The following is a 54,286-nucleotide window of genomic DNA, read 5'->3' as shown; positions in this document are numbered from 1 at the left end:
GGGCCGTGCCTATCTGCACGACGGCCTGACCGGCGACCGCTTCGACCAGCCGGTAACCGTGGGTGTGATTTACATGCTCAAGCTTGGCCACCTGGTTGACGACAAGATGCACGCGCGTTCTATCGGGCCATACTCGCTCATCACGCAGCAGCCGCTGGGTGGTAAGGCACAGTTCGGTGGCCAGCGCTTCGGCGAGATGGAAGTGTGGGCACTGGAGGCCTTCGGTGCTTCCAACGTGCTCCAGGAAATCCTGACGGTGAAGTCGGACGACGTAGTAGGCCGGGCCAAAGCGTACGAAGCCATTGTAAAAGGCGACGTATTGCCCAAGCCGAATATTCCCGAGTCGTTCAACGTGTTGATTCACGAGCTACGCGGTCTGGCGCTGGAAATCACGCTGGAGTAGGTTGATTGAAAATGTTGGTTGCTGGTGCGCAAGCATTGGCAACCAACTTTCAGTAATGTCTTGATTGAATGCCCACAGCCTTACGGCTTCTTGGTTTTCGATTCTTCTTTTACAGTAACGAATGCAGTGAGCCGCCGCATATTCACATTGAGCGAGCAGATGAACTGGCCAGGTTCTGGCTTGACCCGGTAGAGTTAGTCAGCTCTTCGGGATTCTCTGCTAAGGAAATCAATCAATTGCGGAAGATGGTTGTGGAGTATCAAGCTCATTTACTACAAGCCTAGCATGAGTACTTTAACTAGAAAGCCCGAAACTGTCTCTGCTACCACTGTGTGGTTTGACGATAGCAAGCTGTACGTCCGTCTGGCGGATGGCCGCGAAGTGGGCGTGCCCATTGACTGGTACCCTCGGTTGCGAGATGCTTCAGAAGAAGCCCGTAATAACTGGCGGCTAATTGGCCGTGGGCAGGGTATTCACTGGGAAGATGTAGACGAGGATTTGTTAGTTGCTGGGTTTTTGAAAGCTTAGAAAATAAAACCAGATGTCTGCCTTTACTGTATTTGTGGCATTTATAATGTTGTCTTTTTCTGGTTTGTAAGTCAAAAAAGAGAAACAAAAAGATGTGTCCATACCAGCAAAAAGGTTACTCAGTTTCGTCGCATGAATCCCGGCATGGAGCAACCTGGTAGTGGTATCTGTGATAGTTGTGGTGAACACTATCCGGTCGATATGATGATTGATATTCCTGGTTAAAATCCGCCTCGCGGCAAAGCGCCCCGTCCACGATACTACTGCCCCGAGACAGGTCAGGGTAGCACAAGGTGGGAAGCGCGACTGCAGAGGGGCAAAAACAAGACCTAGCGAAAACCTACTGCGCGGCGTACCTGTCCGACCCGCAGAGCACTTTTCGTAGCGTCGACCTGTTAGAAGAAACTCTAACAGCTAAAAGCCAAACAGCTAACAGCTAAAAACCAACCTAAATGGCTTTCGCAAAAAATAAGAAGTTAGTACAAGACTTCTCCAAGGTTACCATCTCGCTGGCCTCGCCCGAAGCAATTCTGGAGCGCAGCACCGGTGAAGTGGTGAAGCCGGAAACGATTAACTACCGCACCTACAAGCCCGAAATGGGTGGCCTGTTCTGCGAACGGATTTTCGGCCCGGTAAAGGACTGGGAATGCCACTGCGGCAAATACAAGCGCATCCGCTATAAGGGCATCATCTGCGACCGCTGCGGCGTGGAGGTGACCGAGAAGAAGGTACGCCGCGAGCGCATGGGCCACATCGAGCTGGTGGTGCCCGTAGCGCACATCTGGTACTTTAAGAGCCTGCCGAATAAAATCGGCTACCTGCTGGGCCTGCCCACCAAGAAGCTCGACCAGATTATATATTACGAACGCTATGTAGTGGTTCAGCCCGGCGTACAGGCCGAAGAAGGTGTGCAGCAGCTCGACTTCCTCACGGAGGATGAGTACCTGGACATCATCGACAAGCTGCCGCGCGAAAACCAGCTGCTGCCAAACGAAGACCCCCAGAAGTTCATCGCCAAGATGGGCGCCGACGCGCTGCAGATGCTGCTCGAGCGCATCAACCTCGACGAGCTGAGCTACTCGCTCCGCGATTCGGCTGCACACGAAACCTCGCAGCAGCGTAAAGCTGAGGCGCTGAAGCGTTTGCGTGTAGTAGAAGCGTTCCGCGATGCCGCTACCCGCGTGGAGAACCGCCCCGAGTGGATGGTAATCCGCATGGTGCCGGTGATTCCGCCCGAACTGCGTCCGTTGGTGCCGTTGGATGGTGGGCGTTTTGCCACGTCCGACCTCAACGACCTGTACCGTCGCGTTATCATCCGCAACAACCGCCTCAAGCGCCTGATTGAAATCAAAGCGCCGGAGGTAATTCTGCGGAACGAGAAGCGGATGCTGCAAGAGGCCGTTGACTCGCTCTTCGACAACTCTCGGAAGGTAAACGCTGTACGGGCCGAAGGCAACCGCGCCCTAAAGTCGCTGTCCGATATGCTGAAAGGCAAGCAGGGCCGCTTCCGCCAAAACCTGCTCGGTAAGCGGGTTGACTATTCGGGCCGTTCGGTAATCGTGGTGGGTCCGGAGCTGAAGCTGCACGAGTGCGGCCTGCCTAAGAACATGGCGGCCGAGCTGTTCAAGCCGTTCATCATCCGCAAGCTCATTGAGCGCGGTATTGTGAAGACGGTGAAGTCGGCTAAGAAGATTGTCGACCGAAAGGACGCCGTGGTATGGGATATCCTGGAGAACGTGCTGAAAGGCCACCCGGTGCTCCTCAACCGTGCTCCTACGCTGCACCGTCTGGGCATCCAGGCGTTCCAGCCGCGCCTCATCGAGGGCAAGGCTATTCAGCTGCACCCGCTCGTTTGTACGGCTTTTAACGCTGACTTTGACGGTGACCAGATGGCGGTGCACGTGCCGCTGGGCCCGGCTGCTATCCTGGAAGCTTCGATGCTCATGTTGGCGTCGCACAACATCCTGAACCCCGCCAACGGCGCGCCCATCGCGGTACCGTCGCAGGACATGGTTCTGGGCTTGTACTACGTAACCAAAGGCAAGCGCTCGACGCCGGAAGAGCAAATCCAGGGCGAAGGCCGGGCGTTTTACTCCGATGAAGAAGTAGTTATTGCCCTCAACGAAAAGCAGTTGTCGAAGCACGCCTACATTAAGGTGCGCACGATGGTTCGCGATGAGAACGATGACCTCGTTCAGAAAACCATCGAAACCGTAGCCGGCCGCGTGCTCTTCAACCAGCTCGTGCCCCAGGAAGTAGGTTTCGTGGATGAGCTGCTGACCAAGAAAAAGCTTCAGCAAATTATCTCGATGGTGTTCAAGCGCACGGGCATGGCCCGTACCGCGCAGTTCCTGGACGACATCAAGACACTAGGCTTCCAGTCGGCCTACAAAGGCGGCTTGAGCATGGGTCTGGGTGATATTCAGATTCCGAAAGAGAAAGATATTCTCATCAAGCAGGCGCAGGCCGATGTAGCTGCCGTAATGCAGAACTACCAGATGGGTCTGATTACGAACAACGAGCGCTACAACCAGGTCATCGACGTCTGGACGCGCATCAACTCGCAGATTACGGAGACGCTCATGGGCCGCCTCGAAAAGGAGAACCAGGGCTTCAACTCTATCTACATGATGATGCACTCGGGCGCCCGTGGCTCGCGGGAGCAGATTCGTCAGCTCGGCGGTATGCGCGGCCTGATGGCTAAGCCCCAGAAGTCGCTGCAAGGCTCGGTAGGCGAGATTATCGAGAACCCGATTCTGTCGAACTTCAAAGAAGGCCTCGACGTAATCGAGTACTTCATCTCGACGCACGGTGCCCGTAAAGGTCTGGCCGACACGGCTATGAAAACGGCCGACGCTGGCTACCTGACCCGTCGTCTGGTAGACGTATCGCAGGACGTTATCGTCAACGAGCCCGACTGCGGCACGCTGCGCGGTACCGAAACCTTCGCCCTGAAAGACAACGAAGACATCGTGGAGCCGCTTTCGGAGCGTATCCTCGGCCGTACGGCCGTGCACGATATCATCGACCCGCTGACCAACGAGCTAATCTTGGCTGCCGGTGAGCAAATCATCGAGGAGACTACCCGCCGCATCGACGCTACCAGCATTGAGTCGGTGGAGATTCGCTCGGTACTGACCTGCGAAAGCAAGCGCGGTATCTGCGCCAAGTGCTACGGCCGTAACCTGGCTACTGGCCGCATGGTGCAGAAAGGCGAAGCCGTGGGTGTTATCGCTGCGCAGTCGATTGGCGAGCCCGGTACCCAGCTCACGCTGCGTACCTTCCACGTAGGTGGTACGGCTTCCAACATCACGGTAGAAGCGAACATCCGCGCCAAGTTTGCCGGTATCGTCGAGTTCGAGGATATCCGTACCGTAGCTGGCGTCAACTCCGAAGGAGCTGAAACCAACGTGGTAATGGGTCGCTCGGGCGAAGTTCGCATCGTAGAGAAAGGCACCGGCAAGGTGTTTATCTCCAACCACGTTCCGTACGGCTCGTTCCTGCTTGTTAAGGAGGGCGAAGAGGTGGAGAAAGGCAAAGAGCTGGTTAACTGGGACCCTTACAACGCCGTTATTCTGGCCGAGTTTGATGGTACTATCCAGTACGACGCGCTCACTGAAGGCGTTACTTACCGTGAGGAGACCGACGAACAGACGGGCTTCCGCGAGAAGGTAATTGTCGAGTCGAAAGACAAGGCGCAGAACCCATCAGTATTGCTGAACCCTGCTAAGGGTGCCGATGCCGACGCTACCAAAGCGTACAGCATGCCGGTAGGCGCTCACCTGAACGTCGAGAACGGCGTGAAAGTGAAAGCTGGTCACATCCTGGCCAAGATTCCGCGTGCCGTGGGCAAAACCCGCGACATCACGGGTGGTCTGCCCCGCGTAGTGGAGCTCTTCGAAGCCCGTAACCCCTCGAACCCGGCTGTAGTGTCGGAAATCGATGGCGTCGTAACCTACGGCTCGGTAAAGCGTGGTAACCGCGAAATCTTCGTGGAGTCGAAAGACGGTGTGAAGCGGAAGTACATGGTACCGCTGTCGAAGTTTATCCTGGTGCAGGACAACGACTTCGTGCGGGCTGGTGCGCCGCTCTCCGATGGTGCCATCACCCCAAGCGATATCCTGAATATTCAGGGCCCCGGCTCGGTGCAGGAATACCTCGTGAACGAGATTCAGGAAGTATACCGCTTGCAGGGCGTGAAAATCAACGACAAGCACATTGAAGTTATCGTCCGCCAGATGATGCAGAAAGTGCTGGTAATGGACGCCGGCGACACGAGCTTCCTCGAAAATCAGCTCGTCGACAAAGTGCTGCTCATGGAAGAGAACGACATCGTTATCGACATGAAAGTCGTGACTGATGCGGGCGATTCGACCGAGCTGCGCCCTGGCCAGATTGTGACCAGCCGCAAGCTGCGCGACGAAAACTCGTCGCTCCGCCGCCGCGACCTCAAGCTGGCGCAGGTGCGCGACGCACAGCCGGCCGTATCGCGGCCCACGCTGCAAGGCATCACGCAGGCTTCGCTGGGTACGGCTTCGTTTATCTCGGCTGCCTCCTTCCAGGAGACGACCAAGGTGCTCAGCGAGGCCGCCATCCGTGGCAAAGCCGATGAGCTGCTGGGCTTGAAAGAGAACGTAATCGTTGGTCACCTCATCCCGGCCGGTACTGGCTTGCGCGAGTATCAGGGCATCGAGGTGTCGTCGAAAGACGACCACGCGACCAAACTGGCTACCCAGGCTGCCGAGCAGGCTGCTGTTCCGGCCAAGCGCCCCTCACGCGCCAAGCGTGAGACAACCGTGCAGGAGTAGTGAATGATGTAGGTTTGTAAATAGTAACCCCCGACTGGTGCGAGCTAGTCGGGGGTTTTTGCTTACTTGGGAAGTGAATTTATTTTTCTTCGGCGAAGAGCAACTTTAACTGCAAGTACATTTTCTTCCGACTCTGTTATCTTAATTTTTGCCTCATTAATACTGTTCTGAATAGCTTTTTTACTTTCTTGAGGATATCTACCTGAAGGGCTAAAACTTCTGGAATTACTAAGTTTTTGTTGTTCTTTCTCAAGTATTTTTTCATTCTTTTTAACTTGATTACGTGCCTGATTAATTGTTTGCATATGTTTTTGTTTAAGGTTAAATGTGATTATTTTGTGTTTTGAGAGTATTACACAAGTTTTGTAGCTGAAAGTTTAAATATTATTAATGAAATTATCTTAATATTTAAAAAAGATAAAAATGCAACCCACCCAACCCCAGAACCCCGACCCCAACGCGCTCAACATTGAGCTAAGCGAAGCCATTGCCGAAGGCGAGTATGCTAACCTGGCCCTGATTGCACATAGCAGCAGCGAGTTTGTAGTAGATTTCATTCGCATGATGCCCGGCGCGCCCAAGGCCAAAGTGAAAGCCCGCGTCATTCTCACGCCCGAGCACGCCAAGCGCCTGCTTTCGGCGCTGGAAGAAAATATCCAGCGCTTCGAGCAGAGCTTCGGTCCCATCAAGGTGCATCAGGAAGCGCCCAGCTATCCAATGAACTTCGGCGGCGCGGTAGGGGAGGCGTAGAGTGCAGCTTACCTAACCGCCAGTAAACGGAAAATTAACTTTTTCAGCGAGTTTGCTATTGCCAAACCTTTTTCCTACCTTTGCAGGCCTGAAAATTTGGGAGCAAACGGCTCTCGTTCAACCAATCGCTAAATGCCAACCATCAACCAACTAGTACGGAAAGGCCGGGAAGCTTTGACTACCAAGTCGAAGTCGCCCGCTCTTGATTCGTGCCCGCAGCGTCGGGGCGTATGCACTCGCGTGTATACCACCACGCCTAAGAAGCCGAACTCGGCTATGCGCAAAGTGGCCCGTGTGCGCCTTACCAATGGTAAGGAAGTAAACGCATACATTCCCGGTGAAGGCCACAACCTCCAGGAGCACAGCATCGTGCTCATTCGCGGAGGCCGGGTAAAAGACCTGCCAGGTGTTCGCTACCACATCATCCGTGGTGCCCTCGACACCGCCGGTGTAAGTGGCCGCTTGCAGCGCCGCTCGAAGTACGGCGCCAAGCGCCCGAAGCCGGGCCAGCCCGCCGCAGCCGCAGGTAAAGGTGGCAAAGGCGCTCCTGCCAAGAAGAAGTAATTTAATAGTTGTCAGTTGCTAGTTGTCAGTTGTCAGGCCGGATTTCGGTGTTCGCAACTGACAGCTGGCAGCTTACAACTGACAACTAGTTAAACCATGCGTAAGTCTAAACCGAAAAAGCGCATCCTCCTGCCGGACCCCAAGTTCAAGGAGACGCTCGTAACCCGCTTCGTCAATTACATGATGTATGACGGGAAGAAGAACCTGGCCTATACCATTTTCTACGATGCCGTAGAACAGGTAGAGACCCGCACTAAAGAGAACGGCCTCGAAATGTGGCGCAAAGCGTTGAACAACGTGATGCCGACCGTCGAGGTAAAGAGCCGCCGCGTGGGCGGGGCTACGTTCCAGGTGCCGATTGAAGTGCGCGCCGACCGCCGCATTGCTGTTGGCTCGAAATGGCTGATTCAGTACGCTCGTCGCCGTGGGGAGAAAACCATGAAAGACAAGCTGGCTGGCGAAATCATTGCTGCTGCCAAAGGTGAAGGGGCTGCCGTTAAGAAAAAAGACGACACCCACCGCATGGCCGAAGCCAACAAAGCCTTCTCGCACTTCCGTTTCTAATATACGCGAACGTTTAGCGGGTTGATGAGCTTAGATTGAATGTTTAACCAGCTTTGGTTGTCTTCTTTCCTGAACTCATCAATCCGCTAACGCGCTAATTAACCTACCGTAATGGCAGTCAACAAAGAGCTACAATACCTGCGCAATATTGGCATCATGGCCCATATTGACGCCGGCAAAACGACTACCTCGGAGCGGATTCTGTACTACACCGGCAAAACCCACAAGATTGGGGAGGTGCACGACGGAGCCGCTACGATGGACTGGATGGAGCAGGAGCAGGAACGTGGTATCACCATCACGTCGGCCGCTACTACTACCTTCTGGAACTATCCGACTGATGCGCAGGGCAACACGGTTCCTGAGACGCACCAGTACAAAATCAACCTCATCGATACGCCTGGTCACGTTGACTTTACGGTAGAGGTGGAGCGCTCGCTACGCGTGCTCGACGGTGCCGTGGCGCTGTTCTGCGCCGTATCGGGCGTAGAGCCGCAGTCGGAGACGGTATGGCGTCAGGCTGATAAGTATAGCGTTCCGCGCATATGCTTCGTCAACAAGATGGACCGCGCCGGTGCTGACTTCTTCAAGGCGGTAAGCGAAATCAAAGATAAGCTCGGCGCTAACCCGGTGCCGCTGCAAATCCCGATTGGTGCTGAAGATACCTTTAAAGGTGTAGTCGACCTGCTCACGGGTAAAGCCATTGTGTGGGACGATGCTACCGAAGGCAAGTCGTACAACGAAATTCCGGTTCCCGAGGACCTCGTGGACACCGTGGCCGAGTGGCGCGAAAAGCTCATCGAAAGTGTTGCCGAATATGACGACACCTTGATGGAGAAATTCTTTGAGGACCCCGAGAGCATTACCCGCGACGAGATGATGGTCGTTATCCGCAAAGCGGTTATCGACATGAAGTTCTCGCCCGTACTCTGTGGCTCGGCCTTCAAGAATAAAGGTGTGCAGACGATGCTCGATGCTGTAATGGCTTACCTGCCATCGCCGCTCGACATGCCTGCTATCATGGGCACCAACCCCGATACCGGGGCTGAGGTAGAGCGCCACCCCGATAACTCGGAGCCTTTTACTGCGCTGGCGTTCAAAATTGCCACCGACCCTTACGTTGGTCGCCTCTGCTTCTTCCGCTGCTACTCGGGCGTGCTCGATGGTGGTTCGTACGTGCTCAACAACCGCACCGGCAAGAAGGAGCGTATCTCGCGCCTCATGCAGATGCACTCCAACAAGCAGAACCCGATTGACAAGATTCAGGCGGGCGACATCGCGGCTGGTGTTGGCTTCAAAGACATCAAAACCGGCGATACGCTGACGGACGAGAAAAACCCGCTGGTACTGGAGTCGATGTCGTTCCCGGAGCCGGTAATCGGCTATGCTATCGAGCCCAAGACGCAGGCCGACGTTGACAAAATGGGTATGGCTATCGCCAAGCTCATTGAGGAAGACCCGACCCTGCGCGTGAACACGGATGAGGAGACTGGCCAGACCGTACTGCGCGGTATGGGCGAACTCCACCTCGAAATCATCATCGACCGCATGCGTCGGGAATTCAAAGTAGAAATCAACCAGGGTGCTCCCCAGGTTGCCTACAAAGAAATCCTGACCAAGAAAGTTGACCACCGTGAAACCTACAAGAAGCAAACCGGTGGCCGCGGTAAGTTCGGCGACATTGTGTTTGAGCTTGGTCCGAAAGAGACGGAGCCCGAAAAGCCCGGCTTCGAATTCGAGAATGGTATCGTGGGCGGTGTGATTCCCCGCGAATTCATTGCGCCTATCCAGAAGGGCTTTGAAGAGGCCATGAAGCAGGGCCCATTGGCTGGCTTCCCAATTGAGGGCATGAAGGTGCGTCTGTACCACGGCTCTTTCCACGACGTTGATTCGGACGCGCTGTCGTTCGAACTCGCCGCCCGTGGTGGCTTCCGCGAAGCAGCCCGCAAAGCAGGTCCGAAGCTACTTGAGCCTATCATGGCCGTAGAAGTAGTTTGCCCCGACGAATATACTGGCCCGGTAACGGGTGACCTTAACCGCCGCCGTGGCCTGATGAAGGGCATGGATACCAAAGGTGGTGCCCAGGTTATCAAAGCCGATGTGCCACTGTCGGAGCTGTTTGGCTACGTTACCGACCTGCGTACGCTGTCGTCGGGCCGTGCCTCGGCTTCGCTTACTTTCTCGCACTACGAGACCGTGCCGCAAAACATGGCCGATGCCATCATTGCTAAAATAAAAGGCGGTAAATAGTTTTCTTTCAGCTTGTTAACCCTGAGGCAATCGGCCTCTCCCAACCATGAATCAAAAAATCAGAATCAAGCTGAAAAGCTACGACCACACGTTGGTCGATAAGTCGGCCGAGAAAATCGTGAAAGCGGTTAAAGCGACCGGCGCTATCGTAAGCGGCCCGATTCCGTTGCCTACGGAAAAGGAGAAGTACACCGTACTTCGCTCACCCCACGTAAACAAGAAGAGCCGGGAGCAATTCCAGCTTTGCACCTACAAGCGGCTGGTTGATATTTTCTCGACCAGCAGCAAAACGGTAGATGCACTCATGAAGCTGGAACTGCCCAGCGGCGTGGACGTTGAAATTAAAGTCTGAGCCTGAGCTTAGGTATCAAAAAAAGCCCTATCAGTAGTTACTGATGGGGCTTTTTTGCTCCTGGTATATCTTAAAAAGGCGATTTTTGTATCAAGCCATAAGGCGTAAAGGCAACCCCGTCGCGCACTACCTGTTCGTATAGCGCCTTGCTTATTTCGGGCCGGGGAAGGAGCTTGTGATGGCAATGGTAAGCAACAGATATATTAAGGACCGGGACTATTTTTATTCCATTTAACCGCAGTCGAAAATCAATATCCGAATCCTCGCCGAAAGTAGGAGCAGTATAGCGTTCGTCGAACCCATTAATGGCTTCAAAATCAGACTTCATCACCGAAAAGTTGGCCCCTAGCAGGCCGCGCTCTTTGCGGTTGAAATAGCGCCGTAACAAGGGATTCGTTACGTAGAAGCCATTCATAAAGTGGAACGTACGCTGCCTCAAAAAATCAGCCAGCTGGCCCAGCATAATAGCCGGGCTTTGCAGGATGCCCTGCCGCACCAGCTCAGGCGTAAGCTGAACTGTGAGCCGCGCTGATATATCAATGCGCCGGCCGGCCAGGCAGCGGCCCAGGCCACCGTGGGCTAGGTGTTCGGCCACAAAAGCAGGATGAGGAATGCAGTCGCCATCCAAAAAGAGTAGCTGCTGGCCTTGAGCCAGCCGAATGGAGGCGTTGAGGATTCGGTTTTTTAGAAAGCCCGCGTCGGGGTGCCAATTGTGAGTGATTTTTAACGGAGAGCTTTGACGAAGGGCGGTAAGTTGGGCAACAAAGGCTTCGTTGGAGCCATCGTCGGAGATGATGACTTCAAAGTCTTTTTCTGTCTGGGTCTCGAGGCCGGCCAGTACCAGCTGCAGGAAGTCGAACCGGTTATAAACAGAAATAATAACAGATGCTTTAGGAGAAGCCATGAGCAAAAATAGCGCTTAGGGATGCGAAGATGGATAAGTAGAGCACCTGATTGATGCCGTTTTGCCCAACGCGCGTTGCCTGCCCAATAGTCTTACGCAAGAGCGACGTGTACTTTTTTAGGCTGCTTACCTTTGTCTACTATCATTGCTGCCAAAATTTGACTGGTTTCGCCTGGGCACTGGCAGGCACCCCCTAATTGGTATGTACTGTTTATCGAATGCGGCGTTTTTTTTCGGAGTCCCGGGTACGACAGCTGAGTGTAGGCTGGGTAGGAGTAATTATTGGCGGCTTGTTCCTGACGCGCTGGGTGCTGGTATTGCCTAGCATTGGAATAGCCGGCTTTCTGCTTACCGCAACAGGGTATGCCTTGCAGCACAGGGGAATAGCGCAGCGCAGCTATACTCCCCAGCTGCTAAGCTTTGTGGTGGTTTATACAGTGCATATGCTGGCCGGGCTGCTGCACAGCAATATCGACAATCAGGATTTTCAAAAAGACCTGCTCCTGCAACTGCCCTTTTTGCTTTTGCCTATCGCTTTCGTGTTGCTGCCAAGCTGGGGCACAGCGCAAAAGCAGCAGGTATGGCTTATACTTATTAGCTGCTGTCTACTCTCCGCCCTGGGAGCTACCATCCATTATCTGCACCACTTTAAAGAGATAGACGCGCTTTATTTCCGCTCACAGGTAATGCCCACTGAGCCAGACCATATTCGTTTCAGCTTACTGATAAGCATTGCCATCGTTGCTGGGATAGATATGCTGTTTACGCAAGGCGTTGCCCGAAGCCTGAAGTTCGCAGTAGCTGTCAGCATCACGCTACTCTTTCTGTTTCAGCATCTACTTGCGGTGCGCAGTGGGCTGCTTACCTTATATGCCGCCATTTTTACTTACCTGGGCGGCCTGCTTTTTTACCAGGGTCGCTGGAAGCCGGCAGTGCTGGGCCTGCTGGCTATCGGGGCCATTGGGGGCTCCTGCCTCTTGCTGTTTCCGACGCTCCAGATTCGGATTAGGAACACCGTGTTTGATACGCAGCATCGCCATATGGCTAGCGCCGCCAATAATTTTTCGGTTACTTCCCGTATCTACTCCTACGAAGTAGCCCAATCTATCTGGCGGCAGCACCCGCTACTGGGCATAGGGAAAGTAGCGTTACCCCGGGCAATGGCACAGCAGTACAGCTACCGTTACCCCGAAATAAGCGCTGAGAACTATGCGCTGCCTCATAATCAGTTTTTGTATAACGCAGTCGCCTATGGATTGCTGGGCCTGCTGCTCTTTTTACTCGGGTTTTATTATCCGCTCTGGCGGGCACTCAAGGAGCATAACATTCAGGCGGTGGCAATATATTGTATAATATCACTATCCTTTCTGAGTGAATACACCCTGGAAACCAATATTGGCGTTATTGTCGGGGTCCTGTTTATGTTGGTAGCCTTAGCCCCGGTTAGCGAAACAATTTAGTAGATAACGATTAATATATTTATCATTTTGTGTGCTGCTTATCGCCAGCCTTGCGGTAGCTAACAGCCTGAGTGAAAATTATTTTATGAGCCAACTTGGTTTTTCTAAGCAAAAACCACTACCTTTGCACTCCCTTAGCGAAAAGGCCACTCGGGCCTTTTCTTTTTGTGTCATTTAATATCCACACAGAATGCCTGGCATCATCGGTAAAAAAATCGGTATGACAAGCCTCTTCACTCCGGACGGGAAGAACATTCCCTGCACGCTCATCGAAGCGGGTCCGTGCGTAGTGACGCAGGTTAAAACTGTCGAAACTGACGGCTATAATGCTGTTCAGCTCGGCTACGGCGAGAAAAAAGCCAAGCGTACTACCAAGGCGCTGGCTGGTCACTTCGCGAAAGCCGGTACCACCCCCAAAAAGCGCCTTGTTGAGTTCCGCACGGAAGACATCGCAACGTATACCCTGGGCAGCACGGTTGAAACCTCGCTGTTCGAAGAAGGTGAGTTCGTTGACGTAGTAGGCACCTCGAAAGGTAAAGGCTTTCAAGGGGTTGTAAAGCGCTATAACTTCCAGGGTGTGGGTGGTCAAACCCACGGTCAGCACAACCGTCTGCGTCACCCCGGTTCTATCGGTGCGTGCTCGTGGCCTTCGCGCGTATTCAAGGGAATGCGCATGGGTGGCCGCATGGGCACCGACCGCGTCAAGATTCAGAACCTGAAAGTGATGCGTATTGTGGCTGATAAGAACCTGATTCTGGTGAGTGGCTCGGTGCCCGGTGCCAAGAACGGCTACGTGGTTCTGGAGAAATAACCTGCTAAGCTTACTAGAGATGGAACTGTCCGTATTCAATAGCAAAGGCGAAGACACCGGCCGCAAGGTTACGCTGTCCGACGCCGTGTTCGGCCACGAGCTGAACGAGCACGTCATGTACCTCGACGTGAAGCAGTACCTGGCCAACCAGCGCCAGGGAACGCACAAATCGAAGGAGCGCGCCGAAATTGCCCGCACCACCAAAAAACTTAAGAAGCAGAAAGGTACCGGCGGTGCCCGTGCTGGTTCGATGAAGTCGGGTGTGTTTGTAGGTGGTGGCCGCATGTTTGGTCCACGCCCGCGCGACTATAGCTTCAAGCTAAACAAGAAAACCAAGCGCGTTGCGCGTTTGTCGGCTTTGTCGGTGCTGGCCCGCGAGGGTAAAGTGGCACTGGTTGAAAACCTGGCTTTCAGCGCTCCCCGCACGAAAGACTTCGTGGCCGTTTTGGATGGCCTGAAGCTTAACAACGGTCGCAAGACCTTGTACGTGACCGGTGAGGCTACCGATAAAAACCTGCTTCTCAGCGCTCGCAACGTGCAGAAAGTGAAGATTTCAACTGCTGTAGGTCTCAACACCCACGACCTGTTGAACACCGACACGCTGCTCATCAGCGAGGATGGCCTGCGTTCGCTGGAGCAATTGTACACCTCTAACTCCGCCGAATAATGAGCACGCTGAAACGCCCCATTATCACCGAGAAGGCTACCAGCCTCACCGAAACCGGCCGCTACGTATTCGAAGTGGAACGCACGGCCAACAAGGTGCAGATTAAGAAAGACATCGAGCAGCTTTATGGCGTCACCGTGACTGGCATCAACACGATGCGCACGATTGGCAAAATCAAGTCGAAGGCTACCAAAGGTGGCCAGGTTTCGGGTCGTCGCGCCCACGGCAAAAAAGCCGTTGTGACCCTGAAGGACGGTGACATCATCGATTTCTACGGCAATATCTAATTGCCTTCGCCGCAAAAGCCCAACTAGCTAGTAATGGCACTTAAAAAACTCAGACCAACTACGCCAGGCCAACGCTTCCGCGTGGCCCCGGCCTTCGACGAGCTAACGACGTCGACGCCGGAGAAGTCGTTGCTGACCTCGCTCAAAAAGAGCGGCGGCCGTAACTCTTCGGGTAAAATGTCGAACCGCTACATCGGCGGCGGACATAAGACCCAGTATCGTATCGTAGACTTTAAGCGTGACAAGAACGGTGTTCCGGCCACGGTAAAGACTATTGAGTACGACCCCAACCGCACGGCGCGCATCGCCCTGCTGCACTATGCCGACGGCGAGAAGCGCTACATTATCGCCCCCGCCGGCCTGAACGTAGACGCGACCATCGTATCGGGTCCTGGCGTAGCTCCCGACCTCGGCAACGCGTTGCCGCTTCGGGAGATGCCCCTCGGTACTATCGTGCACAACATCGAGCTGCAGCCCGGCCAAGGTGCCGCTATCGCCCGCTCAGCCGGCACATATGCCCAGCTGGTAGCCCGCGAAGAGCGTTACGCTACCCTCAAGCTGCCCTCCGGCGAGATGCGCATGGTACTCGTTACCTGCACGGCCACGGTTGGTACGGTATCGAACGGCGACCATATGAACGTGGTGATGGGCAAAGCCGGTCGCAACCGTTGGGCTGGTCGTCGCCCCCGCGTTCGTGGTGTAGCCATGAACCCTGTTGACCACCCAATGGGTGGTGGTGAAGGTAAATCGTCGGGTGGTCACCCACGTAGCCGTAACGGTATCTTCGCCAAGGGTCAGAAGACCCGCAACAAGAACAAGTATTCTGAAAACCTGATTGTCAGCCGCAAAGGCAAGAAGTAATATATGGCACGTTCACTCAAAAAAGGGCCGTACATTGACTTCCGGCTCGAGAAAAAGGTAGAAGCGCTCGAAAGCGCTGGCAAGAAGTCGGTGGTTAAAACATGGTCGCGGCGCTCGATGATTTCGCCCGACTTCGTAGGCCACACCTTCGCAGTCCACAACGGGAACAAGTTCATCCCGGTCTATGTAACTGAAAACATGGTGGGCCACAAGCTCGGCGAGTTTGCGCCCACGCGCAACTTCCGCGGTCACGTCGCCAAAAAAGATAAAGGCAAGCGTTAAGATGGAAGCAGTAGCCAAACTCCGCAACGTACCTACCTCGCCGCGCAAAATGCGCTTGGTAGCCAATCTGGTACGCGGCAAGCGCGTTACCCAGGCCCTCGGTCTGCTCCGCTTCGAAGCCAATTCGGGTGCTGAGCGCATCGAAAAGCTTCTCTTGTCGGCGCTAGCCAACTGGCAGGCTAAGAATGCTGACGAGCGTATCGAAGATGCTGACCTCTACGTGACCGAAATCATGGTCGACGAAGGACGGCAACTGAAGCGTCTGCGCCCTGCGCCCCAAGGTCGCGGTCACCGTATCCGCAAGCGTAGCAACCATGTTACCCTGGTAGTAGGGCCGCCCCTCGAATCGCAGCTGACGCGTAAAGAGCGCAACAAGCTGAATCGTAGCGGTAACCAACCAGTAGCTGCGCCCGACAACAACAAGCCTGCCAACGAAACCCCTGCCAACGCTTAATCTATCATGGGACAGAAAGTAAATCCCGTCGGTTTCCGACTCGGCGTTATTAAAGGCTGGGACTCAAACTGGTACGGCGGCAAGGATTTTGCCGACAAACTCGTTGAGGACGAGAAAATCCGTAAGTACATCAACGCCCGTATTCAAAAGGGCGGTATCTCGCGCATCGTTATCGAGCGCACCCTGAAGCGGATTACCATCACCATCAACACGGCTCGTCCGGGTGTGGTAATCGGTAAAGGCGGCCAGGAGGTTGATAAGATTAAGGACGAACTCAAGGAAATCACCAAGAAGGACGTTCAAATCAACATCTTCGAGATTAAGCGCCCCGAGCTGGACGCTCGCCTGGTAGGGGAGAGCATCGCGCAGCAGCTGGCTGCTCGTATCTCGTTCCGTCGCGCCATGAAGATGTCTATCCAGGCTGCTATGCGGGCTGGTGCTGAAGGCATTAAAATTCAGTGTGGTGGCCGCCTGGGTGGTGCTGAGATTGCTCGCTCGGAGCAGTACAAAGAAGGTCGTACGCCGCTGCACACGCTGCGCGCCGACATCGACTATGCCCTGTCGGAAGCCCAAACGGTATATGGCAAAATCGGCATTAAGGTGTGGGTAATGCGCGGTGAGGTATTCGGCAAGCCCGACCTCTCGCCCAACCAGGTTCCGGCTGGTCAGCAAGGTGGTGATGACCGTGGTGGCCGTGGTGGCGACCGTGGCCCGCGCCGCGATGGCGACCGCAACGACCGTGGTCCGCGTCGCGATGGCGACCGTGGTCCGCGTCGTGACGGCGCAGCCGGTGGCCCCCGTGGTGGTCAGGGTGGCCCCCGTGGTGGTCAGGGTGGTGGCCCTGCTGGCGGTGGCAACCGCGGCGGCCAGGGTGGCGGTCCCCGTCGCTAGGTTACAGTAAACTAGTCTGAGCCGTATCCTGAATCGTTTCGTTCAGGGTACGGTTCACTGCTAATATTTTTCAAGTTTTCTTTTTTTACTCAAATGTTACAACCGAAAAGGACCAAGTATCGCAAGATGCAAAAGGGTCGCGTAACAGGCCTGGCCTACCGCGGCAGCTCCATAGACTTCGGTTCGTTCGCGCTTAAGTCACTGGAAATCTCTTGGATTACGGCTCGCCAGATTGAGGCAGCTCGTATTGCCATGACCCGTGCCATGAAACGCGAAGGGCAAGTATGGATTCGCATTTTCCCAGATAAGCCAATTACCAAGAAGCCGGCTGAAGTGCGGATGGGTAAGGGTAAAGGTTCGCCCGAGTATTGGGTAGCCTGCGTGAAGCCTGGCCAAATCATGTTTGAATCGGATGGCGTGAGCCTCGAAACCGCGAAGGAGTCGCTGCGTCTGGCGGCTCAGAAGCTGCCGGTTCGTACCTCATTTGTAGTTCGTCGCGACTACGTAGAGAACGCTGCTTAATCCGATGAAAAACGAAGAAATCCGCGCCCTGTCGCTCGACGACCTGCGCACGCAAATCAAAACCGAGCAAACCAACGGCCAGCAGATGCGCTTCGCGCACGCTATCAGCCCGCTCGAAAACCCCGGCCGCCTGAAGGCCAACCGCAAAACCGTTGCTCGCCTGCAAACGGAGCTTTCGCGTCGGAACAATGAGCAGGCTTCTAACCAAGCTTAGTAATGGAACCGACTCAAGAAAACCTGTTGCCGGCTCACGATGCTGCTTCGGACCGCAACATGCGGAAAGAAATCGTGGGTAAGGTGACCAGCAACAAGATGGATAAGTCCATCACGGTGGCGGTAGTAGCCAAGCACCAGCACCCGATTTACGGTAAGTTCGTGAGCAAGACCACCAAGTTCCATGCCCACGACGAGAAAAACGAGTGCGGTGAAGGTGACCTGGTGCGCATCATGAGCACCCGCCCCTTGAGCAAGACCAAGCGCTGGCGCCTGGTTGAAATTGTTGAACGTGCTAAATAATCCTGAACGATGATACAGCAAGAATCCCGCCTCACGGTAGCCGACAATAGCGGCGCCAAGGAAGTGCTCTGCATCCGCGTACTGGGTGGCACGGGCAAGAAGTATGCTACGGTTGGTGATAAAATTGTGGTAGCTATCAAGTCGGCAATTCCTTCGGGTAATGCCAAGAAAGGTACTGTTAGCAAGGCTGTTATCGTGCGCGTGAAGAAAGAAATCCGTCGCAAGGACGGCTCTTACATCCGCTTCGACGACAACGCGGCCGTACTGCTCAACAACAACGACGAGCCCCGCGGCACGCGCATCTTCGGGCCGGTGGCCCGCGAGCTGCGCGAGAAGCAGTTCATGAAAATCGTATCGCTGGCCCCCGAAGTAATCTAACCAATGGCAACCAAAGCAAAAGCCCCGGCCGTGCACCTGCACGTGAAATCCGGCGACCTCGTGAAGGTTATTGCCGGCGACGAGCGCGGCAAAACCGGCACCATCAAATCGGTAAACCGCTCTACGCAGCGGGTTATCGTAGAAGGCCTGAACCTGGTAACGAAGCACAACAAGCCGAGTGCCAAGAATCCCCAGGGTGGCATCACCAAAATCGAGAGCCCCATGCACGTGTCGAACGTGAAGAAGGTTGATTCGGCCAACGCTTAATTCGTTACGATAATGGCTCGACTGAAAGATAAATATCAGAAAGAAGTAGTACCCGCGCTCCAGGAGAAATTCCAGTTCAAGAGCATCATGCAGGTACCGCGCATCACCAAAATCTGCATCAACCGGGGCATCGGTGCCGCTGTTGCTGACAAGAAACTGGTTGATAACGGCGTAGAGGAGCTGACGACCATCACGGGTCAGAAAGCGGTTCCAACTATCGCAAAGCGCTCGGTTTCTAACTTCAAACTCCGGGAAGGTATGCCCATTGGTGCGCGCGTAACGCTGCGCGGCGAGCGGATGTATGAATTCCTGGACCGTCTGCTGACGGTAGCCTTGCCCCGCGTGCGGGACTTCAAAGGCATCAACGACAAGGGCTTCGATGGCCGGGGTAACTATACCCTCGGCGTGAAGGAGCAGATTATCTTCCCTGAGATTTCGATTGATAAAATCAAAGGCATCTCCGGTATGGATATCACCTTCGTAACGACGGCCGAAAACGACGAGCAGAGCTACGAGCTGCTCCGCGCTTTCGGTATGCCCTTCGCCAACGCTAAAAAGGAAGCTGAATAATGGCTAAAGAATCCATCAAAGCCCGGGCCCGCAAGCGCGTTGCCCTGGTAGCCCGCTACGCTGAGAAGCGCAAGGCCCTGAAAGCCGCCGGCGACTACGCTGGCCTCGACAAGCTGCCCCGCAACGCGTCGCCCGTGCGCCTGCACAACCGCGACATGATTGACGGCCGCCCCCGAGGCTACATGCGTAAGTTTGGCATCAGCCGAGTTCGCTTCCGCGAAATGGCGCTGGCTGGTAAGATTCCCGGCGTGACGAAGTCGAGCTGGTAATCTACTAAAATTGCCCAAAAGAAATTCCCAAGTTAAAGTCTTCAGACTTTAACTTGGGAATTTCTTTTGGGCTTAAAAAGAATAGTGACGAATAAAAGTCAGCTGAGAGTTTGCATAAGTGCCACACTTCCTGCTACCTTTGCACCCCGAAAAAGCTTAAGGTACACCGTGGGCTTGCCCACTCATTTGGCAGGTTGCCGAAAGAAACCATGGGCCGGCCCCGACAGCCGAGCCCAGTAGTCTTAACTGAAATTTCGTTGTACGGCAGTAGCTAGTGCGTCGAAATTTTCTTATCTTTGCGGTCCCAAAACCAGGGCCTATTTTAACTAAATGAATACTGACCCGATTGCCGATTACCTCACCCGGTTGCGCAACGCCATTAAGGCGAACCACCGGGTAGTGGAAATCCCGGCCAGCAACATCAAAAAGGAAATCACGAAAGTGCTCTATCATAAGGGCTACATTCAGAGCTACCGTTTTGATGAGACTTCGGCCCAAGGTGTGATTAAAATCGCCCTGAAGTATAACCCCACTACGAAAGCCCCGGCTATCACCAAGCTGGAGCGCGTGAGCACTCCCGGTCTGCGTCAGTATCGGCACGTCGAGAACCTGCCCCGCGTACTGAGCGGTTTGGGCGTCGCCATCCTGTCTACCTCGAAAGGGGTAATGACCGAGAAGGAGGCTAAAAACGAGAACGTGGGCGGCGAGGTGCTGTGCTACGTGTACTAACCTGCTAAGCCCTAGTATCTATATGTCCCGCATTGGCAAACTACCGATTGCACTGCCCGCCGGCGTGCAGGTATCGGTCGACAACGAGAACACCGTAACGGTGAAAGGCCCGAAAGGCACCCTGACCCAAGCTGTAGACCGCGACATCGCGGTAGCTATGGAGGATGGGCAGGTAGTAGTGACCCGCCCGACCGAGCAAAAGCGCCACAAGGCCATGCACGGCCTGTACCGCTCGCTCATCAACAACATGATTACGGGTGTAAACACCGGCTTCGAGCATAAGCTCGAACTGGTAGGTGTAGGCTACAAGGCCGCCCTGGCTGGCCAGTCGCTGGAACTGTCGCTGGGCTACTCGCACAACGTGTACCTGGCGCTGCCCAAAGAAGTATCGGCCACGGCCGTTACCGAAAAAGGTAAAAACCCCATTGTAACCCTGACCAGCATCGATAAGCAACTTATCGGTCAGGTAGCCGCCAAAATTCGCTCCTTGCGGAAAGTCGAGCCTTACAAAGGCAAGGGTGTGCGCTTCGTGGGTGAAATCGTTCGTCGTAAAGCCGGCAAGACTGCCGCTAAAAAGTAATCTAGTATCATGGCTTTCGATAAAGCAACTCGCCGGAAGCGCATTCAGCGCATCATCCGCACGAAAGTGTCCGGCACATCGGAGCGCCCGCGCCTGTCGGTGTTCCGCTCTAACACGGGCATCTACGCCCAGATTATCGACGACACGGCCGGCCGCACGCTGGCTGCCGCTTCGTCGAAGAAGGTAACCGCCGAAGGTGGTAACGGGGTGGCGCTGGCCGCTGCCGTAGGCCGCGAAATCGCCGCCAAGGCGCAGGAGGCTGGCATCACGAAAGTGGTGTTCGACCGCTCGGGTTACCTCTATCACGGTCGTATTAAATCATTGGCAGAAGGAGCCCGCGAAGGCGGCCTCAATTTCTAAGGCATCATGGCAGAGTATAACAATAACAACCGTGGTGGCGCTCCTGGAGGAAACGACCGCGGTGGCAACAACCGGGGCGGCAATGACCGTCGCGGCAACGACCGCGGTGGCCGCGGCAACGATAGCTCGGTTCAGGGCGACTCGGATTTCAAAGAAAAAGTAGTAGCCATCAACCGCGTAGCCAAAGTGGTGAAAGGTGGTCGTCGCTTCAGCTTCTCAGCTATCGTAGTGGTAGGCGACGGCAAGGGCAACGTGGGCTACGGCCTGGGCAAAGCTAACGAGGTGACCGATGCCATTGCCAAAGGCATTGACGACGCTCGCAAGAACGTAGTGAAAGTGCCGCTCTATAAGCATACGGTTCCCCACGTAATGGAGGGCCGTTACGGTGGAGGTTTTGTACTCGTGCAGCCCGCTGCGGCTGGTACGGGCGTAATCGCCGGCGGTGCCATGCGTGCCGTGTTCGAATCGGCTGGTATCAAAGACGTACTGGCCAAGTCGAAAGGCTCGTCGAACCCCCACAACGTAGTAAAGGCTACCTTTGCTGCCCTAGCCAAGATGCGCGACCCGATGCAAATTGCTCAGGCGCGCGGCATTTCTCTCGCTCGCGTATTTAACGGTTAAGTTGACCATGCCACAGATTCAAGTAAAGCTCGTGCGCAGCGCCATCGACCGCCCCGAGCGTCAGAAGCGCACTGTGCAGGCCCTCGGCCTGAATAAAATGAACAGCACTGCTACTCACGAAGCCAATCCCAGCATCCTGGGTATGGTAGCTTCGGTAAAGCACCTGCTGGAAGTAACCGAACTGTAAGCGTTTATCCCAGTCATGAATCTTTCCAATCTAAAACCCGCCGCTGGCTCGACGCGCAACAACAAGCGTCTTGGCCGCGGTGAAGGCTCAGGCGGTGGTGGTACTGCTACCCGTGGTCACAAAGGTGCTAAGTCACGCTCGGGCTACTCGCGCAAGTCGGGCTTCGAAGGCGGCCAGATGCCCCTGCAGCGTCGTGTGCCGAAATTCGGTTTCACGAACATCAACCGTGTTGAGTACAAAGGTATTAACCTGGACGTGCTGCAAAGCTTGCTCGAAAAGGGTACTGTAACTTCGATGGACCAAGCCTACTTTGTAGAGGCCGGGCTGGTATCGAAGAATGCTAAAATCAAAATTCTGGGCCGCGGTGAGCTGACTGCTGCTTTGGAGGTACACGCTCATGCTTTTTCAAAGACTGCCCAAGAGGCTATCGAGAAGGCTGGTGGCAAAGTAGTTACGCTGTAACTTATATTGTTAGAAAGTAGCAATGAATAAGTTTATCAACACGATAAAAAACATTTTTGCGATTGAGGATTTGCGTACGCGAATCCTCAATACGCTATTTTTCATTGCTATCTATCGGCTCGGCTGTTACGTCGTATTGCCTGGTGTTGACCCAACCCGCCTGAAGGCAGGTAGCGGCGGGGTATTCGGCATTCTGGATACGCTGCTGGGTGGGGCGTTTAGTCACGCTTCCATCTTCGCGCTGGGCATTATGCCCTACATTTCGGCTTCTATTGTGTTGCAGCTGCTCACGATTGCAGTACCTTACTTTCAGAAGCTCCAGAAGGAAGGCGAATCAGGCCGCAAGAAAATTAACCAGTATACCCGCTTGCTGACCATCCCGATTGTGATGGCGCAGTCAGTGGGTTTTCTGGCTACTATCAATGCGGAGGCGATAACTAATCCAGGCACCTTCTTCACTGTCTCTACGATGCTCATCATCACAGCCGGCACGCTGTTTTGTATGTGGCTGGGTGAGAAGATTACCGATAAAGGCATCGGGAACGGTATTTCCATGATTATCATGATTGGAATTGTTTCGCGCCTGCCCGGTGCCCTTATTGGCGAAGCAGCTGCTAAAGGCATTAACAAGTCGCTGATTTTCCTGCTGGAGCTGGTGGTGCTGTTCCTGGTAGTAATGGCCGTTATCGTACTTACGCAGGCTGTTCGCCGTATTCCGGTGCAGTATGCAAAGCAGGTAGGCGGTACTACGCAGCTTGATGCGCAGCGGCAGTTTATACCGTTGAAAGTCAATGCGGCAGGTGTAATGCCCATCATCTTTGCCCAGTCGCTGATGTTTGTGCCTAGCATTGCCGCCTCCGCATGGGATAAGAATAGTGATTTGGCAGCGACCATAGCCGCCTACTTTTCTCCTGAGCACTGGGTATACAATACGGTATTCGCTTTATTGATTATTGTATTTACCTATTTTTATACTGCAATTAGCGTCAACCCCAACCAGATTGCGGATGACCTGAAGCGGAGCGGCGGTTTCGTGCCGGGTGTGAAGCCGGGGCGCGATACCTCCGAATTTATAGATGATATCCTGACGCGTGTGACGTTGCCCGGAGCAGTAGCCCTGGCGTTGATTGCCATCTTCCCAACCATGGCGCTGTTGCTGGGTGTGACTCGCCCCTTGTCGCTGTTCTACGGCGGTACTTCCCTTATCATCATGGTGGGGGTAGTACTTGATACGCTGAACCAGATAGAAAGCTATCTGCTGATGCGACATTACGATGGAATGATGAAGTCGGGCAAGCTGCGCGGCCGGGCTACCGAACCAGTAGCATTGGCTTCGTAAACGGAAACCATGGCGACGGGCAATATTCAGTATAAGACAGAAGAAGAAATTGACTTGATGCGCGCCGCCGGGCAGCTACTGGCGCGTGCGCATGGGGAAGTAGCTACGCTGGTTCGGGAAGGAGTTACGACGCGAGAGTTGGACCGCCGCGCCGAAGAGTTCATTCGCGACCACGGAGCTACTCCTTCGTTCAAGGGTTTATACGGTTTTCCGCATAGCCTCTGCCTGAGCCCAAACGCAGTAGTGGTACACGGGTTTGCTACCGATGAACCCTTGAAAAGTGGTGATATTTTGTCGGTAGATTGCGGGGTGTTGCTCAACGGCTACCACGCAGATAGTGCCTATACTTACCCAATCGGGGAAGTATCGCCGGAAGTACGGCAGCTGCTGAAGGAAACAGAGGCTTCGCTGTACAAAGGCATTGAGCAGGCCGTGGCTGGTAACCGCGTTGGCGATATCAGCTTTGCCATTCAGAACCATGTTGCCCCGAAAGGGTACGGCGTGGTGCGCGAGTTGGTAGGGCACGGGGTAGGTGCCAGTCTTCATGAAAAGCCTGAAGTCCCTAACTACGGTAAGCGTGGTTCCGGGCCTCTGCTGCAAACCGGAATGACCCTGGCGATTGAGCCGATGGTAACGCTGGGCAAGAAGGATGTGGTACAGGAAAAGGATGGCTGGACTATCCGGACCCGTGATAAAAAAGCCGCTGCGCACTTTGAGCACACGGTTGTTGTTAGAAAAGACAAGGCAGAGATTCTGACTTCGTTTGAATATATAGAAAAAGCACTGCAGTAGCCCTTATGGCAAAACAAGCCTCCATCGAGCAGGACGGTACCATCCTCGAAGCCCTTTCTAACGCCATGTTTCGCGTGGAATTGGAAAATGGCCACCAGCTGATTGCCCATATCTCGGGCAAGATGCGGATGCACTATATTAAAATTCTGCCCGGCGACAAGGTAAAACTGGAGATGTCGCCCTACGACTTGTCGAAGGGTCGTATAAAGTATCGTTACAAGTAATTTTTTTCGTTCTTTTCAAGGTCATGAAAGTAAAAACCTCGGTGAAGAAACGTAGCGTTGATTGCAAAATCATCCGTCGCAACGGCAAGCTCTACGTTATCAACAAGAAGAACCCCCGCTTCAAGCAGCGTCAGGGCTAAATCATTTTCAGAAACCCGGAGCCTTGGGTACTGGCTGGTTTGAACTTTTATTCATCCAGCCGCCTTCCAAGCCGCTGCCGGGCTTTCTGGTCCGCAAACACCTAACAACCACTATGGCTCGTATCGCAGGGGTAGACATCCCGGACAACAAGCGCGGCGAAATCGCCCTGACTTACATTTTCGGCATTGGCCGGAGCAACTCGGTTAAAATCCTCACTCAAGCTGGCATTGATGTCAACAAGAAAGTGAAGGATTGGACTGAAGCTGAAGCAAGCGAGGTGCGTAACATCATCGCGGCTGGGCACAAAACCGAAGGCGTATTGCGTTCGGAGATTCAGCTCAACATCAAGCGTTTGATGGACATTGGCTGCTATCGTGGCCTGCGTCACCGCAAAGGCCTGCCGGTGCGCGGCCAGCATACCAAAAACAACTCGCGTACCCGGAAGGGCAAGCGCAAAACTGTTGCTGGTAAGAAGAAAGCAACGAAATAATTCATAGCGGCAATCGAAATTTCAATTAGCAGTGAACAGTTAGCAGCCTGAGCGACTTCAACTGCTAGCTGTTCACTGCTAATTGATAACTAAAATTTCAACACCTGCCGTGTTTCAGCGATAACCAAATGGCACAAAAAAGAAAAGACAAAGCCAAAAAGCGGCTTGTCGTGGTGGAGCAGGTGGGCCAGGTCCACATCCGCGCCTCCTTTAACAACATCATTATCTCGGTAACCAACTCCAATGGTCAGGTAATTTCCTGGGCTTCGGCAGGCAAAATGGGTTTCCGGGGCTCGAAGAAAAACACTCCCTACGCTGCCCAAATGGCAGCTACGGATTGCGGCAAAGTAGCTCATGACCTGGGCATGCGCAAAGCCGAAATCTTCGTGAAAGGCCCGGGCGCTGGCCGTGAGTCGGCTATTCGCGCCCTGGGTAATGTGGGCATTGAAGTGACGACCATTCGCGACGTGACGCCGCTGCCGCACAACGGCTGCCGCCCGCCCAAGCGTCGCCGCGTTTGATTTTTCATTTCTGTTAGTAAACCCACATGGCACGTTATACTGGCCCTACCGCCAAAATCGCCCGCCGCTTTTCGGAGCCGATTTTCGGCCCGAGCAAAGCGCTCAATAAGAAAAACTATCCGCCCGGCCAGCACGGCCGTGGCCGCCGCAAGAAGCAGTCGGAATATGCTGTCCAGCTAATGGAGAAGCAGAAAGTGAAGTACCTGTACGGTGTGCTGGAGAAATACTTCGAAAATCTGTTTCACAAAGCGGCTGTACTGCCCGGCATCACGGGTGAAAACCTGCTTGGCCTGCTGGAGTCACGGCTGGACAATGTGGTGTACCGCCTTGGTATCGCCAGCACCCGTCGCGCTGCTCGTCAGCTGGTGTCGCACAAGCACATCACCGTGAACGGTGAAGTAGTAAACATTCCTTCGTACAAGCTCCGCGCCGGCGACCAGGTTGGGGTGCGGGAGAAGTCGAAGTCGCTCGAAGCTATCACGACCAGCCTGACGGTTCGCAATGCGCGTCAGTTCTCGTGGCTGGAGTGGGACGGCAAGGACATGGTGGGCACGTTCACCAACATGCCGTCGCGTGAGTTGATTCCGGAGAAAATTACGGAGCAGCTCATCGTCGAACTGTATTCGAAGTAATAAAGGCACTTGGTGCGGCCCGGGCTCGGCTCGGGCCGCACTTATGCTGACCCCATCCCCGGCTCGTCCCCGGTGGGGGCGGGGAACCTGTTTTAGGCAACAGGTTGGTTTTGGGGAACTTAGCAAGCTTCGGCTTGCTTTACTTTTAAATAACTAAACGCCCCACATATGTCAATCTTAGCTTTTCAGATGCCGGAGAAGGTGGTGATGGAGAAATCCGACGACTTCACCGGAACGTTTGAATTCAAGCCTCTGGAGAAGGGCTACGGCGTCACGATTGGGAACGCGCTGCGGCGCATTCTGCTGTCGTCGCTGGAGGGCTTCGCCATTACGTCGGTGCGCACGACTTCGGTGCTGCACGAATTCTCGACGATTGAAGGGGTGATTGAGGATATGTCCGAAATCATCCTGAACCTCAAACAGGTGCGCTTCAAGAAAATCAGCGACGCCATTGAGGACAAGATTACGGTGCGCGTAAGCGGTCAGGACAGCTTTACGGCTGGCGACATTGGCAAGTTTGCCGTAGGCTTTCAGATTCTGAATCCGAAGCTGGTTATCTGCAACCTTGACCCAGCCAAGGAGCTGGAGTTTGAGCTGACGATTGCGCGGGGCCGGGGCTACGTACCCGCCGACGAGAACAAGCCCACCGACCAGGTTTTTGGTCAGATTGCCATTGATGCTATCTACACGCCTATCAAGAACGTGAAGTACAGCATCGAGAACACGCGCGTAGAGCAGAAGACTGACTACGAGCGGTTGCTGATTGAAATTCAGACCGACGGTTCGATTCATCCGGAGGAGGCGCTGAAAGGGGCCGCCAATATTCTGATTCAGCACTTTATGCTGTTTTCAGACAGCACGATGCAGCTGAGCGGTAACCGCCCGGTAGCTGCTGAGCCGATTGATGAGGAAACCCTCGCTATGCGCAAGGTGCTGAAAACTTCGCTCGGCGAGATGGACCTTTCGGTACGGGCTTACAACTGCCTGAAAGCGGCCGACATCAAGACCCTGGGCGAGTTGGTACAGCTCGACATGGCCGACATGATGAAGTTCCGCAACTTCGGTAAGAAGAGCCTCACTGAGCTGGAAAACCTGGTTGAGGAAAAGGGGCTGCACTTCGGCATGGACCTGAGTAAGTATCGCCTCGACGAAGACTAGCGTTTCAAATGTGGGAGATGGAAGAATGTAAAATGTGGTAGACGCCGCGCTTTATGCTTCCAGCTCCCACATTTTTAGGTTAAAAGTAGGGCAGGCGAGTGGAAAGGCCATTTTCACATCTCCCACATTTTCAAATTTCCACATTTTTCAATCCGCTACGCCCTCGGGATTAGGGTTCTAATGAGGTCCGTTGACCCGCCGTGGTCCTGGTCCGCAAGCGTAGCATTTAACTAAATTGTCCGATGAGACACGGTAAAAAAATCAACCACCTGGGGCGTACGGCCTCCCACCGCAACGCGATGCTGTCGAACATGGCTTCGTCGCTCATTCTTCACAAGCGCGTAACTACGACGGTTGCCAAAGCTAAAGCTTTGCGCCAGTTTGTGGAGCCATTGCTGACTAAGGCTAAAGACGATACGACGCACTCGCGCCGCACTGTTTTCGCTACCCTGCAAAGCAAGGAGAGCATCAAGGAATTGTACGGAGAGATTGCCGGCCGGATTGCCAACCGTCCGGGTGGCTATACCCGCATTCTGAAGCTGAGCGCTACCCGCGCCGGTGACAACGCCGATATGTGCATCATTGAGCTGGTTGACTTTAATGAGACGCTGCTCGAAGCCAAGAATGCCGCTGAAGCTAAAACTACCACTACCCGTCGTTCGCGTCGTCGGGGTGGCAAGTCGGAGGCTGGTAATGAAGCTGGTACGTCGGCCGCTGTAGTGGCTGATGCTCCGGCTGCCACTACTACCGAGTCGGCTCCGGCTGACACGGCTACCGACACGCTGACCAACGGGGAAACCCGCGAGCAAGCTGCCGCTGAGTAGTCTGCTGCTACGTAATAGAAAAAGGGACGTGCTTCACGGCACGTCCCTTTTTTTGTGCGCTATTGAGGATGTAACGCCTGTCTTATCGTAAAACGTGCTCAAAGGCAACTGTGAGCGTGAGAACCAGTATTACGAGTGGCAGAAGATAGAAGCGGCGTAAACCGATTAGGCAACCCAGGGGCTGGAGGCCGGGTGGAAGCGGATAAGAATAATATTATAAATTTACTATATTAATGGAAGAGCAGCGACGTCTGGCGGAAGCCAATAACCATACAGCGAGCTGGCGAAAATTCGGCCCTTACCTTACCGAGCGGCAGTGGGGCACGGTGCGCGAGGACTATAGCGCCGATGGCAATGCCTGGGACTTTATCACCCACGAGATGGCGCGCTCGTATGCGTACCGCTGGGGAGAAGAAGGCATTGCGGGGCTAAGCGACGATAAACAGCGGCTATGCTTTGCCATTGGACTCTGGAATGGGGCGGATGAGCAGCTGAAGGAGCGGCTCTTTGGCCTCACGAACGGCCAGGGCAACCACGGGGAGGATGTAAAAGAGCAGTACTATTACCTGGATAGTACGCCCACGCACTCGTACATGAAAATGCTTTATAAGTATCCGCAGCAGGCTTTTCCGTACGAAAAGCTGATTGCGGAGAATGGCCGGCGCACCCGGCTGGAGCCGGAGTACGAGCTGCTGGATACGGGTATTTTTGACGAGAGCCGCTACTTCGATGTATTTATAGAATATGCCAAGGCCGGGCCCGACGATATACTGGTACGCATTACAGCGCACAACCGCGGGCCGGAAGCTGCTATCCTGCACGTGCTGCCGCAGCTATGGTTTCGCAATACCTGGGCCTGGGGCAACGACGACCGACGCCCCGAGCTGCGCCAGGTAGCGGCCGGGGTAGTGCAGGCGACACATTGGGAGCTGGGCCAGTACCAGTTATATAATGACCAGGAGCCCGAGCTGCTGTTCTGCGAGAATGAAACCAATACGAGCCTGTTGGGCCGCCAACCAGCCGGCGAATCCTACTTTAAGGATGGTATTAACGACTTTCTGGTAGGCGGCCGGCAGAAAGCGGTGAACCCAGCGCGGATGGGTACGAAAGCGGCGGCGCATTACGTGTTTACGACGGCACCGGGCGAAGCGCAGGTGGTACGTCTGCGCCTGAGCCAGCCGGTACACGATACGCCTTTTGCGAATTTCGACGAGCTTTTTGCCGCCCGGCAGCATGAAGCTGAAGTGTTTTACGACTGCGTGCAGGAGGGCGTGGCTGACCCTGATGCCCGCAATGTGCAGCGGCAGGCCTTTGCCGGTATGCTTTGGAGCAAGCAGTTTTATTACTACGATGTAAGCCAGTGGCTCGACGGCGACCCGGCCTGGCCCGCGCCGAAGGAGCGGCAGAAGGGCCGCAACTCAAGCTGGCGCCACTTGCACAATGCCGACATCATCTCAATGCCCGACAAGTGGGAGTATCCGTGGTATGCGGCCTGGGACCTAGCCTTTCATTGCCTGCCGCTGGCGATGGTTGATGCCAGCTTTGCCAAGCAGCAACTGCGGCTGCTGACGCAGGACGGCTACCTGCACCCCAACGGCCAGATGCCGGCCTACGAGTGGAAGTTTGAGGACGTGAATGCGCCGGTACACGCCTGGGCCACGTGGCGGGTGTACCAGATGGACCGTAAGCTTAACGGCGGCAACGGCGACACCCCGTTTCTGGAAGCCGTATTTCAGAAGCTGGTGATGACGTTTACGTGGTGGGTAAACCGCAAAGACCACGACGAGCGCAACATCTTTGAGGGGGGCTTTCTGGGGATGGACAACATCGGCGTGTTTGACCGCTCGGCCCCGCTGCCCACCGGCGGAAAGATTGAGCAGAGTGACGGCACGAGCTGGATGGCCATGTTTGCCCTCAACCTGATGCGCATGGCGCTGGAGCTGGCCAAAACCAACCCCGTGTATCAGGAAATGGCCAGTAAGTTCTTCGAGCACTTTCTGCACATTGCTTATGCGATGACACGTGGTGGGGGCGGCGATTTTAACCTCTGGGACGAGGAAGACCAGTTTTACTACGACGTGCTGCACACCCCCGACGACTCGCGGTCGCGCCTGCGCATTCGCTCTATGGTGGGCCTGATTCCGCTGTTTGCAGTAGAAGTGATTGAGGATGAGCTGCTCAATGCCATGCCGCAGTTTACGGCCCGGGCTCAGTGGCTGATAGAAAACCGGCCGCACCTTGTGGGCCAGGTAAGCCGCTGGCAGGAATTGGGGACGGGCACGCACCGCCACCTGCTGAGCCTGATGCGACGCAGCCGCCTCAAAAGCGTGCTGGCGCGGATGCTGGACGAGACCGAATTTCTGTCTGACCACGGCATCCGGTCGTTGTCGCGCTACCACCTTGAGCACCCGTATGAGTATCAGGCCGAAGAAGCAAGCTTCAAGGTAACGTACGTGCCAGGCGAGGCCGAATCGGATATGTTCGGGGGCAACTCCAACTGGCGCGGGCCGGTCTGGTTTCCGGTCAACTATCTTATTATCGAGTCGTTGCAGCGGTTTTATGCCTATTATGGCGACACCTTCACGGTAGAGTATCCGACGGGCTCGGGGCAGCAGCACAACCTCAAGGAAATAGCCGATGCCCTGGCCGAGCGCCTGGCCCGGCTGCTGCTGAAGGATGCTACTGGCAAGCGGCCGGCCTTCGGCAACTCGGCGCTATTGCAGCACGACCCGCATTTTAAAAATTACCTGCTGTTTCACGAGTTTTTTCATGGCGATGATGGCCGCGGCCTCGGGGCCAGCCACCAAACCGGCTGGACGGGCCTGGTAGTGCGCCTGCTTCAGCAGCGGACGCAGGAGTAGGGAGGTCGATTTATAATATATGAAATTTTATATGTATTTCGTGCGCTGGTAATCATTATCGCCACACAGTGCAACCCGACGCGCGTGCGCTTTGTCTGTTAGGGTACAATTTCGGAAAGCCACCGACCTTTGCGCTTTACTGTTAGCCGAGTTTGCCTATGGAAGCCGTTGCCTATATCGATATTAATGCCCCGCTGGTAGAGCGGTGCCGCGTAAACGACCGGCAGGCGCAGGCCGAGCTGTACCGCCGCTACTCGAAGGCCATGTTCAACGCGGCGCTGCGTATCACGGGCGACTATGCTGAGGCGGAGGATGTATTGCAGGAGTCTTTCCTGAGCGCGTTTCGGGAGCTGAGCGGGTATAAGGGCGACTCGTCGTTCGGAGCCTGGCTCAAGCGGATTGTAGTCAATAAGAGTATTAATTGCCTGCGGCAGCGGCGCTTGCAGCTGGTGCCGCTCGAAGACTTTCACCACGACGCGGCCCCCGCCGAGCTGGCGTCGCCGCACGCCGCCGACGATGCCGACGAGCAGCAGTACCGGGCCGACGTGCTGCGGCGCTGCATTCAGGAGCTGCCCGATGGCTACCGGGTGGTGCTCTCGCTTTACCTGCTGGAAGGCTACGACCACCTCGAAATAGCCGGCATTCTGGGCATTACCGAATCGACCTCGAAGTCGCAGTACAGCCGGGCGCGGCAGCGCCTGCGCGAGCTGGCGATGCAGCGCGGCCTGAGTTAGCAGACTAGCATTACGCTTTAGCAAATTCTTCTCCTACCCACCCCAAGTTACCAGCCGTTGCGGCGTGGCACTCGTATTAGCCCCGCGCAATCGTTCTACTCCGCGTTGAGGCGGAACCCTATTCATTATGGAACCTATTAATCGTCAGTCACTAGAAAATTACGCGGAGCGGCACCGGGCCGACTTCGACCTGCACGAGCCCCGGCCCGAGCTGTGGGCGGCCCTCGAAAAGCAGCTGCACGGCGACAGCAGCGCCGAAGCGGTGTCGCCGCGCATGAGTGTATTTGTAAACCAGGATGCCGAACTGCCGCGGGTGCATGAGCCGGTGGCCACGCAGCCAGCCTATAAGGCTGAGCGCTGGCAGCGCTATGGCCTTGTGGCAGCTTTGGCGGCGCTGATAATTGCGGCAGGCGCCGGGGAAGCCTGGAAAACCAAGCATAGCCCGGCGGTAGCCAGCCAGCACACCGAAACCAGCAGCAGCGCTACCGACGCCGCCTTATACCTGGGGCCTGATGCCAGTGTGCTGGCCGCCAGCCAGGGGGGCACCGACGTAGATGCCCGCCTTGACACGGCCGTGCACGGCATGGAGCGCTACTACATTGCGCAGCTTACCGACCGCCAAACGCAGCTTAGCCAGCTTGCGCCGTCTGCCACGGCCGAGTGGACGCGTGAGCTTATTGGCCTCGATTCGAGCTATCAGCAGCTGAAGCGCGAGCTGCCCCGTCATCCGCAGCCCGAAGTAGTGCTGACGGCGATGAACCGCAATCTGCAAATCAGGCTCGATATTCTGGACCGGCAGCTACAGCTGCACGGCAGCGACCAGGCCGACCTGGCTGGCGGCAGTGCTTCCGCCAATGGCGAGTATGTGCTGGCCGATAGCCGGGGAATCGCCGATAATGTAATGCGCCGGAATGACCACTAAGCGCAGTTTTCAGCTGGCCGGACTGGGGCTGCTAGTGGTTGGGCTAAGCCGGCCCGTGCTGGGCCAGACTGCCCCCGAGCGGCCTGCTGACCGGGTACAGATGATGTACTATATAGCACCTGTTGCCGGCGGGGGACAGGAGAGCCCGGCCGCGCAGCCGAGCCCGGTGCAGGAAGAAAAAACGCCGCCCATTGAGCAGCGGCGGCGCATCAGCCGCAGCTTTCGGGTAGTGAAGGCGGGGCAGGCTTTTTCGCTCGACACCCGGTACGGCCACGTGCGCATAAGTAGCTGGGACAAGCCGGAAATGAAGGTAGAAGCCGAGCTGATAGCTCGCGCCGAAACAGCCGTGGCGGCCAACCAACTGCTCGATGGCCTGAGTGTGCAGTGGCTTGAGTACGATGCCCGCACGGGTGGGGTAGCCGTCAACTCGCAGTTTGGGCCGGCCCTGAAGGGTAAATGCAGCGGGGGCGGCTGCCGCTATGAGGTAAACTACACCGTGTGGCTGCCCGGCACTACCGCCCTGTGCGTGACCACCAGCTTTGCCGATGTGGCGGTAGCCAGCGACTGGCAGGGGCCGGCGAAGCTCACCGTAAACTACGGCACGCTGCGCACCGGCCGTCTGGCCGGCACCGGCAACGTGGTACATATTGCCAACGGCGACGCAACGCTGCCCTATGCCCGCCAGGCCAGCTTTGAAGCCGACTACGCCCGCCTGCGCCTGGAAGCCGGTGAGCAGATTGAGTTGCGCACCAATTACTCAGATGTGGATATGGGCACGGTGCACGACCTGACGGTGCACAGCAAATACGGCGATGTGGCGCTGGGTACCGTGCGCACCTTACGGGGCTCATCGGGCTACTCACACTTTAGCGTAGGAAAGCTCAGCGAAGGCCTGGATATGGCCGTGCGCTACTGCCCCGATTTTGAAGTGCGCGACATGGGAGCCAACTTCCGCCAGATAACCCTCGATGGCGGCTATAGTACCATTCGGCTGGGGTTTGCCGAGGCTACCCCGAGCTTTCGCTTTGACGTAAGCACCGAGCAGGGCCAGCTGCTGGTCGATAAAAAGCAGGTGCGCGTGCTTTCCTCGGGCGAGACGAGCCAGGGCATTGCCGATGTGCTGGGGGTGTACGGCGGCCGGGTGCCGGCGCCCGGTGCCGGCAATGTGAATATTAAGGTGCGCTACGGCACGGTGCGATTTAGCAAATAAAAGCCGGGAAGAGAGAAATCGCCGGACTGCCCGGCCGCTCGCCGCTTAGCTTTGCGCGGTGCTGAAACTTCTTTCGTTGCTACTGCTCGGGCTGCTCGCCGGCACGGTGCAGGCGCAAACAACCGCTGCCGTGGTTCCTTCCTCTCCGCTCAAAGCCTACGCGCTACGCCTGAAACCCGGCGCCGACCTGCGCCAGCAGCTTACGGCTTTCGTAGCTGCTCACCACCTGGAGGCTGTTGCCGTACTTACCTGCGTCGGTAGCCTTACCGAAGTGAGCCTGCGCCTGGCCAACCAGGAAAACGCCACGCACTACCGCGGGCATTTTGAGATTGTCTCGCTGGTGGGTACGCTATCGGCCGCAGCGGGCGGGCACCTGCACCTGGCCGTGGCCGATAGCACGGGCCGTACGCTGGGCGGCCATTTGCTCGATGGCTGCCGCATTTATACCACGGCCGAAATTGTGTTGGGCGCGCTGCCGGAGCTGCAGTTTGGGCGCGAAACTGACCCCACGTTTGGCTACAAGGAGCTGGTGGTTAAGAAAGCTCCGGCCCGGCGCGTCAAAAAGCCCTAGCTTCGCGGCGCTGGCTGCGTCTGTTTCGGCCGGTGCCTTGTGGTCATGACTCCTTCTCCCATGCCGGCGGCCGACTCTCCGGCAGCCGCTGCGTTTCGCCGCCAGGTGCTGAGCCCCGCCCGGCTGCGGCTGTTTATGCTGCGCAAGCTGCCGATGGCCTGGCTGGCCGGCCTGCGGCTGCGAGCTCTTACGCCGGAAGCCGCCACTGTTACTATTCGGTATAAGTACCTCACCCAAAACCCCTTTCGGAGCATCTACTTTGCCTGCCTGGCAATGGCGGCCGAGCTGGCTTCGGGTATTCAGGCCATGATGCACGTGCAGAGCGGCGGCCCGGTATCGATGCTGGTTGTGGGCCTCACGGCCGAGTTCAGCAAAAAAGCCGTGGGCACCATTACCTTCACCTGTGCCGATGGCGCGGCCATTGCGCAGGCGGTGGCCGAAAGCCGCGCCACCGGCGAGGGCCGCAGCGTCGTGGCCACCAGCACCGGCCACGACGAAGCCGGCGACGTGGTAGCGGTCTTTCGCGTCACCTGGTCGTTTCGGGCGAAGCAGAGTGGCCTTGGCAAAAGCTAGTAGATTTTTTGCTGGTTTACTGCCGGGCTTCAGCCAGGTTCTCTTTGGTCAGCACGTCCACCATGCCGTCCTCACTCACCACTACTACGAGGCAGGGGTAAGGCGAGCTATCGACGTAGCGCACGGCCGAATTGTAGCGCGCCCCGCGCGTGCTGGTACCGTGGCCGCTGGCTTTCCCGTCGAGAATAACGCCGATAGAATAGCAATAGCCTTCGGGGTCGAGTAGTACGGCCCCGTCGATGGCCGTGATGAGCTGGGTGATGAGCGGCGTAAGCGGTACCGGCTCGATAAGCGTGCATTGCAGCTTGAGGCGGTCGGCTTCGGCCAGCGCTTCGGTAGTAATGACGAGCAGCGTACCCTTGGGCTGGCGGCTGGCTTCGAGCACTACCTGCCAGAGGTGCTCTACCTTATCGGGCCGCGTAATGCTGAAGGTGCGCTTGAGGTCGCGCCGAAAGCGGTTAAGGTTGAGGCGGGGCCGGGGCAGGGTGGGCAGGCCGTAGCGCGAGCGCAGCAGTATCTGCCCGGCGTGGGCAAACTCCCATGCATAGTGCGTGACGAAGTGAATCTCGAACAAGTCTTCGCGGCTGGGGTCGTAGTGGCCCACCTGGCGGCCCAGGGCATATACTTTTTCGCCATCGGCCAGCAGGTGCACATCGTGGCTGGCCATTTCGAGCAGCTTGCGCACGGCCCGGTAATCGCTCAGCTGGGTGGGGCAGGTGAGGGCAAAAACCTCCTCCACGTTGGGATGGCCGCGCCGCGCCAGCAGCAGGCGGCCCACGCCTTCGCCGCCTTCATAGCGCAGGCTGGATATAGTATTTAGGGTATAAAACAGCCGGGCCACGCCGGGGTCGGCGCCCATGGCGTGGGCAGGCGTATCGAGCAGGCTTTTGCCGGCGGCGCGCAGCAGCTCTTCGCTTTCGCGGGGACGAAACAGAAAGCCTGCACCCGGTTCGGGCTCATTGAGCCACTTCACACATTCCTCGTTGAAGCGAAACATGGCCCCCACCAGCAGCGAGTTGGCCAGCGGCCGGCCGTCGGTGTAATAGCGGTCGGGTTGCAGCGAAGGATACGAGCGCAGCGGTTTGCGATTAACCCTTAATATAGTAAAAACATAATAATCGTCGAGCCGTACCGGCCAGCCGGTAAAATGCTGGTAGATGGCCTGGTCGTTGAGGTCGTCCAGAATCTGCTGCACTACGGCCCGGATGCTGCGGTTTTCGTAGCGCATGCGCAGCATGGCCGGGCTCATGGTTTCCTCGGTGGGCATGGCAATGTGCACCCGGCCGGCCGCGTGCCTGGCCAGGCCCTGCGCTACGGCCCCGGCAAAGGCCTCGGTGGGCAGGCCCGCTTCGGCCGGCTCCTGGCAGATGGGCAGGTGGCCCGCCGCATCGTGGGGCAGCCCCAGCACGATAACGTAGGGGTGCAGGTCGTCGTCGAGGGCATCGAACAGCGCCTGGGCAGTGGCCTGGGCCACTTGGCGGTAGCGTTGCTGATGCGGCCAGATGCAGCCGCTTGAAACAGGAAGAGCGAGGGTGGGGGGCATGAGTAGAAGGAGCCTATAGCTGGAAAATAACCGGCAAGGTCATCTTTTGCTTTATCGGCTTGCCCTGGTAAGTGGCCGGCTCCCACTTCGGGGCGGCTTTGATGAGGCGCACGGCTTCTTCATCGAGGCCCGAGCCGTGCTTCTGAACCACGCGCACGTCGGTGAGCGAGCCATCGGGCTGCACGGTAAACTCGACGGGCACTTTGGCCTGAATGTGCCGCTTACGGGCCAGGTCGGGGTATTTCTGGTTGGCCGCAATCCAGGAGAAGAACGCCGCGTTGCCGCCCGCCGGCTGGGCCGACTTCTCGGGTCGGATAATGGCTGCCCCATTGGCGGCCGTGCCCACTACCGAGCTCGTACCGGGCGCGGCGGCTACGGCGCCGGGCGGCAGCGGACGGCCCGGCGCCGGGCTGCCGGCGGCCGGAATTTCGACGACCTCGCCCGAGCCGGGCGCCAGCACAAAGCTCACCGGCACCGTAACGTGCTGGCGCACTGTCTGGCCGTGGTTGTGAGCCGGCGTCCACCTGGGGGCCGCCTTAATAACCCGGATGGCTTCGGCATCGAGCAGCGGGGCCACGGGCTGCACCACTTTCACCTCGTCTACGGTGCCGTTTCGCTCTACCACGAAGCTCACCTGCACCGTGCCTTCCTGCTTGGCCTGCAGGGCTGCCGTCGGGTATTTCTGGTGGCTTTGCAGGTACTCGGCGTAGGCGGCGGGGCCACCTTTGGGCACGGCCGGCTGCTCCACGGCCTCATAAACGCGTTTGGGGTCATCCTGCGTGTACGTAAGCTTGGCAGGTTTTTGAGCCAGGGCGGGCATAGCAGCGGCCAGGGCAAGCAGCAGGGCGTAGGGGCGGAGATTAAACATGGATTAAAAATGAAGTAATCGGCCAACAATAACCAGGGCTGGCAGGTAAAGGGGGCAGTTGGCCTCACCCAAAGCACTTTTGGGCCGGGGCGTTGCTCCGGCAAAGAAGGTACTGCCACGGCGGCGGCAGTGTTTTTTGCTGAAATTACGGCTAATCAAGCTTCAGCTTCATGTACATTCGGCAAAATCTTCACCCGCTTTTTGTGTGGCGCCAATATGGCTGGCAGCCACTGCTCATCTTTGCCAGCTACGACGCGTTCATCTGCCTGCTCTATGGGCCGCTAGACGTTCACTGGCTCGATATACCCTGGCAGCCGGTGGCGCTGTTGGGTACGGCCGTGGCCTTTTACATCGGCTTTAAAAGCAACGGCTCGTATGCGCGCTTTTGGGAAGGCCGGCAGCTGTGGGGGGCTATTGTAAACACCTCCCGCGCGTGGGCGCTGCGGGTGTTCGACTTTGTGCAGCTAGTGCCGGGGGGCGATGCGCTGCCCGCCGCCGAGCTGGCCGAGCTGCACCGCCGGCTGCTGTACCGGCAGCTGGCCTGGTGCAATGCCCTGCGCCTGCACCTGCGCCGCCAAACGGCCGAGCGCTGGGACGCCGAAGTAGCCCCTTTCTTGTCTGACCCCGCCGACCGCGCCCTCGCCACCACCGCCAACCCGCCCACGCACCTGCTGCGCCACCAGAGCAAAGAAGTGCTGGAGCTGCACCAGCGGGGTCTGCTCACCGAGTTCCGCCACGTAGCCCTGATGGGTACTATTCAGGAGCTGCTGAACGCGCAGGGAGCCTGCGAGCGCATTAAAAACACGCCTTTCCCGCGCCAGTACGCCTTTTTTAGCTACGTCTTTGTCTGGATTTTTGGCCTGTTGCTGCCCCTGGGCCTGGTCGAAGAGTTTGATAGCCGCGTGGCGCTGGGCCCGTTCCACGTCTGGCTGATGGTGCCCTTCGCGGCCGCCGTTAGCTGGGTATTCAACACGATTGAGCTGGTCGGCCACAACAGCGAAAATCCCTTTGATAATAAGGTAAACGACGTGCCGATGTCGGCCATCTGCCGCAGCATCGAAATCGACCTGCGCGAGCTGCTGGGCGAAACCGAGCTGCCCCGGCCCGTGCAGCCCGTGGAGGGCGTGCTTTACTAGAAAGCGTGAGCGGGACGTAAAATAAAAGCGCCGCCTCTGCGTCAGGCTGGGTAGGCGCGCTTTGCCTCCTTCTGCCCCGTACCTTTGCGGCTCGTACTTATCCTTAGGTGATGTATAGATACCCCCGGCCGATTTCTGCGTTTGGCCGCTTCGTGTTGTTGATGCAAATGATGCTAACCCGGCCCGAGCGCCGCCAGGTGCTGTGGCAGCGAACCCTGGACGAAGCCGTGGATATCGGCACCGATTCCGTTTTTATTGTAGGGCTGGTATCAACCTTTATCGGAGCGGTTACCTGCGTGCAGATTGCCTACAACATGGTCAATCCGCTTATTCCCATGAGCACAGTGGGCTTTATGGTGCGCGAGATGACTATTCTGGAGCTGGCTCCTACCATTATCTCGGTGGTGCTGGCTGGTAAGGTCGGGTCGGCCATTGCGGGCGGACTGGGCACGATGCGCATTACCGAGCAGATTTCGGCCATCGACGCGATGGGCATCAACTCGGCCTCCTACCTGGTGCTGCCGCGCATTCTGGCCTCGCTTTTCGTGTTTCCGCTGCTTGTTATTCTGGCCATGAACCTGAGTATTTTGGGCGGCTACGTGGCTACCCAGGTATCGGGTACCATGCCCGGAGCCGACTATATCGAGGGCCTGCGCTACGCCTTCAAGCCCTACACTGTCCTGTTTGCGCTCATCAAATCAGTTGTGTTTGCCTTCCTCGTATCGGCCATCTCGTCTTACAAGGGCTACACGCTCAAGGGAGGCGCGCTCGAAGTAGGAAAAGCCAGCACGGCGGCCGTGACCAACTCCATTATTTCCATTTTGCTGGCCGATTACGCGCTGGCCTCTATTCTGCTTTAGCGCCTGCCAGGCACGCGAACCATGGTCAGAAATAGGGTACGCGCCTGGCTGCCGCAGCAATAGCATAAAATGCTGAATGGACAATCAGCAGCAGGTTCGCGCTTTTTTGTCTGGTAACGTTGCCGACAACGTTTGCGTAGATTAAGGTGCGCCTTTATCTCATCAAATGCTCATTTTCTGAAGCTTAGCGGCTAGGTTTGTGCAAGCCGGTCCCACTGCCGGGGCTTGCCGATGCCCACCAAAAAAGCTTCAGGTTATGAAAAAACTGCTTTGCCTACTCTTACTGCTAGCTCCTGTAGCCCTGCGTGCTCAGGCGTTAACTATCCTGGAATCAGCGGGCTGGCTCGAATCGGCGTATGTGAAGTGGCAGCCAGTTGCGAATGCGCAGAGCTACAATGTGTACTACAGCGGCGAAGGCGTTGTAAATCAGAAGCTGGATAACCAGCTCATCCGAAACTACGGCTCCTTTTACCGGGCTGATGCGCTGGGCCTGAAGGCCGGAACGTATACGCTCAAAGTTGTGCCCGTAATCTCGGGGGCTGAAGCGACCGCCACGGTGACCAGCGCTTTATCGGTGCAGGCCCATGACCGTACCGGGTTTGCCTTCAGCGGTGGCCGGGTGCCGGGCGCCTACAATGCCGACGGCACCGTGAAAAGCAATGCGGTGATACTCTACATCACGCAAAACACCAAGAATACCATTTCCCTCAACGTAGCAGGGGCGACTATCAACCCGTGCGTGGGGCTGCAGACAATTCTGGAGGGCTTCAAGAAAGGCAAGGACACGCGCCCGCTGATAGTGCGTATGGTGGGGCAGATTACCGACCCCAGCTACCTGCAGGCCGGCGATATCGTTATCGAGAACAACAATTTCGCCTCCGGGTACATTACCCTGGAAGGAGTTGGCAACGATGCCACGGCCGATGGCTGGGGAATTCGGATGAAAGGCGCGTCCAATATCGAGATACGCAACATCGGCGTGATGAACTGCAACAGTGACGAGGGAGATAGTATTGGCCTTCAGCAGGATAACGACCATATCTGGGTGCACAATGTCGATTTCTTTTACGGTGATGCGGGCAGCGACCCCGACCAAATCAAGGGCGACGGCGCGCTGGACACCAAAAAGTCGACCTACATCACGTTCTCCTATAACCATTTCTGGGATACGGGTAAGTCTAACCTGCTGGGCCTGAGCGAAGGAACCACGCAAGGGCTTTACATTACCTATCACCACAACTGGTATGACCATTCGGACTCCCGCCATCCCCGGGTTCGTTTTTATTCGGCTCACGTTTACAATAACTACTACGATGGCAATGCGAAATACGGGGCCGGCTCAACAATGGGCTCTTCTGTATTTATGGAAAACAATTACTTCCGCAATTGCCACTATCCGATGCTGACCTCTATGCAGGGCACGGATGTGTATAATCCAGTTACGCAAGTAAATGATTATAAAAATATGCCAATCTTCTCCAATGAAGATGGCGGTACCATCAAGGCATTCAACAACTACATGGTAGGGCAGCAGCGCTTTGTGCCTTATGGCGCCGCCGGCTATCCCAACTCAACGGTTGACTTTGATGCGTACGTGGTAGCTACCCGAGCAGAAACGGTTCCAAGCTCCATTGTATCGGTGTATGGCAAAAACACCTACAACAACTTTGATACAAACGCCTCCATTATGTATGCCTACACGCCGGATAGCCCCGATGCGGCCAAGGCAAAGGTGATGCAGAACGCAGGGCGCATCAATGGCGGCGATTTCCAGTGGGCCTTCAACAACGCGGTCGATGATGCCTCCTCGGCAGTGAATGGCCCCCTGAAAACCGCGCTCACCAACTACAAGACCGGTTTGGTTTCGGTTCAGGGCGACGGAACCTCGACAACCGGGGGAGGTGGTACCGGCACGGGTACGGGCTCTACCGCTACCGGTATGGTGCACAATTTTACCCTGGCCGGCACTACCAGCTCGTTCTACACCATCACCGGCAACCTGTCGACTTCGGGAGGAACGGTAACTTATAACGGCCTGACCCTGACGCAGTCGCTGAAGCTGGAGTCGGCAACGGCTATCTCCTTTACGACAACGGATGTCGCCACATTGACGCTGGTATTCAATGATACATTCAGCGGAACTATTAAGATAGACGGCACCAGCCAGACGGTAAGCGCCGGTAGACTAACCACGACGCTCTCGGTTGGGCCTCACCAAATCACCAAGGGCTCCACCGCAAACCTGTACTACATGAGCACTGTCTATACCGGGGCAGGCCCGTTGGCAACGCTAAGCGCGGAAGCGCTGCCAGTACTTAGTATTTACCCAAATCCGGCGGCAGATGAAGTGCTGGTGGGCTGGAAGAGCAAGCAAGAGTTTTCGCTATATACCATCACCGGCAGCCTGCTGAAAACCGGCATTACCAACCAGCCTTTTAGTCTGAAAGGCGTTAAGCCAGGCGTGTATTTGATTCTGATTCGGGACGAAGAAGGAAACCTGCGCACGAGCCAGTTGCTCAAGCAATAGCTGTACCTCCTGCTTTGCCGCGACACTTGCCCGAAAACCACGGTTTCCGGGCAAGTGTCGTGGCAAAGTTGTGTAGTAGCTGTTGCAGCTGTTGGAAAGACAGGTGTACTATTCGCGGCTAGTGGTGTCAGCAGCTCAATAATAGCCGGCGTGCCACGAGCAGCCGTTGGGGCAGGAGCGGCTGCTCGTGGCACGCCGGCTTAACCTCGTTCCTTCCTCGTCGTACTTTCGGGCAGCCATGCCGTTTGCCCTGCCCCGCGTGTCGCGCCGCGACCTTTCGTATTTCTTCTTCAGCCAGCACTTCTCCGATGGGCTGCGCACGACGCTGGCTATTTTGCTGCCGGCAGTGCTGGGGGCGCAGTGGGGGCAGTTTGCGGCCGGTATTACCATCTCGACCGGGGCCGTGTGCCTGAGCGTAACCGACACGCCCGGCCCGCTGCTGCACCGCCGCAATGGCCTGCTGGCCGCCCTGGTGCTGGTGTTTTTGGGCACGTTGCTCACGGCCTGGCTGGCACCGCACCGCTTCTGGCTGGGCCTGGCCATCTGCGGGCTGAGCTTTGGGCTGACTATGCTGCTGGTGTGGGGCGCGCGGGCGGGCTCGGTAGGCTCGGCTACGCTGCTGGGCATGGTGCTCACGCTGGCGCACGCGCCGGTGGGGTGGCGCGCCATTGTTTTTCACTCGGTGCTGCTGGCTCTGGGCGGCGGCTGGTACCTGCTGCTGGCGCTGCTGCAAGGCCACGTGCAGCCCTACCGGGCGGCGCAGCAGGCGCTGGGGGAGTGCCTGCACGCCGTAGCCGAGTTTCTCTCGATTAAAGCAACGTTTTACGGGGCTGCTACCGACCTCGAAGAGGCGTATCGCCGGCTCGTCGCCCAGCAGGTGGTAGTGAATGAGAAGCAGGAGGCCGTCCGTGACCTTATTTTTCGCTCGCGCCAGATTGTCAGCGAAAGTACCAGCGCCGGCCGTCGCCTGGTGCTCACCTTTACCGAAACGGTTGACTTGTATGAGCATATCACGGCGGGCTACTACGACTATGCTGCCCTGCGCACAGCCTTCGGCAGCACGGGCGTGCTGGCCGATATCCAGGGAGTAATCGGCCGCCTGGCCACCGACCTCGACTACCTGGGTAGTGCCATTCTGGTAAACCGCGCCTACGGCAGCCCGGCCCCCGACCGCCTGCCCGAGCTCACGCGCCTGCAAGCCCGCATCAATGCTCTGCCTGGTGCCGAAGCCGCGCCGGGCCAGCGAACGCTGGCGCTGAAAAAGATACTGGTAAACCTGCGCGACCTAAGCCAGCGCGTGAGCAGCATCCGGCGCTACTTCGACGAAGCCCAGGCAGCTGTTACCGCGCCCGACCCGCGGCGCGTGGCCAGCCACGGACAGTTTGTGGCCCGGCAGGAGCTGGAGTGGAGTGCCTTTCCGGAAAACCTGACCATGAGCTCGTCGGTGTTCCGGCACGCCGTGCGCATGACGGTGGCCTGCGCCGTGGCTTATATCGTGGCCGAATTTCTGTGGCATGGCCAGCACAACTACTGGATTCTGATGACGGTGACGTTTATGCTTAAGCCAGCCTTCAGCCTCACCCGCGAGCGTAATATCCAGCGTATCACCGGCACGCTGGGTGGCGGGGCTCTGGGCGTACTCATTATGTGGGCCGTGCCCAATGGCGACGTGCACTTTGGGCTGCTGCTCGTGTTTATGGTTATCGCGTACTCTTTTCAGCGCACAAAATATCTGGTAACGGTAATATTTCTGACGGCTTACCTGCTTATCATGTTCAGCTTTCTGGGGCTGGGCTACCTGGGCGTGATTGCCGAGCGCCTGACCGATACTGCCATGGGCTGCGCCATTGCGCTGGCTGCGGGTTACCTGCTGTTTCCGCGCTGGGAAGCCGACCAGCTGCCCAACCTGCTCGCCGCTACGCTCCGCGCCAACCTGGCTTACCTGCGCCAGCTGGCCGACCGCCTGGCCGGCCGCGAGGTGCCGCCCACTACCTATCGTTTGCTGCGCAAAGACGTGTACGTGGCCTCCGCCAACCTGGCGGCAGCTTTCCAGCGCATGCTTTCCGAGCCGCGCCGTACGCGCCGCCACCCCACCGAAGTGCACGAATTTGTGGTGCTTAACCATATTTTGTCGGCCAATATCTCAGCCCTTACCACCACCTGGCAAGATGCCAGCACCCCCAACCCGCCCGTGCCGCCCGAAAGCCGCCGGGTGCTCACCAGCGCCCAGGCCGCCCTTAGCAAAAGCCTGAAGAGTCTGGCCGGCCCTGCGGCCATCGTGCCCGAGCCTGCAGGCGTGCCGACAGTAGCGCTGCAAAATGACGTGCGGGCCGATGCCAGTGCCGAAGCCGCCCAGCCCGACCGTACCCTGGCCGAGCAGCTGGCTTTTTTGCAAAAGGTAAGCAGCGACCTGAGCCGCGTCACCGAAGCCTTAGTGGCTTGAGGTAGCTGGCAGTTAAAAACAAAAAGGCTCTCCGACTCAGGCAGTGTGGGTCAGAGGGTCTTCTGCAGAAGCTAAACGCATTATTTGCGGCCCGAGCCGCCGGCTTTTTTGCCACCGCCATCATGCTTGTTTACCGTGGCCCAGGCGCGGGCTTCAGCTTCCTTGTCGTCAACGCCTCTTTTTTCGTAGCCTTCCTCGATGTGCTCGGCCTGGCGCTTTTGCTTGTCGGTATATTTCGACTTATCTCCCTGGGGCATGGTCGTAGAGTGTAAAAGGTGATGGAAAAGCCTGGCCTGCGGGGCCGGTGTACCCTTTATACGCCCCGCCGGGAAGCGGCGTTAAAGTCGAGTTTAACCGCCAGGGCCGGGTAGGCGTACTATCTTCGGCCGGTTCTCTTCTTCCCAACTCATGCGTCACGTTGCCGATATTCCGTTTCCCCAGGTCAAAATCACGCTGCTGGCCTGGAACGGCAAGTACCTGCTCAAGCTGGAGCAGGGCCCACTGGAGCAAACCTACAAAGTGAGTGAGCTCGACCTCACCGGCATTGCGCCCCCCGACGTAGAAATCCGGCAGCTGCTTGACGACGAGTTTCTGGCCGCCGCCGTAGCCCGGTTTCAGCACATGCAGCAGGATATGCGCGCCGCCTTTGCCCGGCACGACGAGCGCTAGTTTTTTCTTAATATCAGATTTTTACTATGTTTAATTTCCGCTTCCTGCTGCTAATGGCTTGCTTACTGGGCGCTGCCCCGGCCTGGGCGCAGCTCTACGAAGTGCGGCAGGGCCAGCTGCCTTACGCCGGCCGCTCACAATCCAGCGTCAATGTGGTAGTAGATGGCTCGGTCGACGAAACCCGCGATTTCTTTCAGTCTTTTATGAAAGACTCGTACCGCATCTCGTTTAAAAGCGGCCTGGCCGGTTTGCTGGGCAAGAAAACGGCTATCGCGGCCAAGCAGGTAGCCGGCACGGCCATTTCGAGCCGGCCCGTCGATTTATACGCAGCCCTCACGGCCCTTACCGACTCCACCACGGAAGTAGCGCTTTTTGGGGGCTTTGGCGAAAAAACCTTCTTCTCGCCCGACCTGACTGCTGCCGAGTTTAAGCATCTGCAGGATATGCTCGAAAAATACGCGCCCGCCGCCCGCACCAATGCCTACCGCCAGCAGGTGGCCGAGGCCGAAGCGAAAGTAGCGGCCGTAGACAAGGAAAAGGATAAGCTGAACCGTGCTATCGAATCGACGCGCAGCAACACCGCCGCCAATCTCAAGCGCATCGACGAGCTGCTGCGCCAGAATAAGTCCAATGCCCTGCTGCTGCGCCAGGATAGTGTGCAGCTTATCAGCAATGGCCAGCTGCACCAAACCAGTAGCCAGATTCTGGAGCGTCGGCGCGCCCGGTTGTCGGCGGTCGACCACAAATAAATTCTCCGCATTTTTGCACTCGCTATGAGCCCGTCCGATGCCAACTCGTCTCTTGCCGCCCTGCGGCAGCTCAAGGAAATGCTCGATGCCGGCACCATTACCGCGCCGGAGTTCGAAACGCTGAAGCGGCAGATTATTTTCGGCATCGAACCGGCGCTGCCCGTAGCTACGCCGTCCGGTACCGATGGGCCGCCCACCCCAGCGGTGCCCGAAGCATCCATTCCTGAACCTGAGGCCGTTGCGCCAGCCAACCCCCTGCCCGCTGCCATTTCGACGGAGGCCATACCAGCCGCGCCACCGGTAGCTGCGCCCGATTGGCTGGCTTCGGCGGCGCCCAGCCTGCTCTCGTTTGAAGAGCGGTCGCTGCCGCCGGCCGAAGAGCGGCGCAATCCGCTCAACCTGGTCTTTATTGTGGGTGGGGTGCTGGTGCTGCTGGGCATCGTGCTGTACCTGTTTATCGACCGCCCTGCCAACCCCGACGAGCACCTCACCAGCACCAGCCAAACGGCCGCCGACTCTACCATGACAGCTCCCGAAGTTGGTCCTCAGGCCGAGCAGCTGACCCTGCCGCCCGCCGCGCCCGAAACCATCCGGGTAGCACCCGCCGCCCGCCCGGTAGCCGCGCCGGCCACCAGCCAGCTCCGGGCCGATTCGGCAAAGCCTGTTACGGCACCGGCTAAAGCAGCAGCTGTGCCCAACCAGCCCGTGCCTATCGATTCGGCGGCTACTAAAAACCCTTAGCGGTGTACCAGGCTAGTAGTCGGCGGGTAGTGGCGGTCGCCAGCCTTGGTGTATGCGGGGTGCTAAACAGCTGCCTGAATATCTTGCGGCCCGTTCATAAATTTTCGGTCGAGGCCGCTGGGCCGGCACCCAACTATGCCGATACCACAAGCTGGGCCGCCCTGCCCGGCCACCGCACGGCCGCGCAGCAGCGTTTGCCCGGCCTGCCGCGTCCTGCCTTTACGCCAGCCGACACGGTAGCCGATGTCTTCTACGTGCACCCAACTACCTACTTCTGGCGGCTGGGCTACTGGAATGCCCCACTGCGGCTGCGTCGCCTGCGCCGCTTCACCGACCGTACCTGCCTGCGCAATCAGGCCAGCTTATTTTACGATGTCGGCCGGCTCTACGCGCCGCGCTACCGGCAGGCCACCTTATATAGCTTTTTTGCTACGAAGAACCCGTCCAGCCCGCTCGCACTCGACCTGGCGTATGCCGACGTGAAGGCGGCCTTTCAATACTATCTCAAGCACTATAATCACGGCCGTCCTTTCATTATCGCCAGTCACAGCCAGGGCACTATGCACGCCCAGCGCCTGCTACACGAGCTGATTGATGATAACCCTCAGCTGCGTAAGCAGCTGATTGCCGCCTACCTGGTGGGCAGAAAAGTTAAGCCGCACGAGTACCAGCACCTGCCGCCCCTGCGCGACTCGCTTCAGACCGGCGGCATTATTGCCTGGAATACGGCCTCGCGCGGCACCGAGTTTGCGCCCTATCGCGGCCTGCTGGTCACCAATCCGCTCACCTGGACGCTCGACTCGGCCGCTGCTCCAGCCAGCCTCAACCGGGGCGGTGTGCCGCTCACCTTCAAGCGCATCGACCCGCACGTTACCGGCGCTCAGATTCACCACGGCCTACTCTGGGCCAACCCCACGCACCCGCCCGGCTATCGCCACCTGCACATTCCCGGCGAGAAGGATTTAGCCGCCTCCTACCATATTGTCGATTATAATCTCTTCTACCTCAACGTGCGCCAGAATGCGCGGGCTAGGGTACGGGCGTGGAAAAATCAACAGTAACAACTCTAAATTTAAGTATGACAGCCAAGAACATTTTTCTCGCTTTGGTAGGGGTCGGGGTACTGGTATTGTGTTTTAAGTTTTACCAGAATGTCAGCGCTGTTCAATATTTAAAGAAATGTCAATTAGTACAGCCCGGAATGACAGTAGAGCAAGCAGAAAGAATCATGGATGACCGAGACGGCACGCATCATGTGATAGCGGACGGCTCTCTAGAATATGATGTCCCATTATTTGCCAGAACCGGCACAACTATCTATTTCGACCCGTGAACGAGCATTGTTAAGGAAGTGATTTGCGGAGATACTAAATGGTCTGGTTATGATGGCCCACCAGTAGATAAATAAAAAGCCCGCTGGCGCAATGCCAGCGGGCTTTCTTTTGCTAACACAAATCAGGCTAAAAGCTACGCGCCGATGGCTACGCGCTTGAAGTCCGATACCGTCATGCCTTTCGACTGCTTGTCGAGCAATTGCGCGATGGTCAGCGAGTTGTCTTTTACAAATTCCTGGTTCAGCAGGGTGTTCTCCTTATAGAACTTGTTGAGCTTGCCCTGGGCAATTTTCTCCAGCATCGCCTCGGGCTTGCCTTCGGCGCGCGCCTGCTCTTTGCCGATTTCAATTTCGCGCTCTACCGTAGCCGAATCCACCCCGTCTTTGTCAACGGCAACGGGCTTCATGGCTACGATTTGCATGGCTACGTCGCGGCCAATGGCGGCCACGTCGGCGCTCCCTACGTTTTTCAGGCCCACGAGCACGCCCTTCTTGTTATCCGAGTGGATATACGAAGCCACTTTCTCAGCGGTGAGGGTAGTGTAGGTCAAATCAAGCTTCTCGCCGATTTTGCCGGTCAGCTCCGTAATGTGCTCCTGCACGGTGCGGCCGTCGGCTTCTTTAGCAGCGAGCAGGTCTTCCTTGGTGCCCACGTTGGTTTTCACGGCCGTGTCCAGGATTTGCTGCACCAGCGCCCGGAAATCGGCTACTTTGGCTACCGATTCGGTTTCGCAAGCCAGAGCTACCAGCTTGCCGGTAGTGCCGTCGGCGCTCACGTTTACCAGCACCAGGCCTTCCGAAGTGGCATTGTCGGCGCGCTTGTCGGCAATTTTCTGACCCTGCTTGCGCAGAATGTCGCGGGCGGCTTCAAAGTCGCCGTTGGCTTCGGTCAGGGCTTTTTTGCAATCCATCATGCCTGCACCAGTCATAGTGCGAAGCTTGTTTACGTCTGCGGCGGTGATAGCGGCCATAGTTGTAGCGCGGACTTTTAGTCCGCGAATGGTGGTGAAATATGAAGGTTAATTCAGCTGGTCGCGGACTGAAAGTCCGCGCTACATAGAAAAAGGGAACTGCCAAGCACTTGCCTCGACCGTTCCCTCTTTCGTCAAGCTTAGAAAAGCGGCTTATGCTTCGTTGTCAGCTTCGGTTTTCTCCGCAATGGCAGCCTCATCGGCTTCTTTGCGGTCAGCGTCTTCCTTATCAACTTTACGCTCCGACAGGCCATCTTCGATGGCTTTGCCGATAACATTGATAATCAACTGAATCGACTTCGATGCATCGTCGTTGGCCGGAATCGGGAACTGCACAAGGTCGGGGTTCGAGTTGGTATCGCAGATGGCGAAAACCGGGATGCCCAGCTTCTGCGCCTCTTTTACGGCAATGTGCTCGCGCTTCACGTCGACCACGAACAGGGCGGCGGGCAGGCGGCTCAGGTCTGAGATACCCCCCATGACGCGCTCCAGCTTCTCGCGCTCACGGTTCATCATGAGTTTCTCGCGCTTAGCGAGGGCGGCGTAGGCCGTATTCTCTTTTACCATCTTGTCGATGGTAGCCATTTTCTTCAGCGACTTGCGAATGGTGGCGAAGTTCGTCAGCATCCCGCCCAGCCAGCGGTCCGTCACGAACGGCATCTTGAGGCGGGTCGCCTCCGTCTGCACAATTTCCTGCGCCTGCTTTTTGGTGGCGACGAACATGATTTTGCGGCCGCTCTTCGCGATGTTGCGAATAGCATTGGCGGCGTAATCGAGCGAAGCCAGGGTCTTGTTAAGGTCGATAATATGGATGCCGTTCTTCTCCATGAAGATATACGGCGCCATTTTCGGGTCCCACTTGCGCGTAAGGTGGCCAAAGTGGGCACCTGCGTCAAGCAGCTCTTTATAGGTGGTGGACTGAGCCATGATAGTCTGCTTCGAATATTAGCGTTTAGAGAACTGGAACGAGCGGCGCGCTTTGCGTTTGCCGAACTTCTTCCGCTCGACCATGCGGGGGTCGCGGGTCATAAAGCCTTCTTTTTTCAAAGCGGGCCGAACTTCCTCGTTGTCGCTTACCAGGGCTTTCGTAATGGCGAGGCGGATAGCCTCGGCCTGGCCGGCGATGCCGCCGCCACTCACGTTCACCTTGATGTCGTACTGGCCCACCTGCTCGAGGGTGGCCAGCGGCTGGTTCACGATGTTCTCCAACAGCTCGTTGGCGAAGTAGGACTTCATGTCCCGGTTGTTGATAGTGATATTCCCTTGCCCGGCCTGCATGTAGATGCGGGCCACCGAGGTTTTTCTTCTACCAGAGGTGTTAGTAGCTGCCATTAACTTAATGTGAGAAATAAAAAGAATGTGGGGGAATGTGAAAATGTGGCAGAAGTGAGGGTAATTAAGCTAATTATTTAAATTAACCAATTCATTTTCACATTTCCACATCAAGCACATTTCTCACATTTAAAAAAGATTTACAGGTTTTTCAGCTCGTATACTTGCGGCTGCTGCGCTTCGTGCGGATGCTCAGTGCCAGCGTATACGTACAGGTTGCGGAATTGCTCGGCGCCGAGGCGGTTGCCTTGCAGCATGCCTTTTACCGCGTGCTCGATGGCTTTGCGCGAATCACGGTTCAACTGCTCGCGCAGGGTGCGCTGCTTCTGGCCGCCGGGGTAGCCCGAGTGCGAGATATAGACTTTCTCAGTCAGTTTCTTGCCCGTTACGCGCAGCTTGTCCGAGTTGATAACAATCACGTTATCGCCGCAGTCGGAGTTGGGGGTGAACGAAGGCTTGTGCTTGCCACGCAGGATGTTGGCAATTTGGCTGCACACGCGGCCCAGCGGGGCCACGCTGGCGTCTACGATAACCCAGTTTTTCTGGGCGTTGGCCTTGTTGACGTGGGTCGTCTTGAAGCTCAGGTGGTCCATGGGGATGGTAAAAAATTACCGGCTAAACAATTGACAATAAACCCCAACCCGTTCGGGGCTGGGGAAAAACGGACACAAAGGTACCATTTTTTTGGTACACTACCAAATGCCAGTCAGGTAAAAGCCTGAATTAGCGGTACTGCTGCAAAGTCTCGACCAGTACCCGGAAATCCTTCGGATAGGGCGCCTCAATCCGGATGGCCTCGCCATCCAGCCCGGTAAAGCCGAGTTCTTTGGCGTGAAGCGCAAAGCGCTTGATAAAAGGCTGCTCCGTTTCGCCCTCCTTAAGGTTAAACTTCTTCTTGAGGGTGGAAAGGAAAAAGTCTTCGCCGCCGTAGAGGTGGTCGCCCACAATAGGCGTCTGCACATACGCCAGGTGCAGCCGAATCTGGTGCATGCGGCCTGTCACGGGCTCGCACTGCACCAGGGCGTGGCGGGCATAGGTTTCGAGGGTGGTAAACCGCGTTTCGGCGGGCTTGCCCTTAAAGGCCAGGCGGGCCTTGCCGCTCTTGGTGGTTTCGATATTACGCTCTACCACAAACCTTTCCAGGGGCGGCGCGCCCCAGGTAACGGCATGGTAAATCTTGCTTACCTCGCGGTTTTCAAACTGCATCGAGATATGGCGATAGGCTTCGGGGTTTTTGGCCAGTACCAGGGCCCCGCTGGTATCGCGGTCGAGGCGATGGCCTACCTGGGCATCGGCAGCGTACTCGCGGGCGAGGCGAAGCAGGCTGGCCGCCACGCCAATGCGCTCGTCAAGGGTAGAGAGAAAAGGGGGCTTGTTGACGACGATATAATCGTCGTTCTCAAACAGAATCAGGTCTTTGAACTTGGGTGGCTTCATGCGAAGCGCAAAGGTACGTCTGCCAGTAAGTCCGGCTCGCCGCGTCGGCGTTGAGCTACTTCAGCGCTTTGGGCCGCGCCAGCTTAAACTCCATCGTAGTACCTTCATTCAGCACGCTTTTGATGTGAATGGTAGACTTGTGCGCCTCCACTATATGCTTGCTGATGGCCAGGCCCAGGCCCGAGCCACCCGCCGAGCGCGAGCGGCTTTTGTCTATCCGGTAAAAGCGCTCGAAGATGCGGGCCTGGTGTTCGGGGGCAATACCAGCCCCGTCGTCACGCACCGCAATGCGTACGCCATTGCGGCCAGGCGTGAGCGCTACCACCACGTGGCCATTACCTTCACGTCCGTATTTTATAGCATTGTCAATCAAGTTGATAAGCACCTGGCGGATGCGGTTGCGGTCAGCCACAACGGGTAGCTCCTCGGCCGCCAGGTGCGGCGGAAACAGCTCCAGCGTGGTGCCGCGCCGCTGGGCCTGCTGCTCCAGCAACTCAAACAGCTCCTGCACCAGCCCAACGAGGTCGAAGCGCTGCCGCCGCATGCGAATGACTCCTTTTTCCAGCTGCGAAATCGTGACCAGGTCCTGCACCAGCGCATCGAGCGCGTCGAGGCTGGCAGCGGCCCGCTGCAAAAACTTGCGCCGGGTGGCCGGGTCCATGCCTTGGTCCGGGTTTTCTTCTTCCTCATCCAGAATGGTATGCACAAAGCCCTGCGCCGCAAAAAGCGGGGTTTTCAGCTCGTGTGACACATCGGCCAGAAACTCCCGGCGCAGGGCCTGCAGGCGCATCAGCTCATCGAGCTCCTGCTGGCGGCGCTCGGCCATCTCCACTATCTCGTCGCCAATGCGCCGCAGGGGCTCGGGGCGAAATAAGAACTTGTTGCTGAGGCGCTTAAACTCTTTGCGCTTAATATGCTCCAGTCGGGAATAGATGCCGTTGATTTCCTGAAAAATCAGGGCCTCAAAAGATAGGTAAATCAATAAGAAGCAAGCTGCCACGGTGATGCCCGCCGCCAGAAACGCCTGATGCGTAGGCAGAGTAGGTGCCAGGTAAGCAAACGTAGTAAGTACCCCCGCTACCAGCAGCGCAATCAGAACGGCAATGGTGCGGGAGGAGAGGTTCATGGGGCGGCGAAATTTTTTAGGGGAAAATAGAGTAAAATTAGAACGTCAGGCTGAGCTTGTCGAAGCATCTCTACTGAACGACCCTAGCGGCGCGGTAGAGATGCTTCGACAAGCTCAGCCTGACGTTCTTCTATCTTGCTTCTGCCTTAATAATAAGCAGGTAATTAGTCCGCATTAAACTTATAGCCCACGCCTTTAATGGTCTGGATGTGGTGGTCGCCCACTTTTTCACGCACTTTGCGCACGTGCACATCCACGGTGCGGGCCAGCACAAATACATCGTTGCCCCAGATATTCTGCAGCAGCTCATCGCGGCTGAATACCTTGTGCGGCGAGGCCGCCAGGAAGGCCAGCAGCTCAAACTCCTTTTTAGGCAGCGTGATTTTACGCCCGTCCTGATACACCGCAAAGGCGGTGCGGTCGATACGCAGGCCGTTGATGTCGATGGCCTCCACCCCGGCGTGGGGGTCCTGGTCGCGGCGCACGATGGCCGCCAGCCGGCTGAGCAGCGCCCGCGGCTTGATGGGCTTCGCCAGAAAGTCGTCGGCACCGGCCTCAAAGGCCGCTACTTCGGAAAATTCCTCCGCTCGGGCAGTTAAAAATAAAATATATGTATCTTTAAATTTTTTCTGCTCCCGCAGCATCCGGCAGGTAGCGATACCATCGAGGTGGGGCATCATGACGTCGAGCAGGATGATATCGGGGGTAAACTCCTGCGCTATGGCCAGGGCCTGGCGGCCGTCGCCGGCTGAAGCGGTGAGATACCCTTCCTTTTTAAGGTTGAATTCCAGCAGCTCCACAATATCGGGGTCGTCGTCGACAACCAGAATCCGGTAGGCAGCGGACTTCGCTTGCGTTAACCGTTGGGGGGCGGGCGTGGCCACGGCGGTGAGGCGAAAGGGGTAAGGACTTTCGCGCTACAAAATTACCTGCTCCCGCGCGGCAGCCGTGTTACGTTTGTGTGACGCCGATAGTAGGGGCGGCAAAAGCCAGAAAACAGGTGAATAATAGGCTGCCTGCTCATCTATTAGTCTTTTGCGGAATCTGTATTTTGTCTGACCATATTAAGCCGGCTTTTGAGGCCCTCGTACTTATACATATCTACTTTCACGGCGCCCACAAACATCTCGGCCTGAAACAGTACCGGAATCTTGTTGCGGTCGTCGGAGAGATACACTTTGATGGCGTCTTCGCCGCGGAAAATGCGGTTGGTAGGCAGCTTGGGCACTAGCTTAAGCACGTGCACGGGGCCGGCTTTGGTT

67 protein-coding genes (2 of these 67 only partly in view) are annotated in these 54,286 nt (G+C 56.7%); 54 read left to right on the top strand and 13 right to left on the bottom strand.

The annotated features are described in order from the left end of the window. The 4 genes from rpoB to rpoC all read left to right on the top strand — a co-directional run. On the top strand, positions 1-403 hold the 3' end of the coding sequence (gene rpoB / locus F6X24_RS01705) for a DNA-directed RNA polymerase subunit beta (RefSeq protein ID WP_151089477.1). 3,464 nt of this gene lie to the left of the window's left edge; only the last 403 of its 3,867 coding nucleotides appear in the window; the start codon falls outside the window, past its left edge; the stop codon is at positions 401-403. 68 nt (positions 404-471) lie between these two features. After that, entirely contained in the window at positions 472-687 is a 216-nt protein-coding gene (locus tag F6X24_RS01700) for a DUF4160 domain-containing protein (RefSeq protein ID WP_151086061.1), read from the top strand. Position 688: 1 nt separating this feature from the next. Next, on the top strand, positions 689-931 hold the full coding sequence (locus F6X24_RS01695) for a DUF2442 domain-containing protein (RefSeq protein ID WP_151086060.1): 243 nt from the start codon (positions 689-691) through the stop codon (positions 929-931). Between the two features lie 452 nt (positions 932-1,383). Continuing rightward, positions 1,384-5,739 (top strand): DNA-directed RNA polymerase subunit beta', encoded by a 4,356-nt coding sequence (rpoC, locus tag F6X24_RS01690; protein ID WP_151086058.1) that lies wholly within the window; start codon positions 1,384-1,386, stop codon positions 5,737-5,739. A gap of 62 nt (positions 5,740-5,801) precedes the next feature. Here rpoC and F6X24_RS01685 read toward each other — a convergent pair whose 3' ends face one another. After that, positions 5,802-6,044, bottom strand: a complete 243-nt coding sequence (locus F6X24_RS01685) for a hypothetical protein (protein WP_151086056.1) — start codon at positions 6,042-6,044, stop codon at positions 5,802-5,804. A 118-nt stretch (positions 6,045-6,162) separates the two neighbouring features. On the opposite strand from F6X24_RS01685, the gene F6X24_RS01680 reads away from it, so the two are divergent. From F6X24_RS01680 to rpsJ, 5 genes are all read left to right on the top strand, one after another. Beyond that, entirely contained in the window at positions 6,163-6,489 is a 327-nt protein-coding gene (locus F6X24_RS01680; protein ID WP_151086055.1) for a DUF3467 domain-containing protein, read from the top strand. Between the two features lie 132 nt (positions 6,490-6,621). Further along, positions 6,622-7,053: a 30S ribosomal protein S12 gene (rpsL, locus tag F6X24_RS01675; RefSeq protein WP_068340417.1), complete on the top strand. Its 432-nt coding sequence runs from the start codon at positions 6,622-6,624 to the stop codon at positions 7,051-7,053. 96 nt (positions 7,054-7,149) lie between these two features. Further along, positions 7,150-7,617, top strand: a complete 468-nt coding sequence (gene rpsG, locus F6X24_RS01670) for a 30S ribosomal protein S7 (protein WP_144846837.1) — start codon at positions 7,150-7,152, stop codon at positions 7,615-7,617. Positions 7,618-7,728: 111 nt separating this feature from the next. Continuing rightward, a complete protein-coding gene (gene fusA, locus F6X24_RS01665) occupies positions 7,729-9,867 on the top strand; it encodes an elongation factor G (RefSeq protein ID WP_151086053.1) in 2,139 nt (712 codons plus the stop codon). Positions 9,868-9,913: 46 nt separating this feature from the next. Next, positions 9,914-10,219 (top strand): 30S ribosomal protein S10, encoded by a 306-nt coding sequence (gene rpsJ, locus F6X24_RS01660; protein WP_151086051.1) that lies wholly within the window; start codon positions 9,914-9,916, stop codon positions 10,217-10,219. 70 nt (positions 10,220-10,289) lie between these two features. Here rpsJ and F6X24_RS01655 read toward each other — a convergent pair whose 3' ends face one another. Continuing rightward, positions 10,290-11,123 (bottom strand): glycosyltransferase, encoded by an 834-nt coding sequence (locus tag F6X24_RS01655; protein WP_151086050.1) that lies wholly within the window; start codon positions 11,121-11,123, stop codon positions 10,290-10,292. Between the two features lie 218 nt (positions 11,124-11,341). Here F6X24_RS01655 and F6X24_RS01650 point away from each other — a divergent pair, with 218 nt between their 5' ends. The 36 genes from F6X24_RS01650 (at position 11,342) to F6X24_RS01475 (ending at position 35,289) form a co-directional block, all read left to right on the top strand. Beyond that, on the top strand, positions 11,342-12,583 hold the full coding sequence (locus F6X24_RS01650) for an O-antigen ligase family protein (RefSeq protein WP_151086048.1): 1,242 nt from the start codon (positions 11,342-11,344) through the stop codon (positions 12,581-12,583). 190 nt (positions 12,584-12,773) lie between these two features. Next, positions 12,774-13,394 (top strand): 50S ribosomal protein L3, encoded by a 621-nt coding sequence (gene rplC, locus F6X24_RS01645; RefSeq protein WP_151086047.1) that lies wholly within the window; start codon positions 12,774-12,776, stop codon positions 13,392-13,394. 19 nt (positions 13,395-13,413) lie between these two features. After that, a complete protein-coding gene (gene rplD, locus F6X24_RS01640) occupies positions 13,414-14,061 on the top strand; it encodes a 50S ribosomal protein L4 (protein ID WP_151086045.1) in 648 nt (215 codons plus the stop codon). Next, positions 14,061-14,348 (top strand): 50S ribosomal protein L23, encoded by a 288-nt coding sequence (gene rplW / locus F6X24_RS01635; protein WP_068340438.1) that lies wholly within the window; start codon positions 14,061-14,063, stop codon positions 14,346-14,348. Before rplD ends, rplW begins: the two co-directional genes overlap by 1 nt. Before the next feature lie 33 nt (positions 14,349-14,381). Beyond that, positions 14,382-15,209, top strand: coding sequence for a 50S ribosomal protein L2 (gene rplB, locus F6X24_RS01630; RefSeq protein ID WP_151086043.1), 828 nt, complete (start codon positions 14,382-14,384; stop codon positions 15,207-15,209). A 3-nt stretch (positions 15,210-15,212) separates the two neighbouring features. Beyond that, positions 15,213-15,491, top strand: coding sequence for a 30S ribosomal protein S19 (rpsS, locus tag F6X24_RS01625; protein ID WP_068340444.1), 279 nt, complete (start codon positions 15,213-15,215; stop codon positions 15,489-15,491). Between the two features lies 1 nt (position 15,492). Then, entirely contained in the window at positions 15,493-15,945 is a 453-nt protein-coding gene (gene rplV, locus F6X24_RS01620; RefSeq protein WP_151086041.1) for a 50S ribosomal protein L22, read from the top strand. Between the two features lie 6 nt (positions 15,946-15,951). Beyond that, on the top strand, positions 15,952-16,836 hold the full coding sequence (gene rpsC / locus F6X24_RS01615; RefSeq protein WP_151086040.1) for a 30S ribosomal protein S3: 885 nt from the start codon (positions 15,952-15,954) through the stop codon (positions 16,834-16,836). A gap of 93 nt (positions 16,837-16,929) precedes the next feature. After that, on the top strand, positions 16,930-17,358 hold the full coding sequence (gene rplP, locus F6X24_RS01610) for a 50S ribosomal protein L16 (protein ID WP_068340453.1): 429 nt from the start codon (positions 16,930-16,932) through the stop codon (positions 17,356-17,358). A gap of 4 nt (positions 17,359-17,362) precedes the next feature. After that, a complete protein-coding gene (gene rpmC, locus F6X24_RS01605; RefSeq protein ID WP_151086038.1) occupies positions 17,363-17,572 on the top strand; it encodes a 50S ribosomal protein L29 in 210 nt (69 codons plus the stop codon). Positions 17,573-17,574: 2 nt separating this feature from the next. Beyond that, on the top strand, positions 17,575-17,874 hold the full coding sequence (gene rpsQ / locus F6X24_RS01600; protein WP_151086037.1) for a 30S ribosomal protein S17: 300 nt from the start codon (positions 17,575-17,577) through the stop codon (positions 17,872-17,874). Between the two features lie 9 nt (positions 17,875-17,883). Further along, the gene (rplN, locus tag F6X24_RS01595) at positions 17,884-18,252 is read left to right on the top strand and encodes a 50S ribosomal protein L14 (protein ID WP_068340463.1); all 369 of its coding nucleotides are present in this window, start codon (positions 17,884-17,886) and stop codon (positions 18,250-18,252) included. Positions 18,253-18,255: 3 nt separating this feature from the next. Further along, positions 18,256-18,519 carry a 50S ribosomal protein L24 gene (gene rplX, locus F6X24_RS01590; protein WP_151086035.1) on the top strand — a complete coding sequence of 88 codons (264 nt, stop codon included), beginning with the start codon at positions 18,256-18,258 and terminating at the stop codon, positions 18,517-18,519. Between the two features lie 12 nt (positions 18,520-18,531). Next, positions 18,532-19,089 carry a 50S ribosomal protein L5 gene (gene rplE / locus F6X24_RS01585; protein ID WP_133656908.1) on the top strand — a complete coding sequence of 186 codons (558 nt, stop codon included), beginning with the start codon at positions 18,532-18,534 and terminating at the stop codon, positions 19,087-19,089. Then, positions 19,089-19,358 carry a 30S ribosomal protein S14 gene (rpsN, locus tag F6X24_RS01580; protein ID WP_144846881.1) on the top strand — a complete coding sequence of 90 codons (270 nt, stop codon included), beginning with the start codon at positions 19,089-19,091 and terminating at the stop codon, positions 19,356-19,358. The genes rplE and rpsN overlap by 1 nt, the downstream gene beginning before the upstream one ends. 330 nt (positions 19,359-19,688) lie before the next feature. Then, positions 19,689-20,087, top strand: a complete 399-nt coding sequence (rpsH, locus tag F6X24_RS01575) for a 30S ribosomal protein S8 (protein ID WP_151086033.1) — start codon at positions 19,689-19,691, stop codon at positions 20,085-20,087. Between the two features lie 22 nt (positions 20,088-20,109). Next, a complete protein-coding gene (gene rplF, locus F6X24_RS01570) occupies positions 20,110-20,667 on the top strand; it encodes a 50S ribosomal protein L6 (protein WP_151086031.1) in 558 nt (185 codons plus the stop codon). Between the two features lie 9 nt (positions 20,668-20,676). Further along, complete coding sequence (rplR, locus tag F6X24_RS01565) at positions 20,677-21,027, top strand: 50S ribosomal protein L18 (protein ID WP_151086030.1); 351 nt, start codon at positions 20,677-20,679, stop codon at positions 21,025-21,027. A 6-nt stretch (positions 21,028-21,033) separates the two neighbouring features. Continuing rightward, the gene (gene rpsE / locus F6X24_RS01560) at positions 21,034-21,648 is read left to right on the top strand and encodes a 30S ribosomal protein S5 (protein ID WP_133656913.1); all 615 of its coding nucleotides are present in this window, start codon (positions 21,034-21,036) and stop codon (positions 21,646-21,648) included. A gap of 7 nt (positions 21,649-21,655) precedes the next feature. Further along, positions 21,656-21,835 carry a 50S ribosomal protein L30 gene (rpmD, locus tag F6X24_RS01555; RefSeq protein ID WP_151086028.1) on the top strand — a complete coding sequence of 60 codons (180 nt, stop codon included), beginning with the start codon at positions 21,656-21,658 and terminating at the stop codon, positions 21,833-21,835. 15 nt (positions 21,836-21,850) lie between these two features. Continuing rightward, entirely contained in the window at positions 21,851-22,297 is a 447-nt protein-coding gene (gene rplO, locus F6X24_RS01550; RefSeq protein WP_151086026.1) for a 50S ribosomal protein L15, read from the top strand. Positions 22,298-22,319: 22 nt separating this feature from the next. Beyond that, positions 22,320-23,636, top strand: coding sequence for a preprotein translocase subunit SecY (gene secY, locus F6X24_RS01545; RefSeq protein ID WP_151086024.1), 1,317 nt, complete (start codon positions 22,320-22,322; stop codon positions 23,634-23,636). A gap of 9 nt (positions 23,637-23,645) precedes the next feature. After that, positions 23,646-24,428: a type I methionyl aminopeptidase gene (map, locus tag F6X24_RS01540; protein ID WP_151086022.1), complete on the top strand. Its 783-nt coding sequence runs from the start codon at positions 23,646-23,648 to the stop codon at positions 24,426-24,428. A 5-nt stretch (positions 24,429-24,433) separates the two neighbouring features. Continuing rightward, complete coding sequence (infA, locus tag F6X24_RS01535; RefSeq protein ID WP_035567874.1) at positions 24,434-24,652, top strand: translation initiation factor IF-1; 219 nt, start codon at positions 24,434-24,436, stop codon at positions 24,650-24,652. A 23-nt stretch (positions 24,653-24,675) separates the two neighbouring features. Further along, the gene (gene rpmJ / locus F6X24_RS01530; protein ID WP_068340511.1) at positions 24,676-24,792 is read left to right on the top strand and encodes a 50S ribosomal protein L36; all 117 of its coding nucleotides are present in this window, start codon (positions 24,676-24,678) and stop codon (positions 24,790-24,792) included. Positions 24,793-24,905: 113 nt separating this feature from the next. After that, entirely contained in the window at positions 24,906-25,283 is a 378-nt protein-coding gene (rpsM, locus tag F6X24_RS01525; protein WP_151086021.1) for a 30S ribosomal protein S13, read from the top strand. 128 nt (positions 25,284-25,411) lie between these two features. Beyond that, a complete protein-coding gene (gene rpsK / locus F6X24_RS01520; protein ID WP_068340513.1) occupies positions 25,412-25,804 on the top strand; it encodes a 30S ribosomal protein S11 in 393 nt (130 codons plus the stop codon). Positions 25,805-25,830: 26 nt separating this feature from the next. Beyond that, positions 25,831-26,436, top strand: coding sequence for a 30S ribosomal protein S4 (rpsD, locus tag F6X24_RS01515; RefSeq protein ID WP_151086019.1), 606 nt, complete (start codon positions 25,831-25,833; stop codon positions 26,434-26,436). 168 nt (positions 26,437-26,604) lie between these two features. Then, positions 26,605-27,594: a DNA-directed RNA polymerase subunit alpha gene (locus tag F6X24_RS01510; protein ID WP_151086017.1), complete on the top strand. Its 990-nt coding sequence runs from the start codon at positions 26,605-26,607 to the stop codon at positions 27,592-27,594. Between the two features lie 242 nt (positions 27,595-27,836). Next, on the top strand, positions 27,837-28,418 hold the full coding sequence (gene rplQ / locus F6X24_RS01505; protein WP_151086015.1) for a 50S ribosomal protein L17: 582 nt from the start codon (positions 27,837-27,839) through the stop codon (positions 28,416-28,418). 233 nt (positions 28,419-28,651) lie between these two features. Next, positions 28,652-31,279 (top strand): MGH1-like glycoside hydrolase domain-containing protein, encoded by a 2,628-nt coding sequence (locus F6X24_RS01500; RefSeq protein WP_151086014.1) that lies wholly within the window; start codon positions 28,652-28,654, stop codon positions 31,277-31,279. 158 nt (positions 31,280-31,437) lie between these two features. Next, complete coding sequence (locus tag F6X24_RS01495; protein ID WP_151086012.1) at positions 31,438-32,013, top strand: RNA polymerase sigma factor; 576 nt, start codon at positions 31,438-31,440, stop codon at positions 32,011-32,013. A 127-nt stretch (positions 32,014-32,140) separates the two neighbouring features. Next, entirely contained in the window at positions 32,141-32,935 is a 795-nt protein-coding gene (locus F6X24_RS01490) for a hypothetical protein (protein ID WP_151086010.1), read from the top strand. Beyond that, positions 32,925-34,145, top strand: coding sequence for a hypothetical protein (locus F6X24_RS01485; RefSeq protein ID WP_151086008.1), 1,221 nt, complete (start codon positions 32,925-32,927; stop codon positions 34,143-34,145). Before F6X24_RS01490 ends, F6X24_RS01485 begins: the two co-directional genes overlap by 11 nt. A gap of 58 nt (positions 34,146-34,203) precedes the next feature. Further along, a complete protein-coding gene (locus F6X24_RS01480; protein WP_151086007.1) occupies positions 34,204-34,716 on the top strand; it encodes a PPC domain-containing DNA-binding protein in 513 nt (170 codons plus the stop codon). Positions 34,717-34,761: 45 nt separating this feature from the next. Then, entirely contained in the window at positions 34,762-35,289 is a 528-nt protein-coding gene (locus F6X24_RS01475) for a PaaI family thioesterase (protein WP_229725278.1), read from the top strand. Positions 35,290-35,305: 16 nt separating this feature from the next. Here F6X24_RS01475 and F6X24_RS01470 read toward each other — a convergent pair whose 3' ends face one another. Both F6X24_RS01470 and F6X24_RS01465 read right to left on the bottom strand, forming a co-directional pair. Continuing rightward, positions 35,306-36,832: a diadenylate cyclase gene (locus F6X24_RS01470; protein ID WP_151086005.1), complete on the bottom strand. Its 1,527-nt coding sequence runs from the start codon at positions 36,830-36,832 to the stop codon at positions 35,306-35,308. 13 nt (positions 36,833-36,845) lie between these two features. Beyond that, positions 36,846-37,700, bottom strand: coding sequence for an energy transducer TonB (locus F6X24_RS01465; RefSeq protein WP_151086003.1), 855 nt, complete (start codon positions 37,698-37,700; stop codon positions 36,846-36,848). 170 nt (positions 37,701-37,870) lie between these two features. Here F6X24_RS01465 and F6X24_RS01460 point away from each other — a divergent pair, with 170 nt between their 5' ends. The 4 genes from F6X24_RS01460 (at position 37,871) to F6X24_RS01445 (ending at position 44,666) form a co-directional block, all read left to right on the top strand. After that, complete coding sequence (locus tag F6X24_RS01460; RefSeq protein WP_151085998.1) at positions 37,871-38,836, top strand: bestrophin family protein; 966 nt, start codon at positions 37,871-37,873, stop codon at positions 38,834-38,836. A gap of 110 nt (positions 38,837-38,946) precedes the next feature. Further along, positions 38,947-39,696 (top strand): MlaE family ABC transporter permease, encoded by a 750-nt coding sequence (locus tag F6X24_RS01455; protein WP_191906413.1) that lies wholly within the window; start codon positions 38,947-38,949, stop codon positions 39,694-39,696. 256 nt (positions 39,697-39,952) lie between these two features. After that, complete coding sequence (locus tag F6X24_RS01450; protein WP_151085996.1) at positions 39,953-42,223, top strand: pectate lyase family protein; 2,271 nt, start codon at positions 39,953-39,955, stop codon at positions 42,221-42,223. 238 nt (positions 42,224-42,461) lie between these two features. Next, positions 42,462-44,666, top strand: coding sequence for an FUSC family membrane protein (locus F6X24_RS01445; RefSeq protein WP_151085995.1), 2,205 nt, complete (start codon positions 42,462-42,464; stop codon positions 44,664-44,666). A gap of 80 nt (positions 44,667-44,746) precedes the next feature. Here the strand turns inward: F6X24_RS01445 and F6X24_RS18825 are convergent, their stop codons facing one another. Further along, on the bottom strand, positions 44,747-44,923 hold the full coding sequence (locus tag F6X24_RS18825) for a hypothetical protein (RefSeq protein WP_191906412.1): 177 nt from the start codon (positions 44,921-44,923) through the stop codon (positions 44,747-44,749). A 151-nt stretch (positions 44,924-45,074) separates the two neighbouring features. Between F6X24_RS18825 and F6X24_RS01440 the strand changes: the two genes are divergently transcribed. The 5 genes from F6X24_RS01440 to F6X24_RS01420 all read left to right on the top strand — a co-directional run bounded on the left by F6X24_RS01440 (position 45,075) and on the right by F6X24_RS01420 (position 48,158). Next, positions 45,075-45,335: a hypothetical protein gene (locus F6X24_RS01440; RefSeq protein WP_151085993.1), complete on the top strand. Its 261-nt coding sequence runs from the start codon at positions 45,075-45,077 to the stop codon at positions 45,333-45,335. 26 nt (positions 45,336-45,361) lie between these two features. After that, positions 45,362-46,084: a hypothetical protein gene (locus F6X24_RS01435; protein ID WP_151085992.1), complete on the top strand. Its 723-nt coding sequence runs from the start codon at positions 45,362-45,364 to the stop codon at positions 46,082-46,084. Positions 46,085-46,108: 24 nt separating this feature from the next. Further along, entirely contained in the window at positions 46,109-46,825 is a 717-nt protein-coding gene (locus tag F6X24_RS01430) for an SHOCT domain-containing protein (protein ID WP_151085990.1), read from the top strand. Between the two features lie 83 nt (positions 46,826-46,908). Beyond that, positions 46,909-47,886: a DUF3089 domain-containing protein gene (locus F6X24_RS01425; protein ID WP_191906411.1), complete on the top strand. Its 978-nt coding sequence runs from the start codon at positions 46,909-46,911 to the stop codon at positions 47,884-47,886. Between the two features lie 17 nt (positions 47,887-47,903). After that, positions 47,904-48,158 carry a hypothetical protein gene (locus F6X24_RS01420; protein ID WP_151085986.1) on the top strand — a complete coding sequence of 85 codons (255 nt, stop codon included), beginning with the start codon at positions 47,904-47,906 and terminating at the stop codon, positions 48,156-48,158. Positions 48,159-48,292: 134 nt separating this feature from the next. Here F6X24_RS01420 and tsf read toward each other — a convergent pair whose 3' ends face one another. The 8 genes from tsf to F6X24_RS01380 form a co-directional block, all read right to left on the bottom strand. Then, a complete protein-coding gene (gene tsf, locus F6X24_RS01415) occupies positions 48,293-49,129 on the bottom strand; it encodes a translation elongation factor Ts (protein WP_151085985.1) in 837 nt (278 codons plus the stop codon). Between the two features lie 153 nt (positions 49,130-49,282). Beyond that, positions 49,283-50,056 carry a 30S ribosomal protein S2 gene (gene rpsB, locus F6X24_RS01410; RefSeq protein WP_151085983.1) on the bottom strand — a complete coding sequence of 258 codons (774 nt, stop codon included), beginning with the start codon at positions 50,054-50,056 and terminating at the stop codon, positions 49,283-49,285. 18 nt (positions 50,057-50,074) lie between these two features. After that, complete coding sequence (gene rpsI / locus F6X24_RS01405; RefSeq protein WP_151085981.1) at positions 50,075-50,461, bottom strand: 30S ribosomal protein S9; 387 nt, start codon at positions 50,459-50,461, stop codon at positions 50,075-50,077. A 140-nt stretch (positions 50,462-50,601) separates the two neighbouring features. Next, a complete protein-coding gene (gene rplM / locus F6X24_RS01400; RefSeq protein ID WP_151085979.1) occupies positions 50,602-51,054 on the bottom strand; it encodes a 50S ribosomal protein L13 in 453 nt (150 codons plus the stop codon). Between the two features lie 130 nt (positions 51,055-51,184). After that, a complete protein-coding gene (locus F6X24_RS01395; RefSeq protein WP_151085977.1) occupies positions 51,185-51,898 on the bottom strand; it encodes an RluA family pseudouridine synthase in 714 nt (237 codons plus the stop codon). A gap of 55 nt (positions 51,899-51,953) precedes the next feature. Next, positions 51,954-53,024: a sensor histidine kinase gene (locus F6X24_RS01390; protein WP_151085975.1), complete on the bottom strand. Its 1,071-nt coding sequence runs from the start codon at positions 53,022-53,024 to the stop codon at positions 51,954-51,956. Between the two features lie 164 nt (positions 53,025-53,188). After that, positions 53,189-53,908: a response regulator transcription factor gene (locus tag F6X24_RS01385; protein WP_151085974.1), complete on the bottom strand. Its 720-nt coding sequence runs from the start codon at positions 53,906-53,908 to the stop codon at positions 53,189-53,191. A 143-nt stretch (positions 53,909-54,051) separates the two neighbouring features. Further along, positions 54,052-54,286, bottom strand: the end of a protein-coding gene (locus F6X24_RS01380; protein WP_151085972.1) for a DUF3108 domain-containing protein. The gene runs 602 nt beyond the window's last position; only the last 235 of its 837 coding nucleotides appear in the window; the start codon falls outside the window, past its right edge — the gene reads right to left on this strand; its stop codon occupies positions 54,052-54,054.

The sequence above is a fragment of the Hymenobacter baengnokdamensis genome, assembly GCF_008728635.1.
GTDB classification, from domain to species: Bacteria; Bacteroidota; Bacteroidia; order Cytophagales; family Hymenobacteraceae; genus Hymenobacter; species Hymenobacter baengnokdamensis.
The sequence above is the reverse complement of the archived record's forward strand: the minus strand, read 5'-3'. Positions and strand labels throughout refer to the sequence as shown.

Excerpts from the sequence above, each read along its gene's own strand:
- rpsH (WP_151086033.1), top strand. The coding sequence starts at position 19,689 with ATGAATACTGACCCGATTGCCGATTACCTCACCCGGTTGCGCAACGCC.
- rpsI (WP_151085981.1), bottom strand. The coding sequence starts at position 50,461 with ATGGCAGCTACTAACACCTCTGGTAGAAGAAAAACCTCGGTGGCCCGC.
- F6X24_RS01445 (WP_151085995.1), top strand. The coding sequence starts at position 42,462 with ATGCCGTTTGCCCTGCCCCGCGTGTCGCGCCGCGACCTTTCGTATTTC.
- F6X24_RS01440 (WP_151085993.1), top strand. The coding sequence starts at position 45,075 with ATGCGTCACGTTGCCGATATTCCGTTTCCCCAGGTCAAAATCACGCTG.
- rplM (WP_151085979.1), bottom strand. The coding sequence starts at position 51,054 with ATGGACCACCTGAGCTTCAAGACGACCCACGTCAACAAGGCCAACGCC.
- F6X24_RS01465 (WP_151086003.1), bottom strand. The coding sequence starts at position 37,700 with ATGTTTAATCTCCGCCCCTACGCCCTGCTGCTTGCCCTGGCCGCTGCT.
- rplW (WP_068340438.1), top strand. The coding sequence starts at position 14,061 with ATGAGCACGCTGAAACGCCCCATTATCACCGAGAAGGCTACCAGCCTC.
- infA (WP_035567874.1), top strand. The coding sequence starts at position 24,434 with ATGGCAAAACAAGCCTCCATCGAGCAGGACGGTACCATCCTCGAAGCC.
- rplQ (WP_151086015.1), top strand. The coding sequence starts at position 27,837 with ATGAGACACGGTAAAAAAATCAACCACCTGGGGCGTACGGCCTCCCAC.
- F6X24_RS18825 (WP_191906412.1), bottom strand. The coding sequence starts at position 44,923 with ATGCCCCAGGGAGATAAGTCGAAATATACCGACAAGCAAAAGCGCCAG.
- tsf (WP_151085985.1), bottom strand. The coding sequence starts at position 49,129 with ATGGCCGCTATCACCGCCGCAGACGTAAACAAGCTTCGCACTATGACT.
- rpsS (WP_068340444.1), top strand. The coding sequence starts at position 15,213 with ATGGCACGTTCACTCAAAAAAGGGCCGTACATTGACTTCCGGCTCGAG.
- rpsE (WP_133656913.1), top strand. The coding sequence starts at position 21,034 with ATGGCAGAGTATAACAATAACAACCGTGGTGGCGCTCCTGGAGGAAAC.
- F6X24_RS01650 (WP_151086048.1), top strand. The coding sequence starts at position 11,342 with ATGCGGCGTTTTTTTTCGGAGTCCCGGGTACGACAGCTGAGTGTAGGC.
- rplB (WP_151086043.1), top strand. The coding sequence starts at position 14,382 with ATGGCACTTAAAAAACTCAGACCAACTACGCCAGGCCAACGCTTCCGC.
- rplR (WP_151086030.1), top strand. The coding sequence starts at position 20,677 with ATGGCTTTCGATAAAGCAACTCGCCGGAAGCGCATTCAGCGCATCATC.
- fusA (WP_151086053.1), top strand. The coding sequence starts at position 7,729 with ATGGCAGTCAACAAAGAGCTACAATACCTGCGCAATATTGGCATCATG.
- rpsD (WP_151086019.1), top strand. The coding sequence starts at position 25,831 with ATGGCACGTTATACTGGCCCTACCGCCAAAATCGCCCGCCGCTTTTCG.
- F6X24_RS01470 (WP_151086005.1), bottom strand. The coding sequence starts at position 36,832 with ATGCCCCCCACCCTCGCTCTTCCTGTTTCAAGCGGCTGCATCTGGCCG.
- F6X24_RS01485 (WP_151086008.1), top strand. The coding sequence starts at position 32,925 with ATGACCACTAAGCGCAGTTTTCAGCTGGCCGGACTGGGGCTGCTAGTG.
- F6X24_RS01430 (WP_151085990.1), top strand. The coding sequence starts at position 46,109 with ATGAGCCCGTCCGATGCCAACTCGTCTCTTGCCGCCCTGCGGCAGCTC.
- map (WP_151086022.1), top strand. The coding sequence starts at position 23,646 with ATGGCGACGGGCAATATTCAGTATAAGACAGAAGAAGAAATTGACTTG.
- F6X24_RS01695 (WP_151086060.1), top strand. The coding sequence starts at position 689 with ATGAGTACTTTAACTAGAAAGCCCGAAACTGTCTCTGCTACCACTGTG.
- rpmC (WP_151086038.1), top strand. The coding sequence starts at position 17,363 with ATGAAAAACGAAGAAATCCGCGCCCTGTCGCTCGACGACCTGCGCACG.
- F6X24_RS01685 (WP_151086056.1), bottom strand. The coding sequence starts at position 6,044 with ATGCAAACAATTAATCAGGCACGTAATCAAGTTAAAAAGAATGAAAAA.
- F6X24_RS01495 (WP_151086012.1), top strand. The coding sequence starts at position 31,438 with ATGGAAGCCGTTGCCTATATCGATATTAATGCCCCGCTGGTAGAGCGG.
- F6X24_RS01395 (WP_151085977.1), bottom strand. The coding sequence starts at position 51,898 with ATGAAGCCACCCAAGTTCAAAGACCTGATTCTGTTTGAGAACGACGAT.
- rplP (WP_068340453.1), top strand. The coding sequence starts at position 16,930 with ATGTTACAACCGAAAAGGACCAAGTATCGCAAGATGCAAAAGGGTCGC.
- rpsM (WP_151086021.1), top strand. The coding sequence starts at position 24,906 with ATGGCTCGTATCGCAGGGGTAGACATCCCGGACAACAAGCGCGGCGAA.
- rplC (WP_151086047.1), top strand. The coding sequence starts at position 12,774 with ATGCCTGGCATCATCGGTAAAAAAATCGGTATGACAAGCCTCTTCACT.
- F6X24_RS01460 (WP_151085998.1), top strand. The coding sequence starts at position 37,871 with ATGTACATTCGGCAAAATCTTCACCCGCTTTTTGTGTGGCGCCAATAT.
- rpsB (WP_151085983.1), bottom strand. The coding sequence starts at position 50,056 with ATGGCTCAGTCCACCACCTATAAAGAGCTGCTTGACGCAGGTGCCCAC.
- rpmJ (WP_068340511.1), top strand. The coding sequence starts at position 24,676 with ATGAAAGTAAAAACCTCGGTGAAGAAACGTAGCGTTGATTGCAAAATC.
- F6X24_RS01510 (WP_151086017.1), top strand. The coding sequence starts at position 26,605 with ATGTCAATCTTAGCTTTTCAGATGCCGGAGAAGGTGGTGATGGAGAAA.
- F6X24_RS01390 (WP_151085975.1), bottom strand. The coding sequence starts at position 53,024 with ATGAACCTCTCCTCCCGCACCATTGCCGTTCTGATTGCGCTGCTGGTA.
- rpsC (WP_151086040.1), top strand. The coding sequence starts at position 15,952 with ATGGGACAGAAAGTAAATCCCGTCGGTTTCCGACTCGGCGTTATTAAA.
- rplE (WP_133656908.1), top strand. The coding sequence starts at position 18,532 with ATGGCTCGACTGAAAGATAAATATCAGAAAGAAGTAGTACCCGCGCTC.
- rplO (WP_151086026.1), top strand. The coding sequence starts at position 21,851 with ATGAATCTTTCCAATCTAAAACCCGCCGCTGGCTCGACGCGCAACAAC.
- F6X24_RS01475 (WP_229725278.1), top strand. The coding sequence starts at position 34,762 with ATGACTCCTTCTCCCATGCCGGCGGCCGACTCTCCGGCAGCCGCTGCG.
- rplV (WP_151086041.1), top strand. The coding sequence starts at position 15,493 with ATGGAAGCAGTAGCCAAACTCCGCAACGTACCTACCTCGCCGCGCAAA.
- F6X24_RS01500 (WP_151086014.1), top strand. The coding sequence starts at position 28,652 with ATGGAAGAGCAGCGACGTCTGGCGGAAGCCAATAACCATACAGCGAGC.
- F6X24_RS01655 (WP_151086050.1), bottom strand. The coding sequence starts at position 11,123 with ATGGCTTCTCCTAAAGCATCTGTTATTATTTCTGTTTATAACCGGTTC.
- F6X24_RS01455 (WP_191906413.1), top strand. The coding sequence starts at position 38,947 with ATGTATAGATACCCCCGGCCGATTTCTGCGTTTGGCCGCTTCGTGTTG.
- F6X24_RS01490 (WP_151086010.1), top strand. The coding sequence starts at position 32,141 with ATGGAACCTATTAATCGTCAGTCACTAGAAAATTACGCGGAGCGGCAC.
- rplN (WP_068340463.1), top strand. The coding sequence starts at position 17,884 with ATGATACAGCAAGAATCCCGCCTCACGGTAGCCGACAATAGCGGCGCC.
- F6X24_RS01420 (WP_151085986.1), top strand. The coding sequence starts at position 47,904 with ATGACAGCCAAGAACATTTTTCTCGCTTTGGTAGGGGTCGGGGTACTG.
- rpsG (WP_144846837.1), top strand. The coding sequence starts at position 7,150 with ATGCGTAAGTCTAAACCGAAAAAGCGCATCCTCCTGCCGGACCCCAAG.
- F6X24_RS01450 (WP_151085996.1), top strand. The coding sequence starts at position 39,953 with ATGAAAAAACTGCTTTGCCTACTCTTACTGCTAGCTCCTGTAGCCCTG.
- rplF (WP_151086031.1), top strand. The coding sequence starts at position 20,110 with ATGTCCCGCATTGGCAAACTACCGATTGCACTGCCCGCCGGCGTGCAG.
- rpsL (WP_068340417.1), top strand. The coding sequence starts at position 6,622 with ATGCCAACCATCAACCAACTAGTACGGAAAGGCCGGGAAGCTTTGACT.
- rpmD (WP_151086028.1), top strand. The coding sequence starts at position 21,656 with ATGCCACAGATTCAAGTAAAGCTCGTGCGCAGCGCCATCGACCGCCCC.
- rplD (WP_151086045.1), top strand. The coding sequence starts at position 13,414 with ATGGAACTGTCCGTATTCAATAGCAAAGGCGAAGACACCGGCCGCAAG.
- rpoC (WP_151086058.1), top strand. The coding sequence starts at position 1,384 with ATGGCTTTCGCAAAAAATAAGAAGTTAGTACAAGACTTCTCCAAGGTT.
- F6X24_RS01700 (WP_151086061.1), top strand. The coding sequence starts at position 472 with ATGCCCACAGCCTTACGGCTTCTTGGTTTTCGATTCTTCTTTTACAGT.
- F6X24_RS01435 (WP_151085992.1), top strand. The coding sequence starts at position 45,362 with ATGTTTAATTTCCGCTTCCTGCTGCTAATGGCTTGCTTACTGGGCGCT.
- rpsQ (WP_151086037.1), top strand. The coding sequence starts at position 17,575 with ATGGAACCGACTCAAGAAAACCTGTTGCCGGCTCACGATGCTGCTTCG.
- rpsN (WP_144846881.1), top strand. The coding sequence starts at position 19,089 with ATGGCTAAAGAATCCATCAAAGCCCGGGCCCGCAAGCGCGTTGCCCTG.
- rpsK (WP_068340513.1), top strand. The coding sequence starts at position 25,412 with ATGGCACAAAAAAGAAAAGACAAAGCCAAAAAGCGGCTTGTCGTGGTG.
- rplX (WP_151086035.1), top strand. The coding sequence starts at position 18,256 with ATGGCAACCAAAGCAAAAGCCCCGGCCGTGCACCTGCACGTGAAATCC.
- F6X24_RS01680 (WP_151086055.1), top strand. The coding sequence starts at position 6,163 with ATGCAACCCACCCAACCCCAGAACCCCGACCCCAACGCGCTCAACATT.
- secY (WP_151086024.1), top strand. The coding sequence starts at position 22,320 with ATGAATAAGTTTATCAACACGATAAAAAACATTTTTGCGATTGAGGAT.
- rpsJ (WP_151086051.1), top strand. The coding sequence starts at position 9,914 with ATGAATCAAAAAATCAGAATCAAGCTGAAAAGCTACGACCACACGTTG.